This is a genomic window from Neorhizobium sp. SOG26, assembly GCF_003491345.1.
Lineage (GTDB): Bacteria > Pseudomonadota > Alphaproteobacteria > Rhizobiales > Rhizobiaceae > Neorhizobium > Neorhizobium turbinariae.
In genome coordinates, this window is record NZ_CP025512.1 from 1625273 (window position 1) to 1682943 (window position 57671).

General features: G+C 61.9%; 52 protein-coding genes. 25 read left to right on the plus strand and 27 right to left on the minus strand.

All coding sequences use genetic code 11. The features are described from left to right. Positions 1–30: 30 nt before the first annotated feature. The gene (locus CYG48_RS08150; protein WP_118849922.1) at positions 31–1101 is read left to right on the plus strand and encodes a GGDEF domain-containing protein; all 1071 of its coding nucleotides are present in this window, start codon (positions 31–33) and stop codon (positions 1099–1101) included. A 63-nt stretch (positions 1102–1164) separates the two neighbouring features. Here CYG48_RS08150 and CYG48_RS08155 read toward each other — a convergent pair whose 3' ends face one another. Continuing rightward, the gene (locus CYG48_RS08155; RefSeq protein WP_118849923.1) at positions 1165–1773 is read right to left on the minus strand and encodes a pyridoxamine 5'-phosphate oxidase family protein; all 609 of its coding nucleotides are present in this window, start codon (positions 1771–1773) and stop codon (positions 1165–1167) included. A 55-nt stretch (positions 1774–1828) separates the two neighbouring features. Continuing rightward, positions 1829–2752: an alpha/beta hydrolase gene (locus CYG48_RS08160; RefSeq protein WP_118849924.1), complete on the minus strand. Its 924-nt coding sequence runs from the start codon at positions 2750–2752 to the stop codon at positions 1829–1831. Positions 2753–2798: 46 nt separating this feature from the next. Here CYG48_RS08160 and CYG48_RS08165 point away from each other — a divergent pair, with 46 nt between their 5' ends. Continuing rightward, the gene (locus tag CYG48_RS08165; protein ID WP_118849925.1) at positions 2799–3290 is read left to right on the plus strand and encodes a MarR family winged helix-turn-helix transcriptional regulator; all 492 of its coding nucleotides are present in this window, start codon (positions 2799–2801) and stop codon (positions 3288–3290) included. 9 nt (positions 3291–3299) lie between these two features. On the opposite strand, the gene CYG48_RS08170 is transcribed toward CYG48_RS08165, so the two are convergent. Continuing rightward, positions 3300–3668 carry a gamma-butyrobetaine hydroxylase-like domain-containing protein gene (locus CYG48_RS08170; RefSeq protein WP_118851554.1) on the minus strand — a complete coding sequence of 123 codons (369 nt, stop codon included), beginning with the start codon at positions 3666–3668 and terminating at the stop codon, positions 3300–3302. 209 nt (positions 3669–3877) lie between these two features. Here CYG48_RS08170 and moaA point away from each other — a divergent pair, with 209 nt between their 5' ends. The 5 genes from moaA to mobB all read left to right on the plus strand — a co-directional run bounded on the left by moaA (position 3878) and on the right by mobB (position 8265). Beyond that, positions 3878–4867, plus strand: a complete 990-nt coding sequence (moaA, locus tag CYG48_RS08175; protein WP_245450461.1) for a GTP 3',8-cyclase MoaA — start codon at positions 3878–3880, stop codon at positions 4865–4867. Between the two features lie 109 nt (positions 4868–4976). Next, on the plus strand, positions 4977–5882 hold the full coding sequence (locus CYG48_RS08180; RefSeq protein WP_118849927.1) for a DMT family transporter: 906 nt from the start codon (positions 4977–4979) through the stop codon (positions 5880–5882). A 27-nt stretch (positions 5883–5909) separates the two neighbouring features. After that, positions 5910–7136: a multidrug effflux MFS transporter gene (locus tag CYG48_RS08185; RefSeq protein ID WP_118849928.1), complete on the plus strand. Its 1227-nt coding sequence runs from the start codon at positions 5910–5912 to the stop codon at positions 7134–7136. A 47-nt stretch (positions 7137–7183) separates the two neighbouring features. Beyond that, positions 7184–7753 (plus strand): molybdenum cofactor guanylyltransferase MobA, encoded by a 570-nt coding sequence (gene mobA / locus CYG48_RS08190; protein ID WP_118849929.1) that lies wholly within the window; start codon positions 7184–7186, stop codon positions 7751–7753. Beyond that, entirely contained in the window at positions 7750–8265 is a 516-nt protein-coding gene (gene mobB / locus CYG48_RS08195) for a molybdopterin-guanine dinucleotide biosynthesis protein B (protein ID WP_118849930.1), read from the plus strand. The genes mobA and mobB overlap by 4 nt, the downstream gene beginning before the upstream one ends. Before the next feature lie 47 nt (positions 8266–8312). On the opposite strand, the gene CYG48_RS08200 is transcribed toward mobB, so the two are convergent. Beyond that, positions 8313–10523 (minus strand): OmpA family protein, encoded by a 2211-nt coding sequence (locus CYG48_RS08200; protein WP_118849931.1) that lies wholly within the window; start codon positions 10521–10523, stop codon positions 8313–8315. Between the two features lie 298 nt (positions 10524–10821). Between CYG48_RS08200 and CYG48_RS08205 the strand changes: the two genes are divergently transcribed. The 4 genes from CYG48_RS08205 (at position 10822) to CYG48_RS08220 (ending at position 13738) form a co-directional block, all read left to right on the plus strand. Continuing rightward, complete coding sequence (locus tag CYG48_RS08205; protein WP_118849932.1) at positions 10822–11604, plus strand: transporter substrate-binding domain-containing protein; 783 nt, start codon at positions 10822–10824, stop codon at positions 11602–11604. 112 nt (positions 11605–11716) lie between these two features. Continuing rightward, positions 11717–12499, plus strand: coding sequence for an ABC transporter permease (locus CYG48_RS08210; protein ID WP_118849933.1), 783 nt, complete (start codon positions 11717–11719; stop codon positions 12497–12499). Then, positions 12496–13326 (plus strand): ABC transporter permease, encoded by an 831-nt coding sequence (locus tag CYG48_RS08215; protein WP_118849934.1) that lies wholly within the window; start codon positions 12496–12498, stop codon positions 13324–13326. Before CYG48_RS08210 ends, CYG48_RS08215 begins: the two co-directional genes overlap by 4 nt. Positions 13327–13471: 145 nt before the next feature. Further along, positions 13472–13738, plus strand: coding sequence for an usg protein (locus CYG48_RS08220; protein ID WP_118851555.1), 267 nt, complete (start codon positions 13472–13474; stop codon positions 13736–13738). A gap of 16 nt (positions 13739–13754) precedes the next feature. Here the strand turns inward: CYG48_RS08220 and CYG48_RS08225 are convergent, their stop codons facing one another. After that, positions 13755–14477: a DUF2270 domain-containing protein gene (locus tag CYG48_RS08225; RefSeq protein ID WP_118849935.1), complete on the minus strand. Its 723-nt coding sequence runs from the start codon at positions 14475–14477 to the stop codon at positions 13755–13757. Between the two features lie 119 nt (positions 14478–14596). On the opposite strand from CYG48_RS08225, the gene CYG48_RS08230 reads away from it, so the two are divergent. From CYG48_RS08230 to CYG48_RS08255, 6 genes are all read left to right on the plus strand, one after another. Further along, positions 14597–15415: a class I SAM-dependent DNA methyltransferase gene (locus CYG48_RS08230; protein ID WP_118851556.1), complete on the plus strand. Its 819-nt coding sequence runs from the start codon at positions 14597–14599 to the stop codon at positions 15413–15415. 88 nt (positions 15416–15503) lie between these two features. Next, positions 15504–16370, plus strand: a complete 867-nt coding sequence (locus CYG48_RS08235; RefSeq protein ID WP_118849936.1) for a hypothetical protein — start codon at positions 15504–15506, stop codon at positions 16368–16370. Positions 16371–16396: 26 nt separating this feature from the next. Next, on the plus strand, positions 16397–17125 hold the full coding sequence (locus CYG48_RS08240; RefSeq protein WP_118849937.1) for a hypothetical protein: 729 nt from the start codon (positions 16397–16399) through the stop codon (positions 17123–17125). Between the two features lie 87 nt (positions 17126–17212). After that, positions 17213–17767 carry a DinB family protein gene (locus tag CYG48_RS08245; RefSeq protein WP_118849938.1) on the plus strand — a complete coding sequence of 185 codons (555 nt, stop codon included), beginning with the start codon at positions 17213–17215 and terminating at the stop codon, positions 17765–17767. A gap of 6 nt (positions 17768–17773) precedes the next feature. Further along, the gene (locus tag CYG48_RS08250) at positions 17774–18184 is read left to right on the plus strand and encodes a CopD family protein (RefSeq protein ID WP_118849939.1); all 411 of its coding nucleotides are present in this window, start codon (positions 17774–17776) and stop codon (positions 18182–18184) included. Positions 18185–18284: 100 nt separating this feature from the next. Then, positions 18285–19157, plus strand: a complete 873-nt coding sequence (locus CYG48_RS08255) for an NAD(P)-dependent oxidoreductase (protein WP_118849940.1) — start codon at positions 18285–18287, stop codon at positions 19155–19157. A 48-nt stretch (positions 19158–19205) separates the two neighbouring features. Here the strand turns inward: CYG48_RS08255 and CYG48_RS08260 are convergent, their stop codons facing one another. From CYG48_RS08260 to CYG48_RS08270, 3 genes are read right to left on the minus strand one after another with little or no spacing between them, the layout of a single operon-like run. Beyond that, positions 19206–19694, minus strand: a complete 489-nt coding sequence (locus CYG48_RS08260) for an Lrp/AsnC family transcriptional regulator (RefSeq protein WP_118849941.1) — start codon at positions 19692–19694, stop codon at positions 19206–19208. Positions 19695–19742: 48 nt separating this feature from the next. Continuing rightward, positions 19743–20387, minus strand: coding sequence for a uracil-DNA glycosylase family protein (locus CYG48_RS08265; RefSeq protein WP_118849942.1), 645 nt, complete (start codon positions 20385–20387; stop codon positions 19743–19745). Next, positions 20380–20967: a thermonuclease family protein gene (locus tag CYG48_RS08270; RefSeq protein ID WP_118849943.1), complete on the minus strand. Its 588-nt coding sequence runs from the start codon at positions 20965–20967 to the stop codon at positions 20380–20382. The genes CYG48_RS08265 and CYG48_RS08270 overlap by 8 nt, the downstream gene beginning before the upstream one ends. 121 nt (positions 20968–21088) lie before the next feature. Here CYG48_RS08270 and CYG48_RS08275 point away from each other — a divergent pair, with 121 nt between their 5' ends. After that, entirely contained in the window at positions 21089–22624 is a 1536-nt protein-coding gene (locus tag CYG48_RS08275) for a sensor histidine kinase (protein WP_118849944.1), read from the plus strand. Positions 22625–22646: 22 nt separating this feature from the next. Here CYG48_RS08275 and CYG48_RS08280 read toward each other — a convergent pair whose 3' ends face one another. From CYG48_RS08280 to CYG48_RS08295, 4 genes are all read right to left on the minus strand, one after another. Beyond that, positions 22647–26348, minus strand: a complete 3702-nt coding sequence (locus CYG48_RS08280; protein WP_118849945.1) for an AsmA family protein — start codon at positions 26346–26348, stop codon at positions 22647–22649. Between the two features lie 87 nt (positions 26349–26435). Then, positions 26436–27851, minus strand: coding sequence for an FAD-binding oxidoreductase (locus CYG48_RS08285; RefSeq protein WP_118849946.1), 1416 nt, complete (start codon positions 27849–27851; stop codon positions 26436–26438). Positions 27852–27961: 110 nt separating this feature from the next. Then, on the minus strand, positions 27962–31189 hold the full coding sequence (locus tag CYG48_RS08290) for an efflux RND transporter permease subunit (RefSeq protein ID WP_118849947.1): 3228 nt from the start codon (positions 31187–31189) through the stop codon (positions 27962–27964). Then, entirely contained in the window at positions 31186–32412 is a 1227-nt protein-coding gene (locus tag CYG48_RS08295) for an efflux RND transporter periplasmic adaptor subunit (RefSeq protein ID WP_118849948.1), read from the minus strand. The genes CYG48_RS08290 and CYG48_RS08295 overlap by 4 nt, the downstream gene beginning before the upstream one ends. A 285-nt stretch (positions 32413–32697) precedes the next feature. Between CYG48_RS08295 and CYG48_RS08300 the strand changes: the two genes are divergently transcribed. Both CYG48_RS08300 and CYG48_RS08305 read left to right on the plus strand, forming a co-directional pair. Further along, positions 32698–35208, plus strand: a complete 2511-nt coding sequence (locus tag CYG48_RS08300) for an ATP-dependent helicase (protein ID WP_118849949.1) — start codon at positions 32698–32700, stop codon at positions 35206–35208. 80 nt (positions 35209–35288) lie between these two features. Further along, complete coding sequence (locus tag CYG48_RS08305; RefSeq protein WP_118849950.1) at positions 35289–36434, plus strand: amidohydrolase; 1146 nt, start codon at positions 35289–35291, stop codon at positions 36432–36434. A gap of 54 nt (positions 36435–36488) precedes the next feature. Here CYG48_RS08305 and CYG48_RS08310 read toward each other — a convergent pair whose 3' ends face one another. Next, a complete protein-coding gene (locus CYG48_RS08310; protein WP_118849951.1) occupies positions 36489–37889 on the minus strand; it encodes a DUF2778 domain-containing protein in 1401 nt (466 codons plus the stop codon). Positions 37890–38310: 421 nt separating this feature from the next. Between CYG48_RS08310 and pncA the strand changes: the two genes are divergently transcribed. The 3 genes from pncA to CYG48_RS08325 all read left to right on the plus strand — a co-directional run bounded on the left by pncA (position 38311) and on the right by CYG48_RS08325 (position 40081). Next, positions 38311–38937, plus strand: coding sequence for a bifunctional nicotinamidase/pyrazinamidase (pncA, locus tag CYG48_RS08315; RefSeq protein ID WP_118849952.1), 627 nt, complete (start codon positions 38311–38313; stop codon positions 38935–38937). Between the two features lie 102 nt (positions 38938–39039). After that, the gene (locus CYG48_RS08320; RefSeq protein ID WP_118849953.1) at positions 39040–39765 is read left to right on the plus strand and encodes an AzlC family ABC transporter permease; all 726 of its coding nucleotides are present in this window, start codon (positions 39040–39042) and stop codon (positions 39763–39765) included. A gap of 1 nt (position 39766) precedes the next feature. Next, entirely contained in the window at positions 39767–40081 is a 315-nt protein-coding gene (locus CYG48_RS08325; RefSeq protein WP_118849954.1) for an AzlD family protein, read from the plus strand. Here CYG48_RS08325 and CYG48_RS08330 read toward each other — a convergent pair whose 3' ends face one another. Then, positions 40082–41914: an aminopeptidase P family protein gene (locus tag CYG48_RS08330; RefSeq protein WP_118851557.1), complete on the minus strand. Its 1833-nt coding sequence runs from the start codon at positions 41912–41914 to the stop codon at positions 40082–40084. A gap of 247 nt (positions 41915–42161) precedes the next feature. Between CYG48_RS08330 and CYG48_RS22470 the strand changes: the two genes are divergently transcribed. Next, positions 42162–42335: a hypothetical protein gene (locus CYG48_RS22470; protein ID WP_199925257.1), complete on the plus strand. Its 174-nt coding sequence runs from the start codon at positions 42162–42164 to the stop codon at positions 42333–42335. Between the two features lie 178 nt (positions 42336–42513). On the opposite strand, the gene CYG48_RS08340 is transcribed toward CYG48_RS22470, so the two are convergent. The 3 genes from CYG48_RS08340 to CYG48_RS22475 all read right to left on the minus strand — a co-directional run bounded on the left by CYG48_RS08340 (position 42514) and on the right by CYG48_RS22475 (position 44335). Then, entirely contained in the window at positions 42514–43392 is an 879-nt protein-coding gene (locus CYG48_RS08340; protein ID WP_118849956.1) for a 50S ribosomal protein L11 methyltransferase, read from the minus strand. A gap of 68 nt (positions 43393–43460) precedes the next feature. Continuing rightward, the gene (locus CYG48_RS08345; protein WP_118849957.1) at positions 43461–44060 is read right to left on the minus strand and encodes an SCO family protein; all 600 of its coding nucleotides are present in this window, start codon (positions 44058–44060) and stop codon (positions 43461–43463) included. Positions 44061–44191: 131 nt separating this feature from the next. After that, positions 44192–44335, minus strand: a complete 144-nt coding sequence (locus tag CYG48_RS22475; RefSeq protein ID WP_199925258.1) for a hypothetical protein — start codon at positions 44333–44335, stop codon at positions 44192–44194. A 120-nt stretch (positions 44336–44455) separates the two neighbouring features. On the opposite strand from CYG48_RS22475, the gene CYG48_RS08350 reads away from it, so the two are divergent. Beyond that, the gene (locus CYG48_RS08350) at positions 44456–44923 is read left to right on the plus strand and encodes a chemotaxis protein CheW (protein ID WP_118849958.1); all 468 of its coding nucleotides are present in this window, start codon (positions 44456–44458) and stop codon (positions 44921–44923) included. Between the two features lie 44 nt (positions 44924–44967). Here CYG48_RS08350 and CYG48_RS08355 read toward each other — a convergent pair whose 3' ends face one another. From CYG48_RS08355 to CYG48_RS08400, 10 genes are all read right to left on the minus strand, one after another. Further along, on the minus strand, positions 44968–45459 hold the full coding sequence (locus CYG48_RS08355) for a CreA family protein (RefSeq protein WP_118849959.1): 492 nt from the start codon (positions 45457–45459) through the stop codon (positions 44968–44970). Between the two features lie 71 nt (positions 45460–45530). Next, a complete protein-coding gene (locus CYG48_RS08360; RefSeq protein WP_118849960.1) occupies positions 45531–46121 on the minus strand; it encodes a 3'-5' exonuclease in 591 nt (196 codons plus the stop codon). Between the two features lie 70 nt (positions 46122–46191). Then, a complete protein-coding gene (ligA, locus tag CYG48_RS08365; protein WP_118849961.1) occupies positions 46192–48351 on the minus strand; it encodes an NAD-dependent DNA ligase LigA in 2160 nt (719 codons plus the stop codon). A gap of 66 nt (positions 48352–48417) precedes the next feature. Continuing rightward, positions 48418–50091 carry a DNA repair protein RecN gene (gene recN, locus CYG48_RS08370; RefSeq protein WP_118849962.1) on the minus strand — a complete coding sequence of 558 codons (1674 nt, stop codon included), beginning with the start codon at positions 50089–50091 and terminating at the stop codon, positions 48418–48420. A gap of 27 nt (positions 50092–50118) precedes the next feature. Beyond that, positions 50119–50961 (minus strand): outer membrane protein assembly factor BamD, encoded by an 843-nt coding sequence (locus tag CYG48_RS08375; protein ID WP_445304329.1) that lies wholly within the window; start codon positions 50959–50961, stop codon positions 50119–50121. Between the two features lie 231 nt (positions 50962–51192). Next, complete coding sequence (gene lpxC / locus CYG48_RS08380) at positions 51193–52149, minus strand: UDP-3-O-acyl-N-acetylglucosamine deacetylase (protein ID WP_118849964.1); 957 nt, start codon at positions 52147–52149, stop codon at positions 51193–51195. Between the two features lie 253 nt (positions 52150–52402). Further along, entirely contained in the window at positions 52403–54196 is a 1794-nt protein-coding gene (gene ftsZ, locus CYG48_RS08385; RefSeq protein WP_118849965.1) for a cell division protein FtsZ, read from the minus strand. Positions 54197–54279: 83 nt separating this feature from the next. Continuing rightward, positions 54280–55611 carry a cell division protein FtsA gene (gene ftsA, locus CYG48_RS08390; protein ID WP_118849966.1) on the minus strand — a complete coding sequence of 444 codons (1332 nt, stop codon included), beginning with the start codon at positions 55609–55611 and terminating at the stop codon, positions 54280–54282. Continuing rightward, positions 55608–56540: a cell division protein FtsQ/DivIB gene (locus CYG48_RS08395; protein WP_118849967.1), complete on the minus strand. Its 933-nt coding sequence runs from the start codon at positions 56538–56540 to the stop codon at positions 55608–55610. The genes ftsA and CYG48_RS08395 overlap by 4 nt, the downstream gene beginning before the upstream one ends. Then, the gene (locus CYG48_RS08400; protein WP_118849968.1) at positions 56528–57454 is read right to left on the minus strand and encodes a D-alanine--D-alanine ligase; all 927 of its coding nucleotides are present in this window, start codon (positions 57452–57454) and stop codon (positions 56528–56530) included. Before CYG48_RS08400 ends, CYG48_RS08395 begins: the two co-directional genes overlap by 13 nt. Positions 57455–57671: the final 217 nt, after the last annotated feature.

Consider the following 57671-nt stretch of genomic DNA (forward strand, 5'->3'; position numbering starts at 1 on the left):
TAAAACTGGGTGGGAAAAGTGGGGACGTCGATGACGACGGCAACGGCGCAAAAGGCGCAATCCAGCGATCTGGTGAGCCAGATCATTTACGCAGTGCGATCGATGGGACTTGCGCCAATCCCGCGCAATTATCAGCTGTTTTACGAAGCCTATATCGGTTCCAACCCTGACCTGACGCGGGACCTTGCAGCGCTTGGAAGCCGCGCCACCCAGGAAGAACTGGACGAACTTTCGCACCGGCATCTCGGCACGGGACAGGCCGCGGTCATCGAAGACGCCCATTCCAAGCTCCTGGTGGAGCTCGACTCTCTTCTGAAGCTCCTCCGGCAGGAACAGAATTCGCTGGAAAGCTACAGCAAGCTGCTGGGCGAAACCGCGCAACGCATCAACTCCAAGAGCCATTTCTCGACCGATCTCCTCAGCAACGCCATCACGCTCCTGAGCGAAGCCACGGGCACGACGATCGCGCACGGCGAAAAGACCGTCGGCGGTGTCGAGCAGCGTTCGCAGGAGATGGACCAGGTTCGCCGCGAGCTCGATGAATACAAGCGCATTGCGAATACCGACTCACTGACGCGGATTGCCAACCGCCGCGCCTTCGATGAACGTCTTGCGGCGACCTACAACAACTCGACGCTGCTTCCGGTCACCGCCCTTGTGCTGGCTGACATCGACAATTTCAAGAAGATCAACGACAGCTACGGCCACCCCGTAGGTGACAAGATCCTGGCGACCGTCGCCTCGGTCATCCGCGCCAACGTCCGCAAGGATGTCTTCGTTGCACGTTCAGGCGGAGAGGAATTTGCGCTGATCGTCGAAGGCAATACTGCCGATGAAGTGATGATCATCTGCGAACGCGTTCGCCGGGCGTTGGAAACCCGCACCTTCCGCAATTCACGTTCAGGCGTAGACTACGGCCCGGTCACCATATCCATCGGCTTTGCCATGGGCTCGCAGGCGAGCGATCCGGGCGAGCTTTACGCCAGCGCCGACACTGCGCTCTATTACGCCAAGAACGGCGGCCGCAACCGGACCGTCTTCTTCGAGGAGCGGATGCGCAAGGACTACGTCGGCAAGAGCTGGCTGATCTACAAGAAGTAACCTGCCGCGCACCGACGTTCATGCCGCCGAGCCTGGAGCTGGCGGCCGTTTTTGCGTGCGGCATCACCACATGGTCTTGGCAGCGCGACTGGCCCATTCCCGGTCGTAGGTCTCCTGGTCGAAGTCGCTCTTCGCAGCCTTCAGCAGCTTGCCCGGCGTCGGCAGCGTCGCCGGATCGACAAAATGTTGTGGGTTCCAGAGTTCGGCACGCATCACCGCGCGGGCACACTGGAAATAGACTTCCATGATGGTGATCACGACCACCGTGCGTGGATTGCGACCATCCATCTCGAAGCTGGAGAGTAGATCCGGATCCGCAGACACAGCCGCGCGGCCGTTCACTCGCATTGTCGTGTTCGAGCCTGGGATCAGAAACATCAGGGCGACGCGCGGATCACGCACGATATTGACGAGCGAATCGACTCGGTTGTTGCCGCGCCAGTCGGGAAGCAGAAGCGTCGACTCGTCTTGTACCCGAACCACGCCGCCGAGGTCTCCGCGCGGAGAGCAGTCCAGGCCTTCCGGTCCAACTGTGGCAAGCGCCATGAAGGGCGAGGCCTCGATCATCTGTCGGTATTCGAGCGTCAGCGTCTTCGTCACCTTCGCCAGCGAGGCTTCCGGAACGTCGCTGTAGATCGCCTTCAGTTCCTCGACCGATCTGATGATGTTCATCCCGCCTCCCGCTCGCTTCGCCTCGGCGCAAGACTAGGACGGCGGCAACGTGGCATCAAGCGGCAGCGTCCTTGCCTTCTGCCCGCGATGCGGCAGTCTCTGCCGTCAGGAACTGCGCGATCGTGCTGATCACGCCGGCGTCGCTAACAATTCGACGATGCCCGAGCCCATTGGCCCAATGCACCTTGGCAGTATCGACCTCTCCGAAACGACGCGCGTGTTCCGCCGCCACTTCCTTGTCATCCTCGGCATGGATCACCAGCAGCGGAGTGCTGGAGCGCCTGGCTGCGGCAATGGTGTCGAAATCATCGAGCGGTGCGCCGGCGATTTTCTCCGCGTATTGGATCATCAGTTCCCTGACCGTGGGCGACAGCCCGACCATCCGCGCGAAACCGTCAAAGATCCACTGGATATGGCTCGGCGAGCCGATAACGACCGCCTTCGCCGGCGAGATCGTGCCAACGCCCTTGAATACTTTGCCAAGCGTCAGCAACAGGGACGCACCACCGAAGGAATGCCCTACAACGGCATCAAATGGCCCAAACTGCCTGTCCGCCTCGACAATGACTTCGGCCGCCTGCTTCATGTTGAGGCTGCGACCGCTGGACAATCCATGTCCGGGAAGGTCAAGAGCCACCACATGCGCTCCGGCCTCCGAAAGGCCAACCGGCAGCGAAGCGACATAGGCGGCGTTCGAGCCCCAGCCATGCACCACGAGCCAACGCGGCTTCTTGGCATCCGTCTCGGTGTTCAGATGATATGACATCACCGTCGACCGACCAACTCGAAATGGGATCTTCCGCGCCGAAGCAAGCTTGCGGAGACCTTCCGCCTGCATCGCTGCTGCCTTGTGCCCTTTCGGTCGTCGCGATGGTGTGAGACAGAAGAGCTTGAACGCCAGCGACGCGGCGAGCCGCGGAGAAAGAGGTCCGAGAATTGCGAACCCGAAACGGATGACCTTCAGCCCAAACTTTGCCATAGTGAGACACCTAAGAAAGTTCAATGCTGAACAATAAAGTACAACAATGAACAAAAAGCAATCCCTCCCTTGGGACCATCCGCGCTTTCGCAGCTGGATTGCCGTCGCAAGAGCCTGCCAGATGATGCAGAGCGTACTGGCGCGGGAACTGGCGGCGCTCGACATCAAGCCGCCGCATCTCGACATCCTGATCAATCTCTATCGCTTCGAAGGGATTTCGCAGCAGGAACTCGCCCGCAAGCTTCTCGTCGGCCGCTCCAACATGAGCATGGCGCTTCCGCAGATGGAAAAGCGCGGCCTGATCGAACGCCGCGGCGACGAGAAGGACAAGCGCGTCTGGCGCCTTTACCTGACGAAAGCCGGTCGCATCGTGACCGAACAGGCGATGGAGGTGCAGACCTCGCTGATCGAACGGACGCTTGCCAATGAACCGCTCGACCAGTGCATGGCGATGGCCGACACCATGGAACGACTCGTCCACCGCCTCCAGACCGGCCTATTGGAAGAGCCCGCGGCGGAGAAGGCCATTGAGGAGTAAGGTTGCGGTTCAGGATCGCTTGGGATCGCGGCTCAGGCCCTTCTCGGCAAGCTCCGCTTCATAGACGGCAAACAGGTCGGCACCGCGTTCACCGAGTTCACGCAGATATGACCAGGTGAAGATCCCGCTGTCGTGACCATCATCGAACGCGATCCGCGCGGCATAATTGCCGGTCGGCACGATGGCGCGGATACCGACATGGCGTTTGCCGGGAACTGTCACCTTCTGGCCCGGCCCATGGCCCTGCACTTCGGCCGATGGCGACAGGACCCGCATCATTTCCGCCGGCAGGGCAAACATCTGGCCATCGTCGAATGTCACTGTCAGTGTCTGCCGGTCCTTCGATACCTTCAATTCGGTGGGCCAGTTGTCGTTCATGCGGTTCTCCATCCATGCTTTGCCTGCTGACTTATGGGCTCGGCGCCACCGCGGCAAGCAGTATGCGCGTCAACCGGGCAGAGAGCGCATGCCGCACTTGACGCCTCCCGCCAAAGTGCCCACCTTTGGTGACGAGGGAGAACCGCCACGTGAACAGTTTTGCAGGACCTTTCCAGGGAGCCTCGCCATTGGTGTCTGACAAGGCACCGATGATCGATCCTTTCGGCCGCGCCGTGACTTACCTTCGGGTCTCCGTCACGGACCGCTGCGATTTCCGCTGCACATATTGCATGGCGGAAAACATGACCTTCCTCCCGAAGAAGGACCTGCTTACGCTGGAGGAACTGGAGCGGCTCTGTTCCGCCTTCATCGCCAAGGGCGTGCGCAAGCTTCGCCTGACCGGCGGCGAACCGCTGGTGCGCAAGAACATCATGTACCTCATCCGCCAGCTGGGAGAGCACATCAAGGCTGGCGCTCTCGATGAACTGACGCTGACGACGAACGGCTCGCAGCTCGCGCGTTACGCCCACGAGCTCTACGACTGCGGCGTCCGTCGCATAAATGTCTCCCTCGATACCCTCGACGCTGCCAAGTTCAAGTCGATTACCCGCTGGGGTGACCTGAACAAGGTCATGGAAGGCATCCAGGCAGCTCAGGATGCTGGCTTGAAGATCAAGCTCAATGCCGTCGCGCTCAAGGGCTTCAACGAGTTCGAGATCCCGGAGATGATCCGCTTCGCGCATGGCCGCGGCATGGACCTCACCGTCATCGAAACCATGCCGATGGGGGAGATCGACGAGGACCGCACCGACCAGTATCTCCCGCTCTCGAAACTGCGGGCTGATCTGGAAGAGCAGTTCACGCTGGTCGACATTCCCTACCAGACCGGCGGGCCAGCCCGTTATGTGGAGGTGAAGGAAACCGGCGGACGGCTCGGCTTCATCACGCCGATGACGCATAACTTCTGCGAAAGCTGCAACCGCGTCCGCCTCACCTGCACCGGCACGCTCTACATGTGCCTCGGCCAGAACGATGCGGCGGACCTGCGCACCGCGCTGCGCGCCTCCGACAGCGACGATTATCTCTCCGCAGCCATCGATGAAGCGATTGGCCGCAAGCCGAAAGGCCACGATTTCATCATCGACCGCACACACAACAGGCCGGCTGTCGCGCGGCACATGAGTGTCACCGGCGGGTGACGGCCCCGCCCTGACCTAAATTTCTTCGGCAGGTCGGCTTCGCCGGAATCTGTACTGGCGAGCCTTATGCCATTGCTCTAAGACACTTCGCACAGAGGAGTCGTCGTTTATGCAGTGGTCGGAGAATTCGCGGGGAGCGCTGTTCATGGCGCTGGCAATGGCCTCATTCACCTGCAACGACGCGCTGACGAAATCCGTCACATCAGAGCTTACGACAGCGCAGATCATGTCGGTCCGCGGCGTGCTCACCGTGGCGATCGTGTACGGCGTCGCCCGATATTCCGGCATTCGCCTTTCGCTCGGCTCCATGCTGCAGCCGCTCGTGCTCTTGCGCACGGGCGCTGAGATCGGCGCGACGCTGACCTTCCTTTATGCGCTGGCGCATATCGAGTTCGCCGCGCTGTCGTCGATCATGCAGTCGCTGCCGCTTGTCGTTACCCTGGGTGCTGCGCTCTTCCTGGGCGAGCCGGTCGGCTGGCGTCGCTGGGCCGCGATCAGTGTGGGCCTCGTCGGCGTGCTCTTGATCATCCGGCCCGGTCCGGAAGGTTTCTCGTCCGCCGCGTTGGTCGGCATTGCCGCGATGCTGTTCACCGCCTCGCGCGATCTCATCACCCGGCGCATCAAGGCCAACATCCCGACGCTCACAGTGACGCTTTTCACCTGTCTCGCCAACACGGTGATCGGCACGCTGCTGATTGTGCCGATGGGGGGATGGCAGCCGATGAGCCTGACAGCCTTCAGCCATCTGGCGCTCGCATCCGTCCTGGTGTTCGCCGGTTACCAGTCTATCGTGAAGGCGATGCGCGAAGGCGAAATCTCTTTCGTTGCGCAGTTCCGCTACACGAGCCTCATCTGGGCGCTGCTCATCGGCATGTTCATTTTCGGCGAGCACCCGAACAGCTACATGCTGATGGGCGCCGCCATCGTTATCTGTTCCGGCCTCTACACCCTATATCGTGAGCGCAAGCGGAGGATTGACCTCGCAGACAAGGCAAGCGCCGCTCCCCCCGCGTGACATCCGGGCGAGAAGAAGGAAGACGACGTGCAGCAAACCCGGTTTCTGGATAGACAAAGCCCGCCTCACATCCTCACCCTCGTGATCTGCGCCGGCCTTGGCGCCCTTTCGCTCAACGTCTTCCTCCCGTCGCTGGCTGCCATGGCAGTGCATTTCGGCACCGAATACCATGTCATGCAGTTTGCGGTGTCCGGCTACATCGCCGGCACCGCCCTCCTCCAGCTGGTGATCGGGCCGCTTTCCGACATCTTTGGCCGGCGCCGGGTGATGATCGGCGCGCTGCTGGTGATGCTGGTCGGCACGGTGGTCTGCCTCGCCGCGCCGAGCGTCGAAATCTTCATGTTCGGACGGCTGCTGCAGACGACCGTCGTCGCCGGTTTCGTGCTGCCGCGCGCCATCATCCGCGACACGGTGCCGATGGAAAGCGCGGCGTCCATGATCGCCTATGTCACCATGGGCATGTCCTTGATCCCGATGGTAGCGCCGACGGTCGGCGGAACGCTCAACGACCTCTTCGGCTGGGAAGCCAATTTCGTGCTGATGCTATTTCTCGGCGTGCTGACGCTGCTTCTGGTATCCGCGGACCTCGGCGAAACCAACAAGACGCCGGCGGCCAGTTTTGCCGCACAGTTCAAGAGCTGGCCCGATCTGTTCCGCTCACGGCGTTTCTGGGGTTATGCCCTCACCTCCACCTTCTCGTCCGGCGTGTTCTTTGCCTTCCTCGGCGGTGCGCCCTTCATTGGAACGGCGATCTACAACCTGACGCCGACGATGCTTGGCGTGCAGTTCTTCCTGATTGCCGCGGGCTACATGGTGGGCAACTTCATCGCCGGTCGCTACACGAAGCGCTTCGGCACCATGACCATGATGATTTCGGGCAGCGTCGTCAGCCTCGTTGGCATAGTGGTTACAGCACTGGCGCTCCTGACCGGCATAGACTCAGCGACCGCCTTCTTCGCACCGCTGGCGCTGACCGGCGTCGGCAACGGCCTGACCTTGCCAAGCTCCAATGCTGGGGTCGTCAGTGTCCGTCCCAAGCTCGCGGGTTCTGCTTCCGGCCTGGGCGGCGCGATCACCGTCGGCGGAGGGGCCGCGTTCTCGATGATTGCAGGCGCCGTGCTCACCCCCGGCAGTGGTGGCTGGCCGCTTCTCGCAATCATGGCGGTTTCGACCGTGCTCGCCATCGCGGCATCGGTCTATGTGCGGCAGGTCGAGCGCAATGAAGAGGCTGCCGGCGCGCAGGCAAATCCGTGAAATCACTCCCACCTGCCTGGATCCTCGCGGGCGGCAAGTCCAGCCGGATGGGCGAGGAGAAGACGCTGCTGACCATCGGCAGCGACACGATCCTCCGCCACATCGTCCGGCGGCTGATGCCACAGGTCTCGTCGGTCTACCTCAATGCTCCCACTACTTTCACGGAACTGCCCGAGCTTCCGCGCGTCCCGGATACGTTGAATGGACAGATCGGGCCGCTCGCCGGCGTGTTGGCAGGGTTCAGACATGCGAAGGGTTCGCATCCCGACCAGACTCACCTGCTGACGGTCCCGTCCGACAGCCCATTCCTGCCGACGGACCTCGTCAGCCAGCTATCAGCAGCGGTCAGAGAGAACAACGACGTGGTGATCGCCAGTTCCGGCGGGCGCGACCACCCCGTCTTCGGCCTGTGGCCGGTCAGCCTCGCCGATGATCTCGAGGCATGGCTTGCCGACCCGGACAACCGTCGCATTCATGCGTTCTTGCGACGTCACCCGACGGTGCCGGTGGATTTCCCATTCAAGGAGACGCCGCAGGGCCCACTCGATCCCTTCCTCAATATTAATACGCCGGACGATCTCGAACTGGCGCGACGGTTTGCGGGCGAACTGGCATGAACGGTCATCGCGTCTTCGGCATTTCCGGCTGGAAGAACTCCGGCAAGACCGGGCTGACGGAGCGGCTTGTCGCAGAGCTGACGGCGCGCGGCTACCGCGTCTCCACCGTCAAGCATGCGCATCATGAGTTCGATATCGACAAGCCGGGCGCCGACTCCTTTCGCCACCGGCAGGCAGGCGCGACTGAAGTCGCGATCGTCTCGGGCAAACGCTTCGCGATCATGCACGAGCTACGTGACGAGACCGAACCCACACTTGATGAAATCCTGGCCCGCCTCGCTCCCTGCGATCTCGTCCTTGTCGAAGGTTACAAGCGTGAGCCTATCCCGAAGATCGAGGCACGGCGCCGGGAGGCCCGCAGTCGCGAGCCGCTTTATCCGAACGATCCGCATGTCGTGGCCATCGCCGCCGATCACGCGGTAGAGGCCGGTCATCTACCTGTCTTTGATCTCAATGATGCCCCGGCAATCACCACCTTCATCCTCGACAGTCTCGGTATAATTCGGACATGAAAAAGCCGCCGGGTTACCGGCGGCTTCACGAGTTCTGTTCCTGCCCCCTACTGCCGGGCAGCGACCGGCTTTACGAGCGGCGTGATACGCCGAACGGTCACGCGCCGGTTTTCCTGGTTCGCCGCTTCCGTGCGAACCTTCAGGTAGCGCTCGCCATAACCCTGCGTTGCCAGGTTTTCCGGCGGGATGCCGAATGCGTCCGTCAGAACCTGGGCCACGCTTTCCGCACGCCGGTCGGAAAGCACAAGGTTGCTTTCATCCGAGCCCACGGCGTCGGTGTGCCCTTCGATCAGGAAGGTCTCCGACGGGTCCTTCTCGAGAACCTTGTTGATCGCATCCGCTACCTTACGCAGCGACGTTGCCTGGTTCATCGGGATCTCGGCGCTGCCGGTCGCGAAGGTGATGGTATCGAGGTCGATACGACGCACCTTGTCACGAATACGGGCTGAATAGCGCACTTCGTCCAGCGAGTAGACGCGCTCGACACGTTCCACCGGCGGCTGTTCGAGGAACTCGTAGTAGTCGCGATCCGGCTCCGACGAGGTGTCGATGATGTACTCCTCGAGCGGAACGGTGAGACGCATGGGCGGCAGGTCGTCGCCGGGATCACGCCACACATAGTCGTCGCCGCGGCGGTTATCGATGAGATCAGGTGCGTAATAGAGCACGTACTCCTCGCCACCACGAACCTCGCGCGTCCGGCGAACCACTTCGCCATAGCGGTTGCGGATCGTCACGATGCGGGTGCCGTCATCGCGGACGATGATTTCGCGCACGCGTCCATCATCCAGGCGCTCGTATTCCGGCTCGCGGCCATCGCGCCAGAAACGACGGCTGTCGTCGTGGCGAACGATCGTCTGGTTGTCGATGGTGATGATCACGCGGTCATCGTCACGGTCGCGGCGGTTGCCGCCGTCACGGTTGCCACCACGAACTTCCCAGCCACGCGGGCGGTCGAAGTCCGGACGACGGTCCAGTCGCTCGCCACGCTGTTCGGCAAGCGCACGGAAGTTTTCCTCCTGCTCACGCGTCAGGCGGGTCGAACCCTGCGCTTCTGCATCGGAGGTCGGAGGTGCGGAAGGCTGCTGCTCGGCCTGCTGACCCTGCGGGCGCCGTGGCCGGTCATTGCCGGAGCGGTCCCGTGCCCGAGGGGTTTCCTTGGCGCTGTCGAGCACAGCGGCACCGTTTTCAACCGGCAACACGACCTGCTCGCCGTCTTGTGCGGAAGCGGGATCACGTGCCAGTTCCTTGGCGCGCTCCACCTGTTCCGGCGTCTGCGCGGTCGTCGCTTCGCCGGGCTGTCCCTGTGCCGGAGCTGCCTGTTCGGTTCCCGGCGCTCCCGGAGCGGCAGGAGCCTCAGGTGCTGGCTGCCCTTCGGTCGTCTCGCGCTGCGGCGCCTGACCATCGGTCGTCACGCCGGGGCGTGCCTGTGCAGGGGCATTGCGGCCGGGTGCTGCGTCGGCTGGCTTCGCGTCACCGGGTTTGGCGTTGCGGGGCGAGGCCTGATCCTGCGCAGCGTCAGTGCCGGTCTCTGCGTCCTTGCGCTCCGTGTTGCGGCGGGCGGGCTTCTCCGGCTGCTTTTCGGGCGTCGCTGCAGTGTCGCTGCCGCGGGGACGCTCAGCCGGTGTTTCAGCCTGGTCCGCCTCTGGCGCTGCCTTGCGATCGCGCGCATTGCGACGCTCCTGGCGGTCACTACCCTCCGGCGCGGCCTCACGCGGCTGCTGAGCCTCCTGCGTGCTAGGCTTTTCGGCTTCCGGTGCAGCCTGCTGTCGCTCGCGACGCGGCCGCTCGGTGCCACCATCATCCTGTCCGGCTTCCTGGCGCTGACGGCGTGGCTGCTCGCTGCCACCTTCGCTGCCTTCCGCCTGCTGTCGGCGTGGACGTTCACGTGCCGGAGCTTCTGCGGCGGGCGCTTCCGCAGCCGGTGCCTCGGCCTCTGCAGGGCGCTGGCGACGAGGCTTCGCGGGCTCCTCTTCGGCCGGCGCCTGCTCACGCTGGGCGCGGCGACCCTGGTCCTGGCCCTCACCGGCGCCCTCGCCCTCACCTGCACTCTCGCGGCGACGCGGGCGTTCGCGCTCGCCGCCACCTTCGTCGCCACCCTCAGGAACGATGATTTTCTCCTGGACATGGATGACATCCGACGCTGTCTCGGTATTCATTACCGGCTTCAGCGGCACGGCAGCCGCCGGCTGGATCATCAGCGGCAGCGCGACGATCGGCGCCGCGACACTGGCGAACAGTTTGGCTTTAAGTGACATCGACAATTCCTTTTCCTGGGGTGTCATCCCTTCGAGGCGCGTCCTTTGGTGCCGGCTTGGGCAGACTTGCGCGCCCACCAATGCGTCTCGCACCATCTTTGTTCCAACACATCTTCGTGCCGTGGCGTGAACCACGGCTGAACATGCCGTTCATGGTGAGGTGGCGCGACGTGCACGTAAAATGCGTTGCAATTTCAGCGAGGCATGTATCTATAGGCGTGGCTGGCGTTACTACGCGCTCGCCTCCTCCGGCGAAGAAGATCAAGACGCCGTGAGGCCGCCAACAGAGAGGATCATCATGAACATCTCCCATCGCTTCCTTGCCGCCGCTTCCATCGCGGCGCTTTCGCTTTTTGCCGGCTCCGCCATGGCTCAGGAAAAGCTCGTTATCGGCACCGAAGGCGCATACCCGCCCTTCAACAATCTTGAGGCGAACGGCGAACTGACCGGCTTCGACATCGACATGGCCAAGGCGCTTTGCGAGGAGATGAAGGTAACCTGCACGTTCGTCACCAACGACTGGGACGGCATCATTCCTGCCCTGCAGTCGAAGAAGTTTGACGCCATCATCGCTTCGATGTCGATCACTCCGGAGCGCAAGGAGCAGGTGACCTTCTCCAAGAAGTACTACAACACCCCGCCAGCCATCGCCGTACCGAAGGACTCGCCGCTGACCGAAGCCACGGCGGAATCGCTGAAGGGCAAGGCCATCGGCGCGCAGGGTTCGACAAGCCACTCGAACTATGTCGAAAAGCACTTCCCCGATTCCGAGCCGAAGCTTTACCCGACGGCTGACGAATACAAGCTCGACCTCTCCAACGGCCGCGTTGACGCCGTGGTCGACGACATCGTCGTACTGACGGAATGGGTGAAGTCGGACGCTGGCAGCTGCTGCAAGATCCTCGCTCCCCTGCCGCTCGATCCGGAGATCAACGGCGAAGGCGCCGGCGTTGCCGTCCGCAAGGGCGAACAGGCTCTGGCCGACAAGTTCACCGCGGCCATCGCTGCCATCCGCGAAAACGGCAAGTACAAGCAGGTGCAGGACAAGTACTTCGATTTCGACGTATACGGCGACAAGTAAGTCACAGCTTTGATCGCACAATTCGGCGGAAGGGTTGCCCTTCCGCCGTTTTTCTTTTTAATGGCGGGCACACAAGATTAAGCGGCAGCAAAGCCGCAGGGAAACTTATTGCATGAGCGGAATCTTCTCCGCCCTTTTTGGCGCGCTTGATCCGCTTTGCGGGCCGATCGGGATCTTCTCCCTGTTCGGCTCCAACAGCCTCATTGCCTGCGGTGATGCGGGCTGGGGCGACGAGATCGCCTTCGGGGTCCTCGTCACGATCACGCTGGCGGTCGCGACCGTGCCGGTCGGCTTGTTCATCGGCTTCCTCATCGCACTTGCGGCCCAGTCCAAGGACAAGACGCTGCGGCTTGCGGCCGGCATCTATACGACGATCTTCCGTGGCCTGCCGGAACTGCTGACCCTCTTCATCATCTACTACGGGATGCAGATTGGCCTGCAGGCAGTACTCGCCTGGTTCAACTACGAAGGCCGCGTGGAGATCAACGCCTTCTTGGCCGGCATGATCGCGCTCGCGGTGGTCTTCTCTTCCTATTCGTCCGAGGTGCTGCTGTCGGCCTTCCGGGCGATTCCGCATGGCCAGTACGAGGCTGGCGAAGCACTTGGCTTGAGCCGCTGGCGCACTCTGCGGCTGATCGTCCTGCCGCAACTCATCCGCATTGCACTGCCCGGCCTTACCAATCTGTGGCTGATCCTTCTCAAGGATACGTCCTATGTCTCGGTTATCGGCCTTGCCGACATCGTCCGACAGACGGGCATTGCCGCGCGCGTAAGCAAGGAAGCGTTCTTCTTCTATTTCATCGCCTGCCTCCTGTATCTGGCGCTCGCGGTCATCTCCTCCTTTGGCCTGCGTTATGTCGAGCGCTGGGCACGACGTTCGGAGGTGCGCCGATGAGCTTCGTCACCGAACTCATACCGCCCCGCCCGGCTCCCGCGGCGACGAAACAAGGCCTCACGGTCGCGCGCATCGCTGGCATCTCTGTTCTCGCGCTATGGGCGCTGCTGGCCGCCGGCCTGGTGCTGACGGTCATCAACGGCTGGAACCAGGACAAATTCCTCCGCTACGGCCCGCGCTATCTCCACGGGCTTTGGACGACGATCTCGCTTGTCGGCATCTCGGTGGTCCTGGGCGCAGCCCTTTCAGTACCGATCGCCTTCGCACGGATGTCGAAGAACCGGGTGGCGGGCGCCATCGCCTACGCCTATGTCTATGTCTTCCGTAGCACGCCGCTGCTCGCACAGCTCTTCCTGATCTACTACGGCCTCGGCAGCTTCAAGCCACAGCTGGAATCGGTCGGTCTATGGTGGTTCTTCCGTGACGCCTGGTACTGCGGGCTTTTGTCCTTCGTTCTCAACACCGCCGCCTATCAGGCCGAAATCCTGCGCGGCGCGATTGAAAGCGTTCCGCGCGGCCAACATGAAGGTGCTGCCGCCCTTGGCATTTCGAAAAGCATTGCCTTCCGCAAGATCATCCTGCCGCAGGCGTTGATCGTCGCGTTGCGCCCTTACGGCAACGAGATCATCCTGATGATCAAGGGCTCGGCGGTCGTCGCCATCGTCACCGTCTATGACCTGATGGGCGAAACGCGCTACGCCTTCTCACGTACCTTCGACTACCAGACCTACCTCTGGGCAGCGATCTTCTACCTGGCGATCGTGGAAGTGCTGCGCCATGTCTGGGCGTTCCTTGAAGCGCGGCTGACCCGTCACCTGAAGCGCTAGCAGCAGCCGGCGCATCCGGCTGCTAAACACCTGAAATAATTCACGTTTCTGCACATAAAGATGAATTGTAAGGCCCGTGCTAAACGTGGCATGCTCCCATTCGGGTGGCGCAACGACGTCCACTCGAGCGACAATATGGGAACCGCTGATGTCTGACATGGAAATGATGCTGAAGGGCTATGGCCTGACCACGGCACAGATTTTTTACCGCCTTCCCGACCACCCGTCCGTCCTGCAAAGTTACGTCTGGCAGAACTACGATCTCGCGCCGGACTTTCCGGAAATGAACGGCTTCCTGAAGTTCTGGCAGGAAAAGCTCGACGGGCCCCTCCACTCCGTCCGCTACGTGCACCGCAAGCTGATCTCGGCAAGCGAGTGGCGCTCGGTCAAGGGCGAGATCATGCTCCACTAGGCACAGCGCCGCGGCTTCACACATGCACCTCGCCATGCGCGAACTCGCCGTCGTCGGGCTCGCGATGCAGGGCTGCGAAGATGATGCAGATATAGAGCGCTGCGACGATCACCACCACGATCCAGCCTGGCAGCGGGCCGAGTGCTGCATTGTTGATGGCTTCGGCAACGGAAAACACCTTGTCCGTCTTCGGCTCGTCGGGAAGCAGCTTCGGCGTGGTGATCTTGAGAAGCCAGGCGCAGAGCAGGATCAGGTACATCCAGACGTAGTTGCGCCGGATGCGCCGGAACAAGGCTTCGCGGTAGCTGATGAGGAAGCATGGGTTGCGCAGGCTGGTCGCAATCGCCTGCGCCCAGTCAGGCTTCAGGTCGGCCTGCGGGTAAAGCGCTTGTGCGAAGTAATGGCGCTCCAGCTTTCGCACCCGCGCCCGGTAAACGTCGAAGAAGCGGTAGCGTCGCGCCTCGATCAGCAGCAGCAGCGACACCAGCAGCATCGCGAACAGAACCACGCCATGGTGAGATGTGGAGGTAGACAAAGACACCGACAGCAGCGCCGCGACCATGGTGATTGCCCAGTTCGACGTCCGATCGATCCGGTCGCGCCAGCTCGTCATCCTGCCCATCTCGCCACGATAATAGTGGATGATCATATTGGCTTTTTCGGACGAGGTGATCGGCAGCGATGGCGCACGCCGCTCTACATTCTGCTCCAGAACCGTCTGAGACTGGTCCGCTGCCATGGCTTGAGAACTCCGGGAGGATTGCCTTTCGGATGAACGATGAAGGCGGTCCGGCCGTTCCACTGCATGGACAAACACGGACGGTGGGCTTAAACGCCTCCCAAACGAAGGACGAGCCGATGAAGAAAATCGACGAAGATGCACTGGCCGAGGCCTATAACCGCGCGCTCGCGCTGGAGAAGGCGGGCGATTTCGATGCAGCGGCCAAGGCCTATGAAGAAGTCCTCAAGATAGATCCAGAGGACCACGGCGGCGCGGCCGTGCGGCTTGCCTCCATGGGACGCGGTGAAACACCACCCAAGGCTCCCGACGCTTATGTTGAAACGCTGTTCGATCAGCATGCCGAAAGCTTCGAGGATATCCTCGTTGAGCAACTGAACTATGCCGTCCCCGTCATGGTGCGCCAGCGCCTCCAGGACCTTAAGCTCGGCCCGTTCAAGCGCATGCTCGACCTCGGTTGCGGCACCGGCCTCACCGGCGGCACGCTGCGCGACATGGTGGAAGACATCACCGGCATCGACATCTCCGAGAACATGGTCGAGATCGCCCACGAGAAAGACCTCTACGAGACGCTTTACGTGGCAGAGGTCGAAGATTTTCTGGAAGACAACGACGACGAGCCGTTTGACCTCGTCACAGCGACCGATGTGTTGCCATATCTCGGCGCGCTGGAGCCGCTGTTCTTCGGCGCTGCCGAAAACATGGTGCCAGGCGGGCTCTTCATCTTCTCATCCGAAACGCTGCCTGCCGATGACGGCCGCCCCTATATCGTCGGTCCGCATCAACGCTTCCTGCATTCCGAAAGCTATATCCGCGAGCGCCTCGCCGATACCGGCTTCGAGATCATCGACCTCAGCGAGATCAACGTGCGCATGCAGGACGGCCAGCCGAGCCCTGGCCATCTGGTAATCTCGCAACTCACCAGAGCTCACGACTAGCACGTCAAAGCAACCATCGCGTGTCTACGATTGGTAGACTCGCGACGGATACATTGTAATCTCTCGATGCAACCATCGGGGGAAGGTCGTGCTGCAGCAACTTGCACAATGGGCAGAAGCCGACCTAACGACCGCTGCCAACGCTATCTTCACCGCGGACGATCCCTTCCGCTGGATCGCATTGGCGATCGCGATACTCGTTCCGATCATCCTCATCTTTGCCCGCAACGAGATCCGCGCCCATCGCCTGCGAGTGATCGCCGATTTTATCGTCTCCTATCCGGCCACAAAACCTGAAGAAAAGGGATCGGACGACACAACGGGCACATCCACCAGCTACAACCCATCGCTTGAATTCGTCACGTCGAAGTATGTGTCGGACCTGCAGCCGGAGCCGGACGTCTACGTGCGACGCAGCGCCGACGAGACGGCCAGGGACATCCAGAAGCTCGTTCGCCGCTCTCGCATGTTCGGCAATCTTGGCGACTACAAGCTGCTGATCTCATCGATCGGTTTTAGTGCTCTGACCTTCGCCGGCTTTCGGCACCTGTTTCAGGTCATCGATGGCGGCCTGCACGTCGAAAGGGCGCCAGACATGTGCACAGGCGGCGCTGCGGCCACCTGCTGCTCGCCTGAAACTCTCTATGGCGAGATCCGCATCGTCGGCGCACTCGCTTTCGCCGGAGCCTTCATCGCAGCAGTGCGCATCTTCATGCGCAGCCTGGCAGTCTTCGATCTCTCCGCCTATACCTTCCTGCGGCAGTCCGTGGAGATTTTCGCCTCCGTCCTGATCGTCATCTTTCTCTACACCGCCTTCCCCGACCCCTTGGCGAGCATCGGGAACTCGTCCCAGTTGACCCTCAACCGAGACCATGCGGCGCCGTTCCATGGCTCTGGATCGCGCTTGCGCCGCTGCTCGGCCTCCTGCCGCAAAGTTCGACCAAGTTCCTGCTGACGCGCCTTCAGTCGCTTGTCGCCTGGGTGAAGCTGGACGATGACCGCTTCAACAAGCTGACGCGTTCCACGCCGCTCGACGTCATCGACGGGATCGACTACTTCACCCGGTTTCGGCTGGAGGAATGCGGCATCTTCGATATCCAGAACCTGGCGGTCTACAACCCGATCATGCTCTACGTGGAGTCACCCTATGGCATCTACCAGACTGTGGATTGGGTGGCGCAGGCGCAGCTATGCCATATTGTCGGGCTGGAGCGTTTCCTGCTGCTACGGGAAATGCACGTGCGCACGATCTTCGATCTGGAGCGCGCCATCGACTTCAAGAGCCGCTTGGGCGACGAGGCTGGTGGCGGCAAGACAGATCCGGCTCAAGGCGACCAAGCCCAAACACCACCAGATCCCGATAAACCCGAACCCTCCACCATCATCGACGGGCCCGACGAGTTTGACAGGATCTATGCCGGCATCCTGTTTGCCTGCACCGACACGATGCGCGAGGCGGCAGGCTTGAGCAAGATCATGCCGCTGATCCCCGACACCGACAGAACAATCAAAGCGGTAAGCGTCGATGACTATTGCAAATGGGCGTGGGAGCATGTCAGTCGAGACGAGAAGCGGCTGAAGATCTGCGTCGAGCATCTGATGGCCTGGATCGCCGACGACCTGCATGTTCGCCGTCTGCGTCGCATCTGGCAGGAAATCTCCGACAGCCTCGGCACCCGCTCCGAACGCCTGGACAAGAGATTGCACTAACCGGCTTCGAGCCGGAGGTCAGGCGGCACAATTCGTCTTCTCATCCGGGGGCTTCACCGATAGGTTGCCAGCATCGGAGGGAGTCGCATGACACCGGAGCGCTATCTTCTTGCTCAGGCTTATAACAATGCCTGGGCCAACCACCGGCTGTTGAAGGCATGCGGACAGCTCTCTGCGCAAGAACTGGCCGCACCGCGACTGAGCTTCTTCCCTTCGATCATCCACACGCTGAACCACAACCTGACGGTCGACTGGCTGTATATCAGTGCGCTTGAGGGCGACTGCATTGGCGCAGCTGCCTTCGATCCGGAAATCCCCTTTCCCACCTTCACCGATCTCGACCGCGAACAGCGCACCGCAGACCGCCGTCTCATCGACCACTGTCGGCTCATGGATGGGAAGGCCCTGGCGGACGAAGTTCGCATTCCCCGGGCAGACCATGTCCAGGTGGAGCGTCGGGATCGCATCCTGCTACATTTGTTCCAGCACCAGATTCACCACCGCGGCCAGATCCATTCCATGCTATCGGGCACGTCGGTCAAGCCGCCGCAGTTGGACGAGTTCTTCCCAGCAGACGAAGAACGGCTGCGCGCACAAGATTTTGCTGAACTTGGCTTCACCGAAGCCGCTATTTGGAGTTGATGTTCTATGATGTATTTCGTGATCAAGTACCTGCACGTCCTGTCGGACTTCCTGCTCGTCGCCGGCATGTTGATCAATGCCTTCGTGATTTCCATGGTGCCGCCCACCATCCGTGTCGGCGTGATTGCCGCTCTTCGCAAATACGACCGCACGGTCACCACCGCAGCTCTTGCCGGTGCCTGGATCTTCGGCATCTGGCTGATTGTCGCCTATGTCGGCTTCTCGGACGGCTGGCTGCATGCCAAGCTGCTGTTCGTCATCCTGCTCTCCGCACTTCACGGCATGCAGCAGGGCTGGATGCGCCGCATGCAGGCCGATCCGAAGCTTGATCCGCCTGCCTTTGTTCGCCTCGGCATGCCGATCATCCTCGTTTCGGCGGTCATCATCATCGCACTGGCGATCATCAAGCCGTTCTGATCCGCAGGCAACCGAACGCGAACAGTTTTCGGCTGGAGCCGGCTTTCGCAAGCCGGCTCCATGTTCTAATCCTCGATCACACGATGCAGGAGGTACAAGCATGGCCAAGGTGGCATTCATCGGTCTCGGTGTGATGGGTTTCCCGATGGCGGGGCACCTGAAGGAAAAGGCCGGCCACGACGTGACCGTCTATAACCGCACCGCCTCGAAAGCCGATGACTGGGTGAAGAAGTACGGTGGCAAGTCGGCGGCAACGCCAGCCGAGGCTGCCAGGGATGCGGATTTTGTTTTCACCTGCGTCGGCAATGATGACGACCTTCGTTCCGTCACGGTCACCGAAACGGGGGTCCTTGCCGGCATGAAGTCCGGCGCGGTCTTGATCGACAACACGACCGCCAGCGCCGAGGTCGCGCGCGAATTGGAAGCCGCCGCCAAGGAAAAGGGCATCGGCTTCATCGATGCGCCGGTCTCGGGCGGCCAGGCAGGCGCGGAAAACGGTGTGCTGACTGTCATGTGCGGCGGCGACGAGGCCACCTTCGACAAGGCGAAGCCTGTCATCGATGCTTATGCGCGCATGGTCGGCCTCATGGGTCCGGTCGGAAGCGGCCAGTTGACGAAGATGATGAACCAGATCTGCATCGCCGGCGTGGTTCAGGGCCTTGCGGAAGCCATCCATTTTGGCAAGCAGTCAGGCCTCGATATCGAGAAGGTGATCGAAGTCATCTCCAAGGGTGCCGCCGGCTCCTGGCAGATGGAGAACCGCTACAAGACGATGAACGCGGGGAAATACGATTTCGGCTTCGCGGTGGACTGGATGCGCAAGGATCTCGACATCGTGCTTACCGAAGCGCGCCGCAATGGCGCCAAGCTGCCGCTGACGGCGCTCGTCGACCAGTTTTATGGTGACGTCCAGGCCATGGGCGGCAAGCGGTGGGACACCTCGTCACTGCTCGCGCGCCTTGAGAAGAGATAAGACCAGGAGGGCCGCTGAACCGGCGGCCCGCTCCTCGAGCCTAGTGGCTCAGTCCTCGCCGGCCTTCTGGTTGTCGAGGATCATGTAATCCAGCGGCAGTTCAGTCGTGTACTTGATCTGCTCCATGGCAAACGCCGACGACACATCGCGGATTTCGATCTTGGCGATCAGGCGCTTGTAGAAGGCGTCATAGGCGCCGATGTCCGGCACGACCACGCGTAGCAGGTAATCGACGTCGCCGCTCATGCGGTAGAACTCGACCACTTCCGGAAAATCCACCACCACTTCGGAGAAGCGTTTCAGCCATTCAATCGAGTGGCTGGCGGTGCGGATCGACACGAACACGGTGACCTTGGTGTTGACCTTCACCGGGTCGAGCAGCGCCACGCGGCGGCGGATGACGCCATCTTCTTCCATCTTCTGGATACGGCGCCAGCACGGCGTAGTCGACAGGCCAACCTTCTTCGCGAGGTCCGCGACAGCGAGTGTGGAGTCTTCCTGCAGTATGCGCAGGATCTTGCGATCAAGGCGGTCCATTATATCCCCTTCGAAATGATTTTTCGTTATACACCAGATTCTCCGGAATTAATCGAATTTTCTTCCCCTGATCAAGCTATCCACATGCTCGCGCAGCACCGGAAGCACCTCCAGCTCGAACCACGGGTTCTTGCGCAGCCACCCCGTATTGCGCCAGCTTGGATGAGGCAGCGGCAACACGCGCGGCGCCTGGTTGGCGAAGAAATACTCGCGCCAGTTCGCAACCGTCTCCGTCATTCCCTTCTTCCGTCGTGGTCCGAGATGCCAACCTTGAGCGTACTGGCCGATTGCGATGACGAAATCGACCTGCGGCATGGACTTGAACGCCCGCGTCCGCCAGAGCGGTGCGCATTCACGTCTCGGCGGAAGATCGCTCCCCTTGTTGTCGTATCCCGGGAAGCAGAAGCCCATCGGCAGGATCGCGAAGTTGGCCGGATCGTAGAACTCCTCGCGGCTGACGCCCAGCCAGTCGCGCAGCCGGTTGCCGGATGCATCGTTGAACGGCAGTCCGCTTTCGTGAACACGCAGCCCCGGCGCCTGCCCCGCAATCAGGATCTTCGCCGTCTGCGATAATACCGCCACCGGCCTTGGCTCGTGTGGCAGTCGGAAGGCATCACCCTTGGCCGGCGCGTCACGACAGATGCGGCAGGCTGCGATCGCGGCAGACAGGGCTTCAACATTTTCTTCAGCCATGCTCGCCCTCGCTGACCTCTCGCCCCAAGGCATTCGAGATCCAACCACCGATCATCTCGATGATCCCCGGCGCCTCCATCGAGCCGCGCGCCTGCCGCCAGGCCCGTGGCTCATCGAACGTCCCGCCCCAGAGACCTAATCCATCGCTGCGCGCCGCGACCTGTTCGCGTTCATAACCGCCGGAAGCGACCGCCAGGCCCTGCCGCACCATCTGAGCATTGATGTCGAACTCGCCCGACCGGCAACGCACCAGCAGGCGCCGGTAGCGGTCGCGGTCTCTTCCAACACACTCCACACCGTCCTCGCGCACGAACTCACCAAGGAATTTCTTAGCCTCACGGCCGCATGCCCACTGCCCGCCGTCGGCGTCTTCGCAGATCTGGTCCAGTTCCGGCGCATCGATGCCCTGAAGCCGCAGCCGCTCTTCGCCCACCGCCAGCGTATCCCCGTCCACCACATGAAAGGGGCCGCTCATCCGGGTGTCGTCGCTGCCGTTCAGCTTGGCGGCGATCAGCATCATCAGGAACAGAAAGGCGGCAGCCATGCCGCCATCCCGGATTAACCTCGACAGTCGAGCCACATTTGAGCCTTAATCGAAAACGGAAGCTTCAGAGGAATGGCAAACAAATCCTTTCCCGGCAGTACTCTCTTAAGGTTTTGACCATAGTCTCACAACCACCCGCGCAAGCAGTTCAGTGGCTATGAGTACCGGCGTCAGCACCTCAACCGACAAGATCATCGTCGATCGTTCGCGAAGCCACCGCAACAAGGCTGTGTCGAAGGCTGTCCGCGCGACGCGGGAACGTCTCCAATCCAGCACCAAGGGCAATCAGGTCTTCGACCGCGACATGCTCGGCATGCACGTAACCTCCGTGTTGCAGGGCGCCTCAGTGGTGCCGCTGTTCGTCGTGCTCGTTACAGCAGTTGGCCTTTACCTCGACTCCGACCCGCAGTTCCTGGCCTGGGCGCTTCTCATGCTCAGCGTCCACGCACTCAACGTGTTCGTGTCGCGCCGGGCGAACCGCAAGGAAATCAGCGCCACCGAGGTTCAGGTCTGGCGACGGCGGCTGATGGCCGCACAGCTTCTCGTGGGCGTCGGCTGGGCAGCCTTTGCGCTGCAAAGCTGTGATGGCTGCTCCGGCGATACCTATTATTTCTACAAGGGCGCGGTGCTGCTACTGGCGGTGTCGATCACCGCGATGAGCAGCTTCATGCTACGGCTCGGGATGCTGATCGGCTTCCTGCCCACGGTCGCGACCTTGGTCGGCATCGCCGTCTTTTCCCGCAGTGCGCTCGACATCGGCATGGCGGCCATGTGCGCTGTCGCGGTCGTCTTCTTTCACTATATCGGCGACCGGCTCTACCGCTCGAACCTCACCCTGATGTCCTATCAGTCGGAGAAGGACGACCTGATCGCCGAGCTCGAGGTGGCAAAGTCCATGTCCGACGAGGCGCGGCGACGGGCGGAGGAAGCAAACCTTGCGAAGTCCCGCTTCCTTGCCTCCATGTCCCATGAGCTGCGGACGCCGCTCAATGCGATCCTCGGCTTTTCCGAGGTGATGAGCTCGGAAGTGCTCGGCCCGCTCAACAACCCGACCTACAAGGAATACTCCGGCGACATCCACCGTTCGGGTCAGCATCTCCTCAACCTCATCAACGAGATCCTCGACCTGTCGCGCATCGAAGCCGGCCGTTACGATCTTGCCGAAGAAGCCCTTTCGCTGCTGGAAATCGCCGAAGATTGCATCGGCATGGTTCAACTCCGTGCACGCGGCAAGTCGATCACCATCCGCCAGCAGTTCGAGCCGGAACTGCCACTCGTCTGGGCTGATGAAAAGTCCATGCGCCAGGTGCTGCTCAATCTCCTGTCCAACGCGGTGAAATTCACGCCTCAAGGCGGCGAGGTCACGGTAAAGGTCGGCTGGACGGCCGGTGGCGGGCAATACGTCGCGATCAAGGACAATGGGCCAGGCATCCCCGAGGAAGAAATCCCGGTGGTGCTTTCTGCGTTCGGCCAGGGCTCGATCGCCATCAAGAGCGCCGAGCAGGGCACAGGCCTCGGCCTGCCGATCGTCCAGGCCATCCTCGCCAAGCACGACGGCCAGTTCATCCTGCGCTCAAAGCTGCGCGAGGGCACCGAGGCGATCGCAATCTTGCCGGCAACTCGCGTGCTGCAAAGCGTCCCGGCGGTCGCCGACGCACCGGCGGTCGAACGCCGCCGCAAGTCCTTCGCTTAAAGCTAGACAGCCAATCTCATTATTATTGCTGGATGCCGGGAAGATCCGGACCCGGTCCCGATGGGCTCAGCGCCGGCGGCGGTGAGAGTATCTCGCTCTCCGGTGGAATGATGAAGGGAGCCGGGGCCGCCTGCTTCTCGCGCTCCTCTTCCGCCGCCCGCGCGGCGGCGGCTTCCGCGGCCTGCCTTTGTCGCTCTGCCTCTTCCTCCTGAAGGCGCGCCCGCTCCTCGGCTTCCGCCTTTATCCGAGCGGCCTCGCGTTCTGCTGCCTTGAAATTGTAGAGCGCCACCTCACGACGCAGGCGCTGCTTTTCCAGCACACTCGCCTGCAGGGCTTCCACCCGCCGCCGCTCCTGTTCATAGGCGCGCTGCGACAGGAAATTCGCCATCGGGCCGATCTCGATCCGTTGCTCCGGGCTGCTCAGGTTCCCGCGATACTGCAGTCGAACGGTCGGGTCGCCTCCCGCAAGCGCTTCTTCACCGGCGTCGTAGGTCAAGGCCAATTCGGCGCTCATTTTGTCATCCACCACATCAAAGCGGCCGACGCCGACGAGCCTCGTGTTGCCGGTTGTCACAGTTACGGGCTGTGCCCGCGCCTCGCCCGCTGTGATGGTCACGGGCACCATGACATCGCCAATCTCCGTCATTCCCTGATTGACGAGCGCGGCAACCAGCGGCCGGACACGATCTTCGTTCACCTCGCCACCGAGCTTGTCCACCTGCGCCATCAGCGGACCGATCGTAGCACTGTTGATACCAGCGATGCTCACGCCCTTCATGCGCAGTTCCGCCGAGCCGCTTGCCGCGCCGATCAGTTCGGCGACGCTCTTGCCGGTAGATTCCGCCGACATGGAAAAGTCGAGCCTGCCGGCCGCCACCGGCTTTTCGTCCATTTGCCAGACAAGCGCAGACAGATCGGTATCGGTGCCGGACAGGCGTGCCTGCAACAACCCGGTGCCATCCGCGTTCGACATCATCAACCGGCCGGCAACTTCGCCGCCGCGCCACTTGCCCTTGCCGTCTTCGATGGTGATGCCGCCGCTGCGGTGGGCGACATTGGCACTGAAGTCCCCGATCGTGCCCATGGCGCCCGCCCGCAGACTCTTGGCCTTCAGATCAAGGGTGACATCGAGGTCGGAAAACAAGGGATTCTGGAGAGGATTAGAGGAGAGCTTGCCTTCACCTGGATCGGTGATTGGCCCGAACACCACCTCGCCAAGCCATGCTAGATCCACGTTGTCCACGGTAAGCGCACCGGTCGCCGGCCGACCCGGCGCCTTCCGGTCGACCGTCAGGTTGCCGGCAAAACTATTGCCCGCCGCGGCGCCCATAAGATCCGTCAGCTGAATCTGCTCCGGCTGCACCGCTAGATCAGCTTCAAGGTCCGTAGGGAGACCAATACCGAACTGCGGCAGCGTCCAACCCGTCATCAGCAGATAAGGCTCGAGATTGTCGCTCTTCAGCGCTAGGTGCCCTTGGCCCTCGCCAAAACCCTGCTCCTGCAGGTTCAGGTCACCTTCGAACGTCAGCGAGGTGCGGTCGGTGCGAAAGCTCAACTCTGTGCGCGCTGTTCCAGCCTCGACTTGCTGCAAGGTCAGCTCCAGCCGACCGGCACCATCTCGATCCTGCAGCAACGGGTCGAGGCCCGCCTGCCCGAGCAGGATCGAAGGGTCGGGATTGGCAAGCGATGCGGTGAGTGTGACCCGGTCACTGCCTGTGAGGTCAAACAGCCCAGGTAGCTTGAGGTTAGCGTCCACCGCGCTGCCGTTCGACTGGCCTTTTACAGTAACTTCCATCCCGCCGATGGCGCCACCGACGGTGAGGTCCGCTGATAGATCCGTATCAGCAAACCAGCTTGCGCTGGCGGCCAGTCGTTGCAGCAACGGATGCGGCGGCAGGCGATCACGCAACATGGCGAAGAAGGCCGACGGATCTCGCGATCGGAGGGTGAGATTGCCGCTGCCAGCGTAGGACAGCAGGGAGCCCTCGACGCGGCCCTTAGCGGCAATTGCCGCACCCGAAACGTCGCCGACCGTCAGGCGCTCCAGCGAGAGGACGCCGCCGGCCGTTGTGAAGGCGGTATCGACCTTGCTCGCCGTCACCCCGAAGGCGTTGAACTTGTCCGCCTTCAGCGTTGCCGCAATCCGGTGATCCAGCACATCCTCGCCCGCATCGTTGCCGGTCAGAAGGCCGGCCAGCGCCTGCATCGCATCAATGTCGATCTCGTTGCCCGCCAGTGTCACCGAAAGGTTCGGCACCTCGCTTTGTGGCGACTGGCGCTCCAGCCTTCCCTTAAGGATTGCGGGACCGATGGCCAGTTCCAGGTTGTCGAAGCGCTGCAACTCCGGCGTCAGGTTGACCCGCGCCGAAAAGCCTGCCGAACGCAGCTGCCGGATGGCCGGATCCACCCGCCCCGCAAGCCAATCCGCCAGACCCGACGGCTGGCTCGATGCCACCAGCATGTCGCCTGCGAAGGAGATCCGGTCACGCAGCGTCAGCGCACCCTTGGCTTCCAGCTGGGTGCGTCCGGGAAGCGTCGCCACCACATTATCAACCGTCCAGCCGTTGCCCGCGGGCCGGACATCAAGGCGGATGTCGCGAATGGTCGTGTCGTTGGCCACGATCGCCGGCAGGCGCAGGCTCGCCCGGCCCGGCACCTGCGGAATGGGGATCGAGGCCGCCATGCGGATGAAGTTGTTGATCCGCCGCTGCGCGGAGGCGGCCGCATCACGGCTGGTTTTCGCCTGTGCCGCCCCCTCACCCAAGCGGTTGACATCGATCTGCTGGCCCTCGGCAGTCAGCAGGAACTCGGGCTGCGTCCCGGTGTCCAGCGTCGCTTCGCCCGTGATGACGTAAGGGTTGTCGAGCGCGCCAAGCTCAAGCCGGTATTCCGGAATTCGGATGCGCTCGTTGGTCAGTTCGAAGCCACCCTTTGCACGCGGCCCCGGTGGCGGCGGCGTGACCGGCTCCGTTTCGTCTTCCTCTTCCAGGAAGGTAAGGGTGAATGCGCCGTTATAGGCCGGCTTGTTTTCGGCGATGCTGAGCTCGCCGTCGAGGTTCACCTCGACCGGCTGGGCATCCGGCCAGAACCGCAGCCGCAGCGGAATGTGCCTCGCCTGCGCATCGGCCGTACCGGTGGTGATGCTGAAGCGCGCTTCATTGTCATCCAGCGTCGCGTTGCCCTCGCCGCGCCATGGACCGAGCAGCGAGCCCGCCGAAAGGTCCGCCGAAACGCCACGCAAATGGCGTGACTGGCCCGACTGCTCGTCGATCAGGTCGATCTCGCCGCCGGTGATATGCACATCCTCAAGCACGACGCTGCGAGCCGGAATGGAAGCCTTGCCGCCCCGCATCCAGTCCAGCGTTCCGTCCTTCAGGATGCGGATGCGCGCCTTCGGGCGATCGATGCGCATGTCGAAGATGCGCGCTTCGCCGGAGAGGAAGGGCGCAAGCTCCATATCCATGGAAAACTGCGCGACCTGCACCAACGGCTGGCCATCGGCATCCGTGCCCACCCGCACATCGTGCAGTGTTACCGAGGGAAACGGCAGGATGCGCGCATCGACGTTGCCGTGCACGGCGACCTTCTTGCCAAGGATTCGGCTTGCCTGATCCTCGAACGCGACGCGGAAGCTCGACCAGTCCAGGAAGAAGGGAGCCAGCAGTGCCGCGAACAGCACCACCACGACCAGTCCACCCAATGCCAATAGGATGCGCCCGAGCAAATCGCGTTCCCTGTGTTCAGAAGTTCTAAACTAGTTCCACCGCGCCCATGGCCAAGTCAAGCACATGCAGGCCACACTCACGCCCGATCAGGAGGTGGGGTGGAAGATCTTGCCCGGATTGAAGATATTGTCCGGATCGAGGCTCTTCTTGATCGTCCGCATCACGTCGACGGCGCTGCCAAGCTCGTCTTCGAGAAAAGACATCTTCCCCTGCCCGATGCCGTGTTCGCCGGTGCATGTCCCGTCCATGGAAAGCGCCCGCTTGGTGAGCCGCGCCGTAAAGGCCTCGACCTTCTCGACGGAAGCCGTATCCTTGCCGTCGAACAGAACGAGCACGTGGAAATTGCCGTCGCCTGCATGGCCGACGATGGGCGCCAGCAAGCCCTCCGCCGCGATGTCCGCCTGCGTTTCGACCACGCATTCGGCGAGCCGGGAGATCGGTACGCAGACATCCGTCGACAACCCATCCAGTTCCGGAGCAAGTGCGCGGCCTGCCCAATAGGCGTTGTGGCGGGCCTGCCAGAGCTTCGCGCGCTCGTCGGCATTCGCGGTCCACTGGAACTCGTCGCTACCGCATTCCGCAGCAATTTCCGCAAACTGCGCAGATTGCAGCGCCACCGTTTCTTCCGTGCCGTGGAATTCCAGGAAAAGCGTCGGCTTCTCTGGATAGCTGAGCTTGGAATAAGCGTTGACGGCGCGCATCTGTACGTCGTCAAGAAGCTCGATGCGGGCGACCGGAATACCCATCTGGATCGTCATGATGACGGCGTCACAGGCTGCCTTGACTGTGGGGAAGGCACAGACACCCCCGCCGATCTTCTCGGGGATGCCCTGCAGGCGCAGGGTGATCGAAGTGATGACGCCAAGCGTCCCTTCCGAACCGACGAACAGCCGCGTGAGGTCATAACCGGCAGACGTTTTTTTGGCCCGCCGTGCGGTGCGGATCTCCTCACCATTCGCTGTCACGACGGTAAGCGACAGGACGTTGTCTTTCATGGTCCCGTAGCGGACCGCATTGGTGCCGGAGGCGCGGGTCGCCGTCATGCCCCCCAGCGTCGCATTGGCACCGGGATCGATGGGGAAGAACAGGCCCGTTGCGCGCAATTCCCGATTCAGCTCTTCCCGCGTCACGCCGGGCTCCACGGTCACGTCCAGATCTTCCGGGCTGACCCGCAGCACCTTGTTCATGCGGCTGAAATCGATCGAGATGCCGCCGGACGGCGCATTCACCTGGCCTTCAAGCGAGGTGCCGACACCGAAGGGGACGACCGGAACCTTGTGCTCGGTGCAGGCCTTGACCACCGCCTTCACGTCATCGGCGCTTTCGACAAAAACGACGCCGTCCGGAAGCTGGGAGGTGAGATAACTCGTGGTGTGGGCATGCTGCTCGCGAAAAGCCTGCCCGGTCTGGAAGCGCTCGCCGAAGGATTGTTTCAGGATGCCGAGCACCGTTGCGATGCCCTCTTCGTTGCGGATGCCCGCTCTCACGTCCTTCAGCGCCATGACCAATCTCCCAAAGCTTTCAATGCTTTGTTAGGCGACGTGCGCGTGTTTGTCCACTCGCTTGGTGGCGGGCACTCGACCCCGCCACCCTCTGGCAACCCGTGCTGCGCCTATTCGGCAGCGAGCAGCGGCGGTTCCTTGTTGTCCTGGTTTTCCTCGTCGTTACCATCATCAGCCGGCTTGCGCTTGATGTGCTTGCCCGATGCGGCATCCACGAGCTCCTGGTGGAAGCGCGCTTCCTCATGCACATGCGGCTTCGCGAAACGGGCGATCAGAAGATAGGCGACCGGCGTGATGAACAGCGTCACGCTGACGGCGAGACCAAGCCCGCCGACGATAACCCAGCCTAGCGCGGCACGGGCTTCGGCACCCGCACCTTCCGCCAGCACCAGCGGCACGCCGCCGATGATCGTGGCAATCATCGTCATCATTACCGGGCGCAGGCGTACCGAGCAGGCCTGTTCGATCGCCTCACGAACCCCTGCGCCTTTGTCGCGAAGCTGGTTTGCGAACTCCACAATCAGGATGCCGTTCTTCGCCATGACACCAACCAGAAGAACAAGGCCGATCTGGCTATAGACGTTGAGGCTCGATCCCGTCAGCACCAGCGCGATGGCAGCGCAGGCAAGCCCCAGCGGCACCGTCGACATGATGATGATCGACGACAGCACGCTTTCAAACTGCGCCGCCAGAACCAGGAAGATGATGGCGATCGCAAAGCCGAAGGTCATCAGCATCGCGTTGGAGTTTTCTCCCAGCGTCTTCGCTTCCGCCATCGGCATCAGGCGCACACCTTCGGGCAGCAGCGGATCGGCAAGCGCCGTCATCTCGCGGACCGCGTCGCCCAGCGCGACATTGTTCGGCAGGTTGGCAGAGATTGACACCGACGCCAGCTGCTGTTCGCGGTTGAGCTGCGGCGCCACCGCACCTTCGTTCAACGTCGCAATGGTCGACATTGGCACGATCTTGCCGTCGCCGGTCTTGAGGAAGATGTTCTCAAGATCAGTCGGATCGTCGAGTGGACGCGTCGTTGACGTCAGCTTCACCGACAATGCTTCGCCGGCCACGAAGACATCCACAACCGAGCGCCCCTCGAGAAGTGACTGCACGGCGGTCGAAAGGCCGGTGATGTCGATGCCAAGGTCGGACGCCCGTTCGCGATCGATCGCCACGGAAAGCTGCGCCTGGGTCGGCTCGTTGGTGAGGCGCGGCGTATCGAAGAGATCGCGACGCTGCTCCATTTGCGTCACGAGCTTCTGGGCCGTGTCCGTCAGGAGATCATAGTCGTTGCCGACGAGCGCCATCTGCATGCCGTTGCCGGCGCCTCGGATCTTCAGGCTGTTTGCCTGTATTGCGAAGCCGCGCAAAGCCGGCACCTTGGCGACTGCCGCGTTCACATCGGCGGCAATCTGGTCCTGGCTGCGTTCACGCTCACCCCACGGTGCCAGCGTGAGAACCATGAAACCGCTATTCTTGTTGCTGCCGAAACCGGAGATGGAGAAGATGTTGGTGACTTCACCGGCTTCGCGCAGCGGCTCGAGATATTCCTCGACGCGCTGCATCTGGTCGCGCGTGTAATCGAGGCTAACGCCCTGCGGCGCCGTCAGCCGCAGCATCACCGAAGCGCGGTCCTCTCGCGGCGTGAGCTCATTGGTGACCTGTCCGAAGACCATGTAGGAGGCGAAGGCGAAGATCGCCGAAAACACGATCACGACAAGCGGCGCATTCAGGCAGAAGCGCAGCGCGCGCATGTAGATACGGGCGAAGCCGTTGCCGATTGCGCCCAGGAAACCGTGATCTTCGGACATCGGCTTGGTCAGCATGCGCGAGGCAAGCATCGGGCAAAGCGTCAGGGCGGTGATCGAGGACAGCCCGACCGCGAGCGCCAGAACGAAACCGAATTCCTTGAACAGTCCGCCAATCTGGCCGGGAAGGAAGGAGAGCGGAATGAACACGGCAGCAAGTGTCGCTGTCGTCGCCAGAACCGCGAAGAACACTTCCTGCGTGCCGAGCACCGCCGCAGCCCTTGGCCCCATGCCTTCGGACCGCCGTCGCACGATATTCTCGAGCACGACGATACCGTCGTCGACCACGAGGCCCGTGGCCAGAACGATGGCGAGCAGCGTCAGGATGTTGATCGAAAAGCCGATGAGATAGATCGCCACGAGCGTGCCGATCAGCGCCACCGGCATGGTGAGCGCCGGGATCAGCGTCGCGCGCCAGTCACGCAGGAAGAGCCAGATGACGAGGAGAACGACACTCGCCGAGAGGGCAAGCGCGATCTCCACCTCATGCAACGCTCCCTGGATGAAGATCGCGTCGTCGCTGGTGACGATGAGGCGCGTGCCTTCAGGCAGGATGTTGGCCATGTCGGCCACCGCCTTCTTCACGCCTTCCGAAATGTCGAGCGTGTTCGACTGCGCCTGGCGGATGATACCAAGACCAACGCCTTGGACCGCGTTCGAACGCAGCACCGTGTTGCCGTCATCGGGACCCAGTTCCACCGTCGCGACATCGCGCAGTCGTACATTCGGGGCGACGAGGACGTTTTCGAAATCCTGCGGCTTCGTCAGGTTGGCCGTGGCACGCACCACGATGTCCTGGGTGCGGCTCTGCAGCGAGCCGGCCGGCACGTCCAGCGCAGCACTGGCCAGCGCCCGCGACACATCGGCAACCGTCAGCCCGCGGCCGGCGAGGGCTTCCTGGTTGACATCAACGCGGAAGATCTTCTCCTGGTCGCCATAAAGCTCGACGTCTGCCACGCCTTCGACGGCGGCAAGCCTGTCGATGATCTCATTGTTGACGAGCTGCGTGAGGTCATCCATCGACAGCGTCGACGAAGTGACGGCAAGGCGCATGATCGCCTCGGAATTGGCATCCGCCTTGACGATACGCGGCTCATCGACCTCGTCCGGAAGCCGGTTGCGAACGCGGCCGACGGCATCGCGCACATCGTTTGCAGCTTCCGACAGGTCCACCGTGTCGGAAAATTCCATGGTGACGCGGCTGGAGCCGAACTGCGACTGGGACGACAGTGCCTTCAGGCCAGAAACGCGTGCGACCGCGCCTTCGATGACCTGCGTGACCTCCTGGTCCATGGTCTGCGGCGACGCGCCGTCGTAATTGGTGCGAACGGTAATGACCGGCTGGTCGACATCCGGCAGTTCGCGCACTTCGATACCGGCAAGCGCTGCAAGGCCTGCAACGACCAGAAGAGTATTGAGCACGGCGGCAAGCACCGGCCGGCGGATGAACAGCGCGGTAAAGCTCTGGCCGGTCCGCGCGACGTCGACCTGTTCTTCTTCGGGCTGCTCGATCACGGGCGTGTCGGACTTCATTGGCTAGCGACCTCCGCCGTTTCCTGAGCACCGCCGATGCGCACCGGCGCGCCGTCACGCACCCGCTGCAGGCCTTCCGTGGCAACGCGGTCGCCTTCCTTCAGCTCGGCTTCGACAAGAACCGCATCCGGGTTGCGCTGCACGACGCGAACCCGCGTCTTGTAGGACTTGTTGTCCTTGATCTGCCAGACGTATGAACCTTCGCTGTCCCACTGGATCGAGAGAGGATCAACGGCCGGGAACTGTTCGCCCTTGAAGCGCATGGTGACGCTGAAGGACATGCCTGCGCGCAGCTCGTCCTTCGGGTTTTCAATCCGGGCGCGTACGCGCATGGTCCGGCTCGCCGGATCGACGCGGTTGTCGATCGCATCGACCGTGCCAGCAAAAACCTGGCCGGGCCGTGCGATAGCGCTTGCCTCCACCGCCTGGCCGGGCTCGATCGCCACGGCAAAACGCTCCGGTGCCCAGAAGTCGACGAGGATCGCTGACCTGTCGTCAATCGTCACGATGCTGGTCTGGGTGGTGACATTGTCGCCGACATTGACCGGGACGATGCCGGCAATACCCTCGATGGGCGCCACGATATCGCGACGCTTCAGGTTGAGCTCGGCCGTGGCAAGCGCCAGCTTGGCTGATTGTTCGGCGATCTGGGCATCAAGAACGTCAAGCCGCGCGACCGACTGGAGGTTCTTGTAGGAGGCTGACTTCTCCTGGGCGCTCTTCAGCGCGACCTGCGCCTTGTCGCGCTCGATGATCTGCTCGTCATCGTCGAGACGTGCCAGCACCTGGCCCTTCTCGACCTTCTGGCCGGCGGTGACCATGATCTCGTTGATGGTGCCCGATGCCTGCGGCATGACCACGACGGTCTGCACCGCCTGGCCGCTGCCGATTGCCGACAACTGGTCATTGACAACACCGATCTTCACCGGCTGGACCGAAACGAGCGTGGCGCGGTTTGCCCCGCCCGGACCACCGGGTCCGTCCTGGCCGCGTCCTGGCTCCGGACCGTTCGCAGCAGCCTGCCCGCCATTGCGCGGCCCACCGGCTGCAGGCTCCTTAGCGGCAGATACATCCTCGGATGGAGAGGTGATGGCCGCCAGCACCGGTTGCGGAACGCCCCAGCCTGCCAGCGTCTGGCCTGCGGATGGAACCATGTAAATCCAGAGTCCAAGTGCTGCCGCAAGCAGCACAAGACAGAGGAATAGTTGTTTCCAAATCCGCATTCAAAACTCCAGAGGTTGCATGTCGCGCATGATATTCTAAGGCCTGCCAAATATCGCCGATTCAGAGCCGTAAGCAATGCCTCCAGGGGCTTTCTTACGAAATTGTAATATCACGGAAAATTCAGTTTCATCTGCCTTTCCCATGCCCGAAGAACATGCAGCCGACGCTCCCGCCATGTGCGGGATGCATGCTCCCGACACACTTTAGCCGCCTCTTGCGGAAAGACTGGGAATAAAAGAAGAACGCTTCCTAGCCTTTCGGGCCCGAATCATTACATTGGCCGCATGACTAACAGTTTCGACGACATTCCGTTCTTCGGTGACGAAGACGAACCGGCAGCGCGCAAGCCGCAAGCGCCGGGAGAACGGCCTCAGGCTGCCGCAGGCGGTTTGGGTATCGCTGCCCGCGCCATGGCCGCACGCGGTGGCCAACGCGAGGCGCCCGATTATCTTTCGGGCCTTAATCCGGAGCAACGGGAAGCCGTTGAAACGACGGATGGCCCCGTGCTCGTGCTCGCAGGCGCCGGCACCGGCAAGACGCGCGTGCTCACCACCCGCATCGCCCACATCCTTGCAACCGGGAAAGCCTTCCCGAGCCAGATCCTGGCGGTGACCTTCACCAACAAGGCTGCCCGCGAGATGAAGGAGCGCATCGGCATGCTGGTCGGTGGTGCCGTGGAAGGCATGCCGTGGCTTGGCACCTTCCACTCGATCGGCGTCAAGCTATTGCGCCGCCACGCGGAATTGGCAGGGCTGCGCTCCAACTTCACCATTCTCGACACCGATGACGTGGTGCGGCTGATCAAGCAATTGATCCAGGCGGAAGGGCTCGATGACAAGCGCTGGCCGGCCAAGCAGTTCGCCGGCATGATCGACACCTGGAAGAACAAGGGCCTGTTGCCTGCCGACATTCCTGAGGGTGACGCTCGCGCCTTCGCCAATGGCAAAGGTCGCGAACTTTACGCCGCCTACCAGGCGCGCCTTCGCACCTTGAATGCCTGCGATTTCGGCGACCTGCTGCTCCACCCGATCGCGATCTTCCGCAAGACGCCGGACCTCCTGAAGGAATATCACCAGCGGTTCCGATACATCCTCGTCGACGAGTACCAGGACACCAACACGGCGCAATACATGTGGCTGCGGCTTCTGGCGCAACGACCGCAGGGCGTGCCGCAGAACGTCTGCTGCGTGGGTGACGACGACCAGTCGATCTATGGCTGGCGCGGCGCGGAAGTGGATAATATCCTGCGCTTCGAAAAGGATTTCCACGGCGCCAAGGTTATCAAGCTGGAGCGCAACTACCGCTCGACCGAACATATCCTCGGCACGGCCGGCCACCTGATTGCCCATAACGAAGGCCGGCTCGGCAAGACGCTTTTCACGGATCGGGTAAACCCTGATGACGAAAAGGTGATGGTGCACGCGGCCTGGGACTCGGAAGAAGAGGCCCGTGCAATCGGCGAAGAGATCGAGCGGCTGCAGCGTGGCGACGGCATTCCGGGAAGCGAGGGCAAGAAGCATGCGTTGAACGACATGGCGATCCTGGTGCGCGCCTCCTTCCAGATGCGCGAGTTCGAAGACCGCTTCGTCACACTTGGCCTCAACTACCGCGTCATCGGCGGTCCGCGCTTCTATGAGCGGCTCGAGATCCGCGACGCCATGGCCTATTTCCGCCTGGTCTGCCAGCCCGCCGACGACCTCGCCTTCGAGCGCATCGTCAACACGCCAAAGCGTGGGCTGGGCGATACCACGATCCGTTACCTCCATGACTACGCCCGTGCCCGTGACATCCCGATGCTGCAGGCCGCTGCCGATATCGTCGAGACCGACGAGTTGAAGCCCAAGCCACGCAAGGCGCTGTTCGATGTCGTGCAAAGCTTCAGGAACTGGAGTCAACGGCTTGAATCGACTCCGCATCTCGACCTGGCGGAACAGATCCTGGAAGAAAGCGGCTATACCGACATGTGGAAGGCCGACAAATCGGCAGAAGCACCGGGCCGGCTGGAAAACCTGAAGGAACTCATCCGCTCGATGGAAGCATTCGAGAGCATGCGCGGCTTCCTGGAGCACGTGTCGCTTGTCATGGACGCCGAGCAGAACGAAAACCTCGACGCCGTCTCGATCATGACGCTGCATTCCGCCAAGGGGCTGGAATTCGACACCGTCTTCCTGCCCGGTTGGGAGGAAGGCCTCTTCCCGCACCAGCGGGCGCTCGATGAAGGCGGACGTTCCGGGCTCGAAGAAGAACGCCGCCTCGCCTATGTCGGCATCACCCGCGCCAAGCGCCGCTGCCATATCTGGTTTGTGTCCAACCGGCGCATCCATGGCCTCTGGCAGTCGACCATGCCGTCACGTTTCTTGGATGAGTTGCCGCAGGCGCACGTGGATGTCGCAGCCTCCGAAACCAACTACGGCGGATACGGCGGTCGCGGCGGTTATGGCCAGTCGCGCTTCGACAAGGCAGATCCCTTCGCCAACAGTTATTCGACGCCCGGCTGGAAACGCGCCCAGGCCAACAAAACCGACGCGACCCGCGACAACTGGGGCAGCCGCTCCGGCCATTCGATCGAGCGGATCGGTTACGGCGAAAGCGGACCTCGTGGCCGCACCATCGACGGCGAACTGGTCGCAAAATCGGTGGCGGACGTGCCGTCGCAGTTCTCCGTCGGCGACCGGGTCTTCCACATCAAGTTCGGCAACGGCAATATCTCGGCCATCGAAGGCAACAAGCTGACGATCGATTTCGACCGCGCCGGACAAAAGCGGGTGCTGGAGGGATTTGTGGAGCGGGCATAGCGCCCACCCCACTTTGCTTGCAGAAACAGGCCACCCCGGTTACCTCTGAAACCAGAGGATCCATTCGTGCGGAGGCGGCCATGTATCTCACCAACCAAGACATGATCGAGCTGACGGCCTGGCGGCGCAAGCTGCACTCCATGCCGGAAGTCTCTCGTGAGGAAGTGGCGACCGCCGCCGAAGTCCAGGCTTTCCTGGCGCCGACCAACCCGGACCAGGTGATTTCCGGCCTCGGCGGCACCGGTGTCGCCGCCGTATACGACAGCGGCAAGCCCGGCCCCACCGTGCTCTTCCGCTCCGAACTCGACGCGTTGCCTATCGAGGAGATCAGCGACCTCCCACACCGCTCCAAGATCGCCGGCAAGAGCCATATGTGCGGCCATGATGGGCACACGGCGATACTTGCCTCGCTCGGTCGCCAGTTCGGGCGCGAGCGGCCGAAGAGCGGACGCGTCGTGCTCATGTTCCAGCCGGCGGAGGAGGATGGTTCGGGCGCTGCCGCCGTTCTGGCGGACGAGCGTTTTTCCAAGGTGAAGCCGGACTACAGCTTTTCGCTGCACAACTTTCCGGGCCTGCCGCTCGGGCATGTCTGGCTGAAGGAAGGCGTGGTCAACTGCGCCTCGCGCGGCCTGAAGATCAAGCTGTCGGGCCGCACCGCGCATGCCTCCATGCCGGAAACAGGCATCTCGCCTGCCCCTGCCGTGGCGCAGTTGATGACCGCCCTGACAAGCCTTAGCCGCGGCACGGTCGCGGGCGAGGATCTGGTGCTTGCGACCGTGACGCATGCGGTGATCGGCGAACCTGCTTTCGGCATCGCGCCCGGTTACGCCGAAGTCTGGGTAACGCTGCGCACCATCACTGACGACGAGATGGCGACCCTGACGAACACGGCGGAAACGCTGGTTCGGAAGGTGGCGGGCGATGGCGAGCTGGAATTCCAGCTGGAATATCACGACATCTTCGACCACTCGGAAAACAGCCCGGAAGCAACGAGGATCCTGCGTGCGGCGCTGGAGGCCGAGGGCATAAGCCACGAGCCGGGGCTGGCTTTGCGGGCATCGGAGGATTTCGGGCGCTTTGCGGCGGTCTCGAAATCCGCCATGTTCTTCCTCGGGGCCGGCGAAAATCTCGCAGCCCTGCACAACCCGAACTACGATTTTCCGGACGATCTCATCCCGATCGGCACACGGATCTTCATGCGCGCCGCACGCGACCTTCTCGGGTAACCGGATTGGGACAAGTGGTTGAAGCCGCTGGCAAGCCAGCGGCTTTCTTCAAGGTCAGGCGTCGCTGCCGCTGAAAAGCTTGGCAAGGAAGTTGCCGTTGGAGCCGCCGCCCGGGCGCTTGCCGTCCCACTTGGGCACAATCACCATGTGCGTGATCTCGCCGCGCTGGAAAGCCTTCAGGAACTTGTCGTACTGGGCAAAGGCAACGCAGCCATGCGAGTCACCCTTCACGCGCAGCAGGTAGCTGTGAGCGAGAAGACCTGTACGGTTCTGCGGATGTTTGCCATCAACGGAAGTCAGGCGGATTGCGGCAACGCCGTGGAATAGCTTCTCGCGCATGGAAAGCTTGTAGGTGCCGGGCGGGGTCGGCCCACGCATCTTTACATGGGTATATTTCGGGTTGTCACGCATGCTGCCGATGCCGGAATGCGCCTCGAGCTTCGTGCCGTTCGGCATGTGAACAACACCGTTGGTGATGTCGTAGATGGCGACCTTCGAACCGATGCCGGGCCAGCTCGGCGCAGACGGCGCCGGACGCGACGGCTCCTGGCGCATCGGGTTGTCGGGCTTGGCAAAGGCAAGCGCAGTCGGCTTGTCGTCATCGTTGCCACGCGGCTTTTGCGGCGCAACAGCGGCGATGGCAGCCAGCGCATTTGGCTTCGCCGGCTTTTCAGCCTGTGCGAGCGATGTCGACGGACGGATTACCGGCAGCGGGCCAGACTTCGGCAGAGAGTGGGTTTCCACCGGAGCAGGCTCGGGCAGCGAGGCGACGACGGTTTCTTCCGTCTCCTCCTCAAGAGAAGTATCTTCCAACGCGGCCATTTCGACCGGCTTCATGTCCTTGAGCTCGGCAACCGAGGTGGCCGGCGCCGCATCCTGGATCAGGTCTGGCAGGCTGCTGTCGCCGCGCGGTGCCACGACCACGAGGCTCGCCATCGCGGAACCCAGGATGGAGCGGACCTGGTCCGCGCCCGGGCGGCTTTTCTCGAGCGCTGCGAACTGCTGGTCCATTGCGCGGTTGCGGGCGGCGCTCGCAAGAGCCGCCTGCAGCGCAACCTGAACATCGGCAGGTTCCGGGCGCCGCGCGGCGAGTGCTGCGGCCGCGGCACCTTCAAGGCGACCAGCCTTCGGCTCGGCCGGACTGCTGCCCGGAAGCCGCGAGAACTTATTCACGTCTATGTCGATGGGGCCGCGGCTCAGGTGGCCAGCGGCAAGCGCGACCTTGCCGAGCGATGCCATCGTGGCGGCCGGCTTCGGCATCGCCACATTGATCTTTACTTCGGAGGCTGGTTTGACCGCTGTCGCCATCGTGGCCATGGAGGCGCAGACGAGCGCGCCCACCGTCATACCCACGCCAAGTGCGACATTTGTCAGAAGGGAGCGGGATTTCTTCCGGCGTGCAGTCGTCTTGCGAACCTGCTTGCCATGGACTGCTTTCGGAACCGAACCCGCCATCACTCGTTACCCAAACCGTTACTCACACAGGCGGCCCATGCTTGCGCAAGGCTGCCGACACAAAGGCTGTGACCCGGTCGGGCTGAAGGATTACGTCCCTCACCCAAGCCATCAGCTCGAATGTGAGAATGAACGGATATGGTAACCAATGTCTTTACGCCGCCCCGATTCTGAACTTCAGTCGAATGGTTAAAAGAGCATGCGGCCGGAAGTTTAGCCGAAATGCGGCAATGGCATGACCATCGCGTGCAGATTAAGGCGTCCACGTCCCTCAACTGTTGTTTCTTAGCCACAAGAACCTGCAACTTCAACTGAAATCGAGTCACGTTCTTCTGGGCTGAACCACCCGCAGAGACTTGAATATGGTTGCCTGGGAGCCGCCCCCTTGGCATGGTATTTCCAAGCGAAGGAGGAATGGCTGATGAAGGCGCTGCTGCTCGTCGATATCCAGAACGGTTTTTGTCCGGGTGGAAACCTGCCGGTTCCCCACGGCGACGAAGTCGTGCCGGTCGCAAACCGCCTCATCGAGGATGGCGGTTACGATGTCATCGTCGCCTCGCAGGACTGGCATCCGGAAAACCACGGCAGCTTTGCCTCCCAGCATGAAGGAAAAAAGCCTTTCGAGATGGGCGAACTCTGCGGCACCCCGCAGGTCATGTGGCCGGATCACTGCGTTCAGGGTACACCCGATGCCGAGTTTCACCCCGATCTCAATATCGATGCAGTGGACTACATCCAGCAGAAGGGCGAGAACCCTGCCGTCGACAGCTACTCTGCCTTCCGGGACAATGACCAGGCGGCGGTCACCGGCCTCGCCGGTTACCTCAGGGCGCAGCAGGTGACGGAACTCGACATCTGTGGCCTCGCCACCGATTATTGCGTCAAGTTCTCCGCGCTCGACGCAATCGAGATGCTACCGAACGTCAAGGTGCGCTTCATTGAGGACGCCAGCCGCGGCATAGATCCGCAGGCCGTGCGGGCCGCAATCGAGGAAATGCAGTCGCGCGGCATCGCCATCTGCAACAGCAGCGACATCCTTTCCGACTGACTTGCTGATGCAATAGTTCAGCGGAATCGATTGTCCTATCAGCCCAATTGAATTGCACCGGAGAACCCGTGGCCCTAAAGCCGGGGCGAAGGGAACTCCATAATGAATCGTAATGAACTGAGCGAGGGGCTGAAGGGCGGCATGATCATCGCCCTTTCCTCTGCGCCATTCGCGGTGCTGTTTGGCGCCGTCGCCGCCGACAATGGCCTCTCGGTCGCCGAAGCCGGCCTGATGAGCGCCATCGTTTATGCGGGCGCCAGCCAGTTGGTGGGCATCGAACTGTTCGGCCACCATGTTGCACCCTGGCTCGTGGTGCTATCGGTCTTCGCCGTCAACTTCCGCCACATTCTCTACTCGGCGGCGCTTGCCCGCTTCATCACCCATTTCACGCCGTTGCAGAAGTTCTTCGCCTTCTTCCTGCTCACCGACCCGCAGTTTGCCGAAGGCGTCAACCGGGGCGAAAGCGGGCGGGGCGTCAGCTTCGCCTGGTATATCGGCTTTGGTGGCACGATCTATTTCCCATGGCTGTTCTTCAGCATGGTCGGCGCCTTCTTCGGGCGAATGATGGGCGACCCACGTGTTTTCGCAATCGACGCGCTTCTGCCGATCTACTTCCTCGGCCTTGTTGTAGGCTTCCGCCGCAAGCCCGGTTTCTACCCGACCGTCATCGCCAGTGCGGCAGGCTCAGTGCTCGGTTACCATTTCGTCGGCTCGCCTTGGCATGTCAGCATCGGGGCAGCCGTTGGCGTCATTGTTGCCGCAGCCTTGCCGCTACAGCAGGAGGTGGTTGGCGAGGTACCGGCAGCAGCAACCGAGGCGGAGACGTAAGATGGATTTCCAGGTCTCCCTCGAAATGTCGCTCCTCATTCTTGCGGCTGCAGTCGCGACCTTCCTCACGCGCATCGGCGGCTACATCCTGATCACGCGGATGAACACGATCCCGCCGCGTGTCGAGCAGGCGCTGAATGCGGTGCCTGCGGCCGTCCTGACGACGCTTGTGGCGCCCGCCTTCTTCAACGGCGGCTGGGACTTCAAGATCGCCATGTTCGTCGCAATGGTCGTCAGCCTGCGTTACCCGGGCCTCTTGATGCTCGGCGCCGGATGGGCGGCGGCCATGGTCTGCCGCCACCTCTTCGGGCTCTGATCAGGCGAGCGGTTCGGTCGCCTTCACCAACCAGTCCTTGACCGCCGCGTCATCCAGAAGCGGCAGCAATTTTTCACGCACGTCCGCATGATAGGCATTCAGCCAGTCGAGTTCCTCGACCGTCAGCATCGACGTCACGACAAGCCGCCGATCGATCGGGCACCATGTCAGCGTTTCGAACGACAGCATCGGCTGGTCGCCCCCAGCGATATCTTCCGGCGCCTTCACGAAGACCAGGTTCTCGATGCGGATCCCGAAGGAACCGGGACGATAATAGCCCGGCTCGTTGGACAGGATCATGCCGGGCAGAAGTTCCTGCGTTGCAAGCCGCGAAATCCGCTGCGGCCCTTCGTGGACCGAAAGATATGAGCCCACGCCGTGGCCAGTGCCATGTGCATAGTCCGCACCCGCCTTCCAGAGCGCAATCCGCGCCAGAGGATCGAGGTCGCACCCTCGCGTTCCTTTCGGGAAACGGGCGGTGCTGATCGCAATCATGCCTTTCAGCACCAGCGTGAAGAAACGCTTCTGCTCGTCCGGCACCTCGCCGATCGCAACCGTGCGGGTGATATCCGTGGTGCCGTTGACATATTGGGCGCCTGAATCAACGAGGAAAAGCTCTCCCGCATTGAGCTTGCGGTCGGTTTCCGTGCTGACCCGGTAGTGGATCACCGCGCCATGTTCGCCGGCACCGGAAATCGTTTCGAAGGAAATGTCCTTGAGCGGGTTCTGCATGTTCTGGCCGACGCGAGCACGCGCAGCTTCCAGCGCCTTCACCGCATCGATTTCTGTCAGCGTACCCGACGTTTGGCTGTCGAGCCAGTACAGGTACTCCACCATGGCCGCGCCATCCTGCAGATGCGCTTTCGCCGAACCTTCCAGTTCCGCCTGGTTCTTGCAGGCGCGCGGCAGCTTGGCAGGGTCGGTTGCTTCCAGCACTTCGCCACCGGCAGCGGCGATCGCCTCGGTCACGGCGAGAGGTGCAAGATCCGGATCAACGAGCAGCTTTCCGCCATTGGCGGCATGAGCCGAAAGGCGGTCGAGAAATTCTGCAGGCGCACACTGGTCCGCCATCTGCGCAAGGTATGCGGTCTGCTCAATCCCAGTCTTTGCTTTGTCGAGAAAGATCTCGGCCTTGCCGTCGGCCGAGATGATCGCCCGCGAAAGCGGGTGCGGCGTGTGCGGTACGTCCTCGCCACGGATATTGAAGATCCAAGCAACGGAGGACGGATCGGTGATGACGACAGCCGCCGCCCCCTTGTCCTTCACCTGAGCGGCAATCTTCGCGATCTTTTCCGTAGCCAGAATCCCCGCATGCTCATGTTTCTGGATGGCGACGGCGCCGAGAGGTTCCGCCGGGCGATCCGTCCAGAGCGCATCGAGCGGATTTATGGGGAGCAGCACCAGCTGCCCACCGATTTCGGCCAACGCTTTTTCGAGGCGGCGCACTTCCGCACCGGCATGCAGCCACGGGTCGATGCCCAGGCGAAAGCCTTTCTGCGCATTTCGCGGCAGCCAGACATGCGGCGGCTCGTTGACGAGATCACCGCCGGTAAACACCTCCTGGTCAACCTGCTCCGCAAGCTGGGTGACATAACGGCCATCCACAAAGACCACCGCCTCGCGCTGCGTGATCAGCGCCATGCCAGCGGAGCCCGTAAAACCCGTCAACCACGACAAGCGCTCGGCGCATGGCGGCACATATTCGCCCTGGTATTCATCGGCACGCGGCACCAGGAAACCATCGATTCCGAGCTCAACGAACTTCGCGCGCAAGGACTGGACGCGGCCTCGCCCGAACTGTGGGGTGGATTTGACTTCAAAGGATTGGAACATGAACAGGACCCGCGTCTGATTCTTGCGATATGCCATATGTTAGCTGAAGTCGGGCGTGCTCTGCCAGCACCCACGATGCCGTCATCTTGAGCAGCAGCTGCCGCATCAGGTGGCAGCTCAGCCGACACCCATGCAGATGATGCATGGCACCATTGTAACAGCCCCTCTGACTGTGCGCTGCAGCATTAGCTATATACGGATCATCAGACGGGCGCCGAACAAGGCCCGCCTCCAAAGGATCATCATCATGGCAAGCTCCTTCTTCCGCAATGCTTTGAACCGTGTCGTCGAAGCCCGCGAACGTCAGGTTGCCCGTTATGTTAATGGCGCCCTGCTCGGCCTCGACGACGAGACCCTGAAGGGCCTCGGCACCAGCCGCGAAGAACTCCGCCGCAAGGGTGCACAAAGCTACGTATTCTGATCCAAGGCACGGGCGGAGATCTCCTCCCTCATCCGCCTGCGCTTTCAGAATACGAGGTCCGCTCGAGCAGTTCCTCCCACAGCTCGCGGACATGATCGGCCTCACAGCTGATCTGAAGCGGCACCTCCAAGTGCCGCTTTTTCTTTGCTTTCAACTATCAAACTTGTTCGCGCCGGGCTCAGTCCTTGCGCAGGTGGATAGTCACCCAGCCGTTGCGCCAGATCGTGCGGATATGGCTGAGGCGAACGCCGCTATAGGCCGCCAGAACCTTCCAGCGCTGCTCCGCCAAGATCCCCGATAGGATAACCGAGCCGCCGGGCGCCAGATGCGCCACCAGCTGCGGCGCCATCTTGATCAAGGGGCGAGCCAGGATATTGGCGATGATGAGATCGAAGGGGCCGTGGCGATCAAACGCTGGCGAATGGAAGCCGGGCGCCGTTTCCAGGCTGATCCCGCTCGCAATGCCGTTGCTGCGCACATTTTCCTTCGCCACCCGCACGGCGACGGGATCGATATCGGTTGCGAGCACAGGCACCGGCTTCAGCTTGTGCACGGCGATCGCCAACACGCCGCTGCCGGTGCCGAGATCCAAGGCGTTGCGAACGGGACGCGCCCGCACCACCTGTTCGATCATCTCCAGGCAGCCGGCCGTGGTACCGTGGTGACCGGTGCCAAACGCCTGGCCGGCTTCGATCTCGATCGCGAGATCGTTCACCCTCACCTTGTCGCGATCGTGGGAACCGTGCACCAGAAACCGCCCTGCCCTGACAGGCTTCAGACCCTCCAGTGACTTGGCAATCCAATCTACATCGGGGATGACTTCGCGTTCGATGACAGCATCCGGGAAGGCATGACGAAGACCTTCGGCCACGCGCTCGCGCACCATGTCCTCGTCCTCGGCCATCATGTAAACGGAGGCTTCCCAGATGTCCCGCTTCTCGTCCACCTCGGTGGTGGCGATGGCGAAATCTTCCTCACCGAAGACCTCGCTCAAGATATCGAGAATCTCGGCCGCACCCTTTTCGGTGGACGTGACGTAAAGGCGGATTTCGCTCAAGGGTGGGTCTCACTGCAAATATTTGGATGCCGGAGGATTGCCACACAATCGGCCCCGGCTTCAAGGCGTCAGCCGTTGATGAGGTTCTCAAGCTTCTTGATCGCCGTGTCCGGATTCTCGCCATAAGCGATCGTGCCGGCAAACCGGCCGCCGTTATCGAGCAGGAAAACGGATGCCGTGTGGTCCATGGTGTAGTCGCCGTCCGGGTCCTTCTCATCAACAGGCACCTTCTTGGCATAAACCTTGAAGCCCTTCACCATCTCGTTCACCTTCGCAGGCGGGCCCGAAATGCCCTTCACCCGGTCGGTGACGTTGGACACGTACTGGCCAAGCAATTCCGGTGTGTCGCGTTCGGGGTCAACGCTGACAAAGAAGCCGTTGAGCTTGGTGCCGTCCGGATCGACCTTATGCATCCAGCCGTTCAACTCGAACAGCGTCGTCGGGCAGACTTCGGGGCAATGGGTAAAGCCGAAGAACAGCGCCGTTGGCTTCTCCTGGAACGCCTTCTCGGTAATCGGCTGGCCATCCTGCGCAACGAGCTGGAACGGTACGCCGAACGGTCCTTCGGCCAACTGCTGCTTGGACTGCGTGATGGTAAGCGTCAGGAAGACCAGCACCCCAGCCAGCGCCACCACTGCGATCCAAAGAACAATGCGAAAGGTCTTCATCAGTAACTCGTCGGTTTCAGCGCGTGAGGGAGCATCCGTTGATGCGTGGCCTAAACCCCAAGTCTGCGCCGCGCAACTCAACAAACTGTTTGAAGGTCAAAAGCGCTGATTTGTCCCACCCGCCGGTGGCATCAGAAGCACCAGGACATCCCGGTTTCCGCAAGCGACAGCAGGATGGAGGAGCCATGCTGCATCCAGCCATAGAAGGCCGCGCCACCAATCCCGAGAAGGAGGAGGCCGAAACCCATCATGATCGGAAGGTGGCTCGTGCTCATCACCCAATTCTACAACGCTTGCCGCCCTTGAGGAAGAGGACGCAACCGTCAAACAAGATTAGCCGTGCATTAACGTCTAGCTGATAAACCAATCCCAACGACGGAAATGGGAATTCTGACATGACGAACGCCATCAAGCAGTCCGGTGCCTATCTCGAGATTGTCTCGTTCCACCTTGGTGACCAGGAATTCTGCATCGATATCATGGCGATCCGCGAAATTCGCGGCTGGGCTCCGGTGACGCCGATGCCCCACACGCCACCATACGTACTGGGCCTCATCAACCTGCGTGGCGCCGTGATTCCCGTAATCGACATGGCCTGCCGCCTCGGCATGAAGATGACCGAACCTTCGGAACGTTCGGCCATCATCGTCACCGACATCCGCGGAAAGCTGGTGGGCCTCCTGGTCGAGCAGGTCTCCGACATGATGACGATCAAGGGTGAAGACCTGCAGCCGGCGCCGGAAATCATTCCGGAAACGCAGCGCGCTTTCTGCCGCGGCATCGTGGCGCTGGAAAAGACCATGGTCTGCTTCCTCAATCTCGATACCGTCATCGCTGACGAACTGTCGCGCGAAGCAGCCTAAGCCGAGAAACCACTCGACGACGACGCGGCGCCTGCCGTGTCACCTCATGGCTTGCCGTTTTTCCAGGTCACTTCCTGGCCGTAGAGCGGAATGGTGGAAATCGCCATCTTGGCCGAGCCGTCCACGACCTGGCGCGAATGTGCCAGGTAGATCAGCGTGTCATTCGTCTTGTCGTAGATGCGCTTGACGAGCAGATCCTTCCAGATCAGCGAACGGCCCTGCCGGAACACCTCCTCGCCGCCCTTGCCAAGGTTGATCTTGTCGATCTCGATCGGGCCCGTCTGGCGGCACGAAATCGAGTTGTTCGACGGATCCTCGAACCAGTTGCCGTTTTTCAGTCGGTCAATGATCCCACGCTCGAAATAGGTGACGTGGCAGGTGACGCCCTTGATCTGCGGATCGGGCACCGCTTCGATGATGATGTCATTGCCGATCCAGTCGACACCCACCTCGCCCACCACCTGCGCAGACGCCGGCAGCGTCAAAGCACCTGCCGCGACTATGAGGGTGGATAGAAATCTGCTGAGGCGGTTCATGCGGGCTATCTCCGGTAAACGATACGTGATCAGAGATAGGATTAGCCGGCCGCGAAACAAGCAGCCTTGAGCTACTTCAACCGAATGGTGCAGGGAGCATAGCCGCCCGCGAAAAGCTGGCCGATCTTCATGCCGATCATCGAGGGCACATCGCGCACATGCGCGACCCCTAGCGAACGGGTAATCGCGATTGCCGCCTTGGCGCAGACCGCGGCGTCTTCAGCCGCATTGTGATGCGCGAAACGCAAGCCAAGATGCTGAGCAAGGACGTTCAGCTTGTGCGATCCAAGGTGCGGCCAGACCTTTTGCGCCATCTTGACGCTGCAGAGGTAGGAAAGCTCCGGATAATGCTGCCGGTAGAGATCGAGGCAGGCGCGCCAGACGCTGAAGTCAAACGCAGCGTTATGCGCGATCATCGTCGCACCGCGAAAGTCATCGGCGAATTCGTCCATCACCTCAGGAAACTCGCCGGCATCCTCGACATGCTCCGGCCTGATGCCATGGACGGCTATGTTGAAGGACGAGAACCGCATGTCCTTTGGGCGGATCAGCCGCTCCTCGACCCGAACCACCTCGCCGTCCTCGATCCAGGCAAGCCCGACCGAACAGGCGCTGCCACGCTGTTCATTGGCGGTTTCGAAATCGATGGCGATGGTTTTCAATGGTCGGCCCCGTGTAGTCCCGCCCATTGCTTACAGACGCCGGAGCGATTCGGCAAAGATCAGCGGCCGCTCAGCCGCCGATGAAGGCTAGCCACTCATCCTCGTCCATCACCGCAACGCCGAGCTCTCGCGCCTTGTCCAGCTTGGAGCCGGCTCCCGGCCCCGCCACCACATAGTCGGTCTTCTTCGACACTGACCCTGCCACCTTGGCGCCGAGGCTTTCCGCACGAGCCTTCGCTTCATCACGGGTGAACTTTTCGAGCGAACCAGTGAAGACCACTGTCTTGCCGGCGACGGGGCTGGAGCTCGCGGCCAACTGTTCGGCAGCCTGCGGGGTAACTTCGGCGAGCAGCCGGTCGATCACCTCGATATTGCGCGGCTCCTTGAAGAACTCTATGATCGCGCGGGCAACGACTTCACCGATGCCTTCGATGGCGTTGAGGTCGTGCCATGCCTCGCCGGAGAAATCAGCCGCACTCTTCATGGCTGATTCAAAGCTCTCATAGGTGCCGTAGGCCCGCGCCAGAAGCTTAGCCGTCGTCTCCCCCACATGGCGGATGCCGAGCGCATAGATCAGCCGATGGAGCGCGATCGAGCGGCGCTCATCGATCGCGTCAAACAGCTTGCGGACACTCACCCTGCCGAAACCTTCGATATTCTCGAGCTTCGTCAGCGGAGATGCCTCCTGACGCTTTTTCAGCGTGAAGATGTCGGCTGCGGTGCGCACCTGCAGAGCCGGATCGTCGCTCTCAAAGAAAAAGTCGATCTGCTTGGCGCCGAGCCCCTCGATATCGAAGGCGGCGCGCGAGACGAAATGTTTCAGGTGCTCCACCGCCTGCGCCCGGCACACGAAGCCGCCCGTGCAGCGGGTGACGGAATCGAGCTTGCCCGTCTTCTCGTTTCTTTCGCGCACCGCATGGCTGCCGCAGACCGGGCATTTCTTCGGAAACTCATACGGGACGGCATCGGCCGGCCGCTTTTCCATGACGACATCCAGCACCTGCGGGATCACATCCCCTGCCCGCTGCACGATGACGGTATCGCCGACACGGATATCGTGCTCCTCCTCACGGATCCGTTCGCCCGAATTGCCGATGCCCTTGATGTAGTCTTCATTGTGCAACGTCGCATTGGTGACGACCACGCCACCCACCGTGACCGGCGTCAGGCGCGCGACAGGCGTCAGCGCCCCTGTGCGGCCAACCTGGATATCGATCTTCTCCACATGCGTGAATGCCTGTTCGGCCGGGAATTTATGGGCGGTCGCCCAGCGCGGCGAGCGCGAGCGGAAGCCCAGACGCGCCTGCAGATCGAGCTGGTCTACCTTGTAGACCACACCGTCGATCTCGTAGTCGAGATCAGGGCGCTTGAGGCCGATATCCTTATAGTGGGCAATAATATCTTCCACCGCGTTCAACCGCTTCATCAGCGGATTGACCGGAAAACCCCATTCCTTGAACTTCTCGACCATGCCCATCTGGGTGTCGGCCGGCATTTCCGACATCTCGCCCCAGGCATAGGCGAAAAATTTCAGGTTGCGGCTTGCCGTCACCTTCGGGTCAAGCTGGCGCAGCGACCCTGCCGCCGTGTTGCGCGGATTCACATAGGTCTGCTTGCTCTCCGCAGCCATCTTCTCGTTCAAGGCCAGGAAGTCGCTCTTGGTCATGTAGACTTCGCCGCGAACCTCCACGACATCCGGTACGCCGTCCGGCAGGCGGTTCGGGATCTGCTTGATCGTCTTGATGTTCTCGGTGACGTTCTCACCGGTGGTGCCATCGCCGCGGGTTGCGGCATTCACCAGCCGCCCCAGCTCGTAGCGGATCGACATGGAAAGGCCGTCGATCTTTGGCTCGGCAGTAAAGGCGATCGAGCCGTCCGGCAGGCGACCGAGGAAGCGATAAACGGAGTTCACGAAATCGCGCACGTCTTCATCCGAAAACGTGTTGTCGAGCGACAGCATCGGCCGCGAATGGGTAATCGGCGCGAAGGTCGGCAGAGGCGCTGCCCCCACCCTGATCGATGGGCTGTCAGCGCGCACCAGTTGCGGAAAACGCTTCTCGATCGCGTCGTTGCGGCGCTTCAGCGCGTCATATTCGGCATCCGAAATTTCAGGCGCATCATGTCCGTGATAAAGCTCGTCATTGCGCGCAATCTCTGCCGCGAGAAAGGCTAGCTCCGCTGCCGCCTCTTCTTCGCTGAGGTTTTCCACGGGTGTCTTTTCGGCAGACATGATGCGCACTCCTCGAACTTGAGGAGTCGTTTTGTAGAGCAATTTTCAGCGATGGAAAGAGACGCCTCAGCCGTTTCCAGCAAGCAATCGCTTGGCAGCAGCCCGCGCCTCGTCGGTCACCGAAGCGCCGGCGAGCATGCGGGCAATCTCTTCGGTGCGATGCTCCGGCTCCATGGTGGCGACGCGGGTTGCAATCTTGTCGGAGCCTTCGCCGGCGGGTCCCTTTGAGATCAACAGATGCGTCGCGGCACGTGCGGCAACCTGCGGCGCATGCGTGACGGACAGCACCTGCACCTTGTCGGAAAGCCGCTTCAGGCGTTGACCAATCGCATCCGCGACCGCACCACCCACACCGGTGTCGATTTCGTCGAAGACAAGCGTCGGTGCCGAGCCGCGGTCGGCAAGCGCCACCTTCAACGCCAGGAGGAAACGGGAGAGCTCGCCGCCCGAAGCGACCTTCATGATCGGCCCCGGCCGCGTGCCGGGGTTTGTCTGGACGTGGAACTCGACCGTGTCGATCCCTTCGGCCGACGCCGCATCCGGATCGCTCGTCACCTCCACCATGAACCGGGCGCGTTCCAGCTTGAGCGCGGGAAGTTCAGCCATTACCGCGGATGCGAGCCCTTCCGCGGCATGACGGCGCTTCTGCGACAGTGCAACGGCCGCCTCGTCGAATTCGGTCTTCGCTGCCGCAGCCACCCTCTCCAGCTCGGCAAGCTTTTCCTCGCCGGCATCGAGATCGGCGAGATCGGCAACCATCTTTTCGGCAAGCGCCGGCAGGTCGACAACCGCGACAGAATATTTCCGGCCGGCAGCACGCAGCGCGAACAAGCGCTCCTCGACGCGTTCGAGTTCCCGCGGGTCGAACTCGGTCCGCCGCAGCGCCGCCTCGACCTCCATCTGCGCATTCGACAGATGGTTGAGGGCCTGGTCGAGCAATTCGACCGTTTCCTCCAGCAGGCCCGGCGCCTCGTGGCTCTTGCGCTCGAGACGACGCACAAGGGAGGCGATCAGCGGGACTGGCGAACCGTTGCCGTTCAGGAATTCGGACGCCTCGGAAATGTCGCCAGCGATGCGTTCGACCTTCTGCATCCGCGAGCGCTGCTCGGCGAGCTCTTCTTCTTCGCCGTCACGCGGAGAAAGCGCTTCCAGCTCCTCGACAGAGGCGCGGATGTAATCGGCCTCGCGCGCGGCGGCCTCTACCTTGGCACGGTGGGTCTTCAGAGCGCGGTCGGCATCGCGCCATGCGCGGTAGAGGCTCGAGACCTGCTGCACGTCGTCGCCAAGACCGGCGAATGCATCAAGAAGATTGCGATGCGCATCTGTATCGATCAGCGCTCGGTCGTCGTGCTGGCCGTGGATCTCAACCAGCATCTGGCCCGCCTGGCGCATCAATTGCACGCTGACCGGCTGATCGTTGATCGAGGCGCGGGTACGCCCATCGGCAGACTGGATGCGCCGGAAGATCAGGTCCCCGTCATCATCGATGCCGTTGTCGCGAAGAAGCGTACGGAGCGCATGATTGGCGGGAACGTCGAAAACGGCCGTGACCTGGCCCTTGTCTTCGCCATGCCGAACGAGGCCACCGTCACCACGGCCACCAAGAGCAAGCGAAAGGCTGTCGAGAAGGATGGACTTGCCGGCGCCGGTCTCGCCGGTCAGCACGGACAGTCCGGCTTCGAAGGCGAGATCCAGCCGCTCGATCAGAACGATATCCCGGATCGACAACTGGATCAGCATGTTTCCTCAATCACGCGGTGCTTTGCCTCAAGCTCCGATGAGCTTTGCCCCGGCCCTGGAAATCCAGGAGCCGCGATTTTCGCGAGGCTGGACGCCTCCCGTCTGCAGCAGCTTGTAAGAGTCCGCGTACCACTGGCTGTCGGGGTAGTTGCGGCCAAGCACGGCGGCTGCGGTCTGCGCCTCTTCCACGATGCCCATCGCAAAATAGGTTTCGACCAGACGCGCCAGCGCTTCTTCCACCTGGTTGGTGTTGGAATACTGCTCAACCACGACACGGAAGCGCTGGATCGCGGCAAGGTATTCCTTGCGCTCCAGGTAGTAGCGGCCGATCTGCATTTCCTTGCCGGCAAGCTGGTCACGCGCAAAGCGAATCTTCGCCTGCGCGTCTTCAACATATTCGGAATCCGGATAGTTGTTCACGACCTTGGTCATCGCCTCGATCGTGCTTCTGGCGGCGCGCTGATCCTGCGTCACGTCAGCGATCTGCTTGGAGTAAGCCAGGCCGACGAGATATTGAACATAGCCCGAATCCTGCGACTGCGGATACTGGTTCATGTAGCGGTTGCCGGTGGTGATCGCGTCGTCATTGCGGCCGAGGCGATACTTCGTGAAGGTGCTCATCACGAGCGCCTTGCGGCCCCACTCGGTGAACGGGTTCTGCCGCTCGATGGCGTCGAACTTGCGGCTCGCTTCCGAAAGGTTGCCCGCCTTCATGTTGGCGAGGCCTTGATTGTACAGCACTTCCGGCGGTTCGGTCTGCAGGCCGAGCTTGGTGATGTCGATGTCCGGGTCCGATTGGCAGGCGGTCACGCCAAAGCCGGCGCCAGCGAGCACCATCGACACGAACGCGATTCTCGCGGCCTTATGCATTCCAACAGACCTTACATGGTTCATTCGACAGTTCCCGATCGTCCCGCGCGTCAAAACCCGCTGCCTAGGCAGGCGTTCTAGCCATAAAAGCAAAGGGAGAGCAACGCAATGCTGCTGCATTCATACATTTTTGTGGCACGCGGCGAGGTTATCGCCATGGGCGCAAAGAAAAGGCCGCTTCGGGTAGGAAGCGGCCAAGCAATTCGGCGAAGCCGACTGGAGATGGATTGGTTAGGCAAACGATGGCGTCTGTTCCGGCATCTTCACCGGAACAAATTCGCTGGCGCGAACACGTGCCGAACGCGAAGACGGAGCCTCGACAATTTCGTAAGCCGTCGGATCGCTCATCAGCGCCTGCAGCGCCTGAGCGTTCATCTTGTGACCGCCACGATAGGAGCGGTAGCAACCGATGAACTGCGCACCAGCCAGTGCCAGGTCGCCCACGGCGTCCAGCGTCTTGTGACGGACGAACTCGTCCTTGTAGCGCAGGCCTTCGACGTTCACGACCGTATCGTCGTCAGAGATGACAACCGAGTTTTCAAGCGACGAACCCAGCGCGTAGCCGGCGGCCCACAGGCGCTCGACATCGCGCATGAAGCCGAAGGTGCGTGCCCGCGACAGTTCCTGCTTGAAGGCGGCAGCCGTCAGTTCGCCCTTCCAGCTCTGGCGGCCGATCAGCGGCGAGGTAAAGTCGATCTCGACCTCGAAGCGGGTGCCTTCATGCGGACGGAATTCCGACCAGGACGAGCCTGAGTCAATGCGAACCGGCTTCAGCACGCGGATGTAGCGGCGCTTTGCGCTGAGGTTGACGATGCCGACCTGTTCGATCGCATCGATGAACGGAGCCGAGCTGCCGTCCATGATCGGCATTTCGGCGCCTTCGACCTCAACCACCACGTTGTCGATGCCAAGCGCATAAAGGGCAGCCATGACGTGCTCGATCGTCGCTACCCATTTTGCGGGCGAAGTGCCGAGAACCGTGCAAAGGTCGGTCGGACCGACATGCGCCGAAAGGGCCCGATATTCAACGGAGCTGCCGTCTTCGAGCGTGCGGCTGAACACGACGCCAGTTCCGGCCTCGGCAGGCTGAAAGGTGATTCCGACAGTGGCTCCAGAATGCACGCCGGTGCCCTTGAGGCTAACCGGTGCGGCGATGGTGGTCTGGAAACCGAGCAATCCAATAGTCATTCTACTTGCCTTCTGTCGCGGACGCCCGCTCAGCGGAAGCCCGTTATTTCTGCGCCTCGCAGGCGGCCAAGCTTGATTCGACCGTTTGATTCAGGCGTCTTTTCATCCTCTATCTACGCACCCGCCCCGCCCATTCCAAATCACTGTTCGTTTCGGAATGTTACGATCCTAAGTGCATGTGGCTGTTGATGAAATGCACAAGGGCCCGATGCGTTCACACGGGCCCTCGTCACGTTTGATAACGGTCGTTAACTCAGTTCGACTGGCGGCGCAGGAAAGCCGGAATTTCGAGCTGGTCGTCTTCCTGGTGGCTCTGCGGAACCGCGCGGCCATGGTCGTCGAGATTGCCGCGGCGCGGCGCATACATGCTGGCTTCGGCCGAGAGCGGACGACGCTGCGCCACAGGTGCAGCCGGTGCCGCAGGCTCGACATGAGCCGGCTCTTCTTCCTCGCGGCGACCGAGCGAGCTCGTGATCCGCTTCAGAAGACCCATCGGGCCACGCTCTTCCTGGACATGCTGTACCGGCTGCGAACGCTGGTCCATCTCGGCCTTCACGATCGGCGGAAAGTCCTCAACCTTCGGCATGCGGACCGGCTCGACAGTGGCCGAAACGGTCGGAGCGGCCGGCTCGCGGAAAACCGGAGCGGCAGGACGCGGTGCGGCGGGCTGCTGCATGACCGGGGCCGGCTGCGGCTGGACAGGAGCCTGAACCGGAGCAGGACGCGTCATGACCGGAGCCTGCGGTTCTGCCGGAGCGGCAAACAGGCGGCTTGCCGGGCGGAACTCTTCCTGCTGCTGCGCGACAGGCTGCGGGGCCGGTGCGACGCGCTGAGGCTCGTTGATGGCCAGTTCGCGTTCCATTTCGGCTTCTGCGAGACGGATCTGCTCGGCGATCGGATCGACGGCCGGCTGCTGCTGGGCAACGGGCTGTGCGACCGGTGCCGGAGCGGCCTGCATGACAGGCGCAGGCTGCGGAGCCGGCTGAGTCGGTGCAGATGCAGCCGGGATGGCAGCCGACGGGCGGATGATCGGCTTCGACGCAGCGCGCATCTCTGCGGCACGCAGGTCAACCGATTGCACGCCACGGTCGATACCGGTTGCAACGACCGACACGCGGATGAGGCCTTCGAGCGCTTCGTCGAAGGTTGCGCCGAGGATGATGTTGGCATCCGGATCGACTTCTTCGCGAATACGCGTCGCTGCTTCATCGACTTCGAACAGGGTGAGGTCGCGACCGCCGGTGATGGAGATCAAGAGACCCTGGGCGCCCTTCATCGAGGTTTCGTCGAGGAGCGGGTTGGCGATCGCAGCTTCCGCGGCCTGCATTGCGCGGCCCGGGCCGGATGCTTCGCCGGTACCCATCATTGCACGGCCCATTTCACGCATGACAGAGCGAACGTCGGCGAAGTCGAGGTTGATCAGGCCTTCCTTGACCATCAGGTCGGTGATGCAGGCGACGCCGGAGTAGAGAACCTGGTCGGCCATTGCGAAGGCATCGGCGAAGGTCGTCTTGTCGTTGGCGATGCGGAACAGGTTCTGGTTCGGGATGACGATGAGCGTGTCGACCGACTTCTGCAGTTCCTGGATACCCGATTCGGCAAGGCGCATGCGGCGCTGGCCTTCGAAGTGGAACGGCTTGGTGACGACGCCGACGGTCAGGATGCCCTTGGAGCGGGCGGCTTCGGCAACAACCGGCGCTGCGCCCGTGCCCGTACCACCGCCCATGCCGGCGGTGACAAAGCACATGTGCGTGCCATGCAGGTGATCAACGATTTCCCCAATGCATTCTTCAGCGGCGGCGCGACCGACTTCAGGCTGTGAACCTGCACCCAGGCCCTCGGTAACCTGCACGCCCATCTGAATGACCTTGTCGGCCTTCGTCATGGTGAGTGCCTGAGCGTCCGTGTTGGCGACAACGAAGTCGACGCCTTCCAGGCCAGCGGTGATCATGTTGTTAACGGCGTTGCCACCGCCACCACCGACGCCGAATACGGTAATCCGAGGCTTCAGCTCAGTGATGTCTGGCTTCTGCAGCTTGATGGTCATTGCACCAGTTCCTTCTCTCTCAGGCCGCATCGCCGCCGGCCAATTCATGTCATGTCTTGCTGATGGTCGGGATTACCCGGCCGTCAAAAACTTTCCTTCAGCCACTGCCCCATGCGAGCGAGCCGGCCGTTGCCATTGCCGAGAGAGGCCATGAGACCGCTCTGCGACGCATGCGTTTCCAGGTCAGCGACCTGCGGGTAGATCATCAGACCAACGGCCGTCGAAAAGGCTGGCCCCTTGGCCGCCTGCGGCAGGCCGGAGACGCCCATCGGGCGACCGATCCGAACATTGCGCGCCAGGATACGGCGTGCCGTTTCCGAAAGGCCTGTCAACTGGCTTGCGCCGCCGGTCAGAACGACGCGCTTGCCGACGATCGGGCTGAAGCCCGACTTCTGGATGCGGTCGCGAATGAGTTCGAGCGTTTCCTCGATGCGGGCGCTCACGATGCGCGTCACGAGCGAACGTGGCACCTGGGTTGGCTGGTCGCGGTCGTCCTCGCCGATCGGCGGGACAGAGATGACGTCGCGTTCATCGGCGCCATTGGCCAGTGCCGAACCGTGGACCACCTTCATGCGCTCGGCGTCTTCGATGCGGGTCGACAGGCCGCGTGCGAGGTCGGTCGTCACATGGTGACCACCAAGGCTGATCGCATCCGTATGAACGAGCTTGCCTTCCGCAAAGACGGAAATCGTCGTCGTGCCACCGCCCATGTCGATGGCGGCGCAGCCGAGTTCGACTTCGTCGTCAACGAGAGCCGCAAGGCCGCTGGCGTAAGGCGTCGCAACGATGCCTTCGACCGACAGATGCGCTCGGTTGATGCACAGTTCGAGGTTCTTCAGCGTCGCGCGTTCGGCGGTCACGACATGCATGTCGACGCCGAGGTTGTCACCGTACATCGCCAGCGGGTCGCGGATGCCACGTTCGCCGTCGAGCGAAAAGCCGGTCGGCAGCGAGTGAAGGATGGCGCGATCCTGGCGCAGCGAACGCTGGCTGGCAGCAACCAGAACCTTCTTGAGGTCAGCGGCTTCGACTTCCTGGCCACCGAGGTCAATGCTCGCGGTGTAGACATCGCTTGCAAGGCGGCCGGCAGATACGTTGACAATCAGGCTGTCGACGGTGAGGCCTGCCATGCGCTCCGCCGCATCAACGGCGAGGCGTACGACACTTTCTGCTGCGTCGAGATCAGCAACCACGCCGGACTTCACGCCCCGCGAACGCTGATGGCCGATGCCGATGATTTCGATGTTATGGGTGCGGCCCGGCAGGACCTGGCTTTCCGCCCGCGGCGTCAGCCGGGCGATCATGCACACGACCTTTGTCGAGCCGATATCCAGTACAGACACGACATGGCTGCGCTTGGAAGAGAGCGGCTTCATGCGGGGCAGACCGAAATGAGACGATCCGAAAACACTCACGACTGCTCTCCCGCCTTCTTCAGCGCCTTGGCGCGCGCATCCACTGCTTCCTTGCGACGCTCAGCGGCAGCAGCCGTCAGCTGAACCGTCGCACGATCCTCCAGCCGCAAGTCGACCGAAGCGATGTCCCGCTGAAGGATCCCCTCTTCCTGCTCCAGCCGACCGAGAACGGCGAGAGCCCGCTCAACATTGTTTTCCGGCAGCTTCAGCACGACGCCGTTGTCGAGATGCAGGTCCCAGCGACGACCGGCGACCCGGACGTAAGCCTTCACCCGCGACTTCAGCTCCGGCCAGGCAGCCATCGCTTCCTCGAAGGAGGCTGCAGCGCGCTCGGCGTCACGGCCAACGAAAAGCGGCAGGGAGGCGAACTTGTTGTCGCGAAGCGGCGCGATCACGCTGCCGTCCTTCTCGATCAGCGAAAGTTCCGAACCATGCTGCCAGATCCCGAAAGCCTGGCGCTCCTTCAGCATGACTTCGATCGTGCGCGGATAGACCTTGCGCACCTCGGCATACTGGACCCAGGGAAGCTCGGAAAGCTTGCGGCGCGCAGCATCGACATCGAGCGCGACCAGCGAGGTCGTGCCATCGAGGCCGAGAAGCTGGAGGATGTCGATCTCGGACGTCTGCTCGTTGCCGGATACGCGAACGTCTTCAATGGCAAAGCCGAGGGCAGCCGTGGTCGCCTGCGCGACTTCATGGCCATGGCCGCCAATCGACATGCCGTAGAGGCCGACAGCTGCCATGAAACCGAATGCGGAGAACGTGCCGACATGCTCTGGAATGTAGATGCGGCCTGTGGCGAGGCTGACGCAGAAGCGCACGACGCGACGCAGAGGGCGCGGCAGCACGCGGCGCTCATCGGCGCCGAGGTAAAGAGCCTGGGAACGGCCACGCGGAGAAGCCGCCTTCTTGCCGATCAACGCAAACACGTAGCGTCCTCCACCATCCAACGGACGAGCTCACCAAAGGAATGACCTGCGTGTGCGGCCATTTCGGGCACAAGCGACGTTGGCGTCATGCCTGGCTGAGTGTTGATTTCGAGCCAGATCAGCTCGCCATTCTCGGAGAAGCGGTCGTCATAGCGGAAGTCCGAACGACTGACGCCACGGCAGCCCATCGCCTGATGCGCCTTGAGGGCCAGTGTTTGTATCTTTTGGTAAATATTCGGTGAAATCTGCGCCGGAATGACGTGCTTGGAGCCACCGGCTGCATATTTAGCATCGTAGTCGTAGAAGGCGTTGCCGGTCGGCACGACCTCGGTCACACCGAGCGCCACGTCGCCCATGACACCACAAGTCAGCTCGCGGCCATAGATGTAACGCTCAACGAGAACGCGATCACCATAACGCCAATCTGACGAACCGATGACCTGCGGCGGATGAGATTGATTCTCCTGGACGATGACGACGCCGAAGGACGAACCTTCGCGCACCGGCTTCACCACGTAAGGCGGCTTCAGCGGATGCACGTTGCCAATATCGAAGCGGTTCATCGCCTTGGCTTCAGCAACCGGAATACCGGCAGCCTTGGCCACATGCCGAGCCTGATGCTTATCCATGGCAAGCGCCGAGGCGAGCACACCGGAATGCGTGTAAGGGATCTCGAGATATTCCAGAATGCCCTGGATGGTGCCGTCTTCGCCATAGGGACCATGGAGCGCATTGAAAGCCACGTCGGGCTTCAACTCAGAAAGAACAGCCGCGACATTGCGATCAACGTCGACACGTGTGACCCGGTAACCCTCACCTTCGAGAGCGTCCGCGCAAGCATTGCCCGACGACAGACTGACAGGCCGCTCGGAGGAAAATCCCCCCATCAAAACAGCGACGTGCTTGTCGGTCATCGGTCACTCCTACAAAGGACTTCAGGCTAAAGCTCTGCGCTTGCGCCAAACTTGTTTCGGCTGACGATTCTGGCGGCTCATCAACGTGCCCCTATTGGTGCAGCAAAATGGTTAACAAATCGTTTACCTTGATTAATCAGGGACACTAAGGTGCTGACTTCCTTGGTATTATCAGGGAATGGAAAAGTTAACGCGAGATGGCGTGAGAGGCCTCCGA

Coding starts and splice junctions, on each gene's coding strand:
- CYG48_RS08155 (WP_118849923.1), bottom strand. CDS start 1,773: ATGAACATCATCAGATCGGTCGAGGAACTGAAGGCGATCTACAGCGAC.
- CYG48_RS08330 (WP_118851557.1), bottom strand. CDS start 41,914: ATGTTCCAATCCTTTGAAGTCAAATCCACCCCACAGTTCGGGCGAGGC.
- ftsZ (WP_118849965.1), bottom strand. CDS start 54,196: ATGACCATCAAGCTGCAGAAGCCAGACATCACTGAGCTGAAGCCTCGG.
- CYG48_RS08320 (WP_118849953.1), top strand. CDS start 39,040: ATGAATCGTAATGAACTGAGCGAGGGGCTGAAGGGCGGCATGATCATC.
- CYG48_RS08210 (WP_118849933.1), top strand. CDS start 11,717: ATGAGCGGAATCTTCTCCGCCCTTTTTGGCGCGCTTGATCCGCTTTGC.
- CYG48_RS08300 (WP_118849949.1), top strand. CDS start 32,698: ATGACTAACAGTTTCGACGACATTCCGTTCTTCGGTGACGAAGACGAA.
- CYG48_RS08160 (WP_118849924.1), bottom strand. CDS start 2,752: ATGGCAAAGTTTGGGCTGAAGGTCATCCGTTTCGGGTTCGCAATTCTC.
- CYG48_RS08215 (WP_118849934.1), top strand. CDS start 12,496: ATGAGCTTCGTCACCGAACTCATACCGCCCCGCCCGGCTCCCGCGGCG.
- CYG48_RS08230 (WP_118851556.1), top strand. CDS start 14,597: ATGAAGAAAATCGACGAAGATGCACTGGCCGAGGCCTATAACCGCGCG.
- CYG48_RS08345 (WP_118849957.1), bottom strand. CDS start 44,060: ATGAAGACCTTTCGCATTGTTCTTTGGATCGCAGTGGTGGCGCTGGCT.
- CYG48_RS08350 (WP_118849958.1), top strand. CDS start 44,456: ATGACGAACGCCATCAAGCAGTCCGGTGCCTATCTCGAGATTGTCTCG.
- CYG48_RS08325 (WP_118849954.1), top strand. CDS start 39,767: ATGGATTTCCAGGTCTCCCTCGAAATGTCGCTCCTCATTCTTGCGGCT.
- moaA (WP_245450461.1), top strand. CDS start 3,878: ATGATCGATCCTTTCGGCCGCGCCGTGACTTACCTTCGGGTCTCCGTC.
- CYG48_RS08265 (WP_118849942.1), bottom strand. CDS start 20,387: ATGGCTGAAGAAAATGTTGAAGCCCTGTCTGCCGCGATCGCAGCCTGC.
- CYG48_RS08295 (WP_118849948.1), bottom strand. CDS start 32,412: ATGCGGATTTGGAAACAACTATTCCTCTGTCTTGTGCTGCTTGCGGCA.
- CYG48_RS08250 (WP_118849939.1), top strand. CDS start 17,774: ATGATGTATTTCGTGATCAAGTACCTGCACGTCCTGTCGGACTTCCTG.
- CYG48_RS08260 (WP_118849941.1), bottom strand. CDS start 19,694: ATGGACCGCCTTGATCGCAAGATCCTGCGCATACTGCAGGAAGACTCC.
- CYG48_RS08165 (WP_118849925.1), top strand. CDS start 2,799: ATGAACAAAAAGCAATCCCTCCCTTGGGACCATCCGCGCTTTCGCAGC.
- CYG48_RS08285 (WP_118849946.1), bottom strand. CDS start 27,851: ATGGCGCTGAAGGACGTGAGAGCGGGCATCCGCAACGAAGAGGGCATC.
- lpxC (WP_118849964.1), bottom strand. CDS start 52,149: ATGACTATTGGATTGCTCGGTTTCCAGACCACCATCGCCGCACCGGTT.
- CYG48_RS22470 (WP_199925257.1), top strand. CDS start 42,162: ATGGCAAGCTCCTTCTTCCGCAATGCTTTGAACCGTGTCGTCGAAGCC.
- CYG48_RS08245 (WP_118849938.1), top strand. CDS start 17,213: ATGACACCGGAGCGCTATCTTCTTGCTCAGGCTTATAACAATGCCTGG.
- CYG48_RS08275 (WP_118849944.1), top strand. CDS start 21,089: ATGAGTACCGGCGTCAGCACCTCAACCGACAAGATCATCGTCGATCGT.
- CYG48_RS08225 (WP_118849935.1), bottom strand. CDS start 14,477: ATGGCAGCGGACCAGTCTCAGACGGTTCTGGAGCAGAATGTAGAGCGG.
- CYG48_RS08375 (WP_445304329.1), bottom strand. CDS start 50,961: ATGCATAAGGCCGCGAGAATCGCGTTCGTGTCGATGGTGCTCGCTGGC.
- CYG48_RS08205 (WP_118849932.1), top strand. CDS start 10,822: ATGAACATCTCCCATCGCTTCCTTGCCGCCGCTTCCATCGCGGCGCTT.
- CYG48_RS08180 (WP_118849927.1), top strand. CDS start 4,977: ATGCAGTGGTCGGAGAATTCGCGGGGAGCGCTGTTCATGGCGCTGGCA.
- CYG48_RS08200 (WP_118849931.1), bottom strand. CDS start 10,523: ATGTCACTTAAAGCCAAACTGTTCGCCAGTGTCGCGGCGCCGATCGTC.
- CYG48_RS08305 (WP_118849950.1), top strand. CDS start 35,289: ATGTATCTCACCAACCAAGACATGATCGAGCTGACGGCCTGGCGGCGC.
- mobA (WP_118849929.1), top strand. CDS start 7,184: ATGGGCGAGGAGAAGACGCTGCTGACCATCGGCAGCGACACGATCCTC.
- pncA (WP_118849952.1), top strand. CDS start 38,311: ATGAAGGCGCTGCTGCTCGTCGATATCCAGAACGGTTTTTGTCCGGGT.
- CYG48_RS08255 (WP_118849940.1), top strand. CDS start 18,285: ATGGCCAAGGTGGCATTCATCGGTCTCGGTGTGATGGGTTTCCCGATG.
- CYG48_RS08355 (WP_118849959.1), bottom strand. CDS start 45,459: ATGAACCGCCTCAGCAGATTTCTATCCACCCTCATAGTCGCGGCAGGT.
- mobB (WP_118849930.1), top strand. CDS start 7,750: ATGAACGGTCATCGCGTCTTCGGCATTTCCGGCTGGAAGAACTCCGGC.
- ligA (WP_118849961.1), bottom strand. CDS start 48,351: ATGTCTGCCGAAAAGACACCCGTGGAAAACCTCAGCGAAGAAGAGGCG.
- CYG48_RS08310 (WP_118849951.1), bottom strand. CDS start 37,889: ATGGCGGGTTCGGTTCCGAAAGCAGTCCATGGCAAGCAGGTTCGCAAG.
- CYG48_RS08400 (WP_118849968.1), bottom strand. CDS start 57,454: ATGACCGACAAGCACGTCGCTGTTTTGATGGGGGGATTTTCCTCCGAG.
- CYG48_RS08170 (WP_118851554.1), bottom strand. CDS start 3,668: ATGAACGACAACTGGCCCACCGAATTGAAGGTATCGAAGGACCGGCAG.
- CYG48_RS08290 (WP_118849947.1), bottom strand. CDS start 31,189: ATGAAGTCCGACACGCCCGTGATCGAGCAGCCCGAAGAAGAACAGGTC.
- recN (WP_118849962.1), bottom strand. CDS start 50,091: ATGCTGATCCAGTTGTCGATCCGGGATATCGTTCTGATCGAGCGGCTG.
- CYG48_RS08150 (WP_118849922.1), top strand. CDS start 31: ATGACGACGGCAACGGCGCAAAAGGCGCAATCCAGCGATCTGGTGAGC.
- CYG48_RS22475 (WP_199925258.1), bottom strand. CDS start 44,335: ATGAGCACGAGCCACCTTCCGATCATGATGGGTTTCGGCCTCCTCCTT.